Below are 57,671 nucleotides of genomic sequence, written 5' to 3'. Positions count from 1 at the left end.
TATTTGATTCACGATTAGCGCAGGCCGCTGTCTCAATTACTTGGGCGGTGAGTGGTGTGAGCTTGATGATCTTGGGTAATCGCCGCGCATCGCGTGTGGTATGGATCGCCGGTGCAGCTTTGTTAGCCATCGTGGTTGCCAAACTGTTCTTAATCGAACTGGCAGACCGTGGTGGCCTGTATCGCATTGTCTCGTTTATCGGTGTCGGCTTGGCCTTCTTAGTCGTCGGTTATTTCGCGCCAGTACCGGTCAAAAAGCCCGATACGGTGCAAGAAGGCGAACCGGCTGTTGATCCAAATTCGCGCGAGGAGGGGGTATGAGTCAACTTCGACGTAACATCAGCTTGGCACAGAAAGTGACGACAGCGGCTGCTATCAGTTGCGTATGTGCCGGCTATGCTTGGGCTGGCGTGCAACAAGCGACGATACAGCTGCCAAGTACAACGACTACGACCAATAGTTCGCCCTATCACAGCGTTGCTTTGCCCTTGGCAATCTATGCGAGTGCCAAGGACAGCCAGTTGAGTGATTTGCGCGTACGTAATGCTGCCGGTGAGTACCTCAGTTATGCCTGGCTCTCGTCTTCGACTGCAGGGAATCAACAATTGTCTTTGCAAAGTTTGTCGGTACCGATTTTCCCTTTGCAAGCGACGACCCAAGATCAAGGCTCAAATTCCTTGATCGAGATCGAGCAAAGTAGCGATGGTAGCGTGCGCTGGCGTTCGCAGATTAATGCTGTGACAAAGGCTAATGACACGTCGCTTGTCAGTGCTTGGCTGATCGATGCCAGTGCTTTGTATCGTCAAGCAAAGAACGAGCATACCCAGAGTTACTTGATACAAGCGCGAGTAACCGTGCCGGAATCTTTTCAAGGTGTGGCAGGCTTTAGTTTAGAAACCAGCGATGATTTATTGCATTGGCAAAGCGCATCCCAACATCAGCAAGTTTTGCAGTTGCGCCATCAAAATCAGAGTTTGGCGCAATTGGAGTTCAGCCTGCCAGCGCTGCAGGCGAAGTATTTGCGTTTGCGCTGGGACCAGGCCGCGACTGCACCGCGTATTTTAGGCGTGCAGTTAGATGCGCAACGACAAAATTGGACCTTGCCCAGTTTGTTATGGACATCGCCAATCAAAGCAAGCCAATGTGATGGTAAGACCTGCGAGTACTTGGTGCCACGTAATCTGCCAGTTGACAGTGTGCGCGTCAAATTAGCGCAACTAAACAGCGTTGAAAAACTAACGCTGAGCGGCGTATTGGAAACCGTGTCAATCGATCATCATCATTTAAGACATAGCCTCAATCCGCTCTACGTCTTACGCCATCAGAAAAACAATAGTAAGCAGAGTACGGAGGACGATCATTATCTGCGTCATTTTCAGGCGTATCGTCTGCAGTTAGACGGCAAAGAAGTCGTGAACGATGTAATCCCCGTCAATGGCTTAAGCTATTTAAAACTACGTTTGCGTAGTGAATCGAGTAATTTGGCTAATGCGGCACCTGAAATCGAAATTGCGAGCATGGCGCGCCATATCGTGCTTCTAGCGAGAGGCGCTGGGCCATATCGTCTCGAATGGGGTCAGGAAGCGCAGCAAGGTGCCGCCATTGACATGGCGATGCTGATGCCTAAGCAAGCCGATGCGATGGGCTTTAGTAGTGGTGCCACGGTGCAAGTTGCCCCCATTCCGGAAACCGCAGCGAGCGCTGCTTCTGCAATGCCTACCAAGCCGCAAGAGAATAAAGTGGGAGCCCAGGGCAAGTGGTGGCTGTGGCTTGCATTATTGTGTGCGGTAGCTTTGCTCGGATGGATGGTGTGGTCGTCGTTAGCGAAGATAGATCAAGAAAACAAGAACCAAAGCTAAATGACAAGCGCGGCTGTCATGCTGCTGTAAAAATAGTGGTCTATGCTAAAGGCGCTATGGAACAGACATCCGCAACCACTATTTTTCCTAATCGCGACAAGCTCATGATTTTTGATGCTGATGGCACCATCATTGATGCCTTCAGCGCCATTGAAGCGACCTTTGCTCTGCATGATATGGATATTGGTGAGCTAGAGGCCTTTCAGAAACGTCGTAAGTTGTTTAAGTATGTCGGCGGCCTGAAAGAATTCCCGGTCAATATCAAAAAGCAGCTAGGCAAAAAGAGTCGCCAAAAAATTATCACGACCTTGACTGAGGTCTACCGTGAAGAAGCTTGCTTGTATGAAGGCGTGGCGGATCTGATTAAACAGTTGATGGCCACGGAGGGCATTCGTCTTGGGCTGGTCACGCGTAACGTCAGCCATGAGCCAGAAATTACCATGGCGCGCCTATTCGCACGGTATGACATTGATCTTGCCCAATTCGATTACTTCGCCCATGTCCCGATGCGCGACACCAAAGCGCGATTTTTCCAAGAGGCGCGTAATCAATTCCATATTAACCCTGCGCGCGGCTTTGCCTGTGGCGACGAGCATAAGGACTATGCTTCCGCCTTAACTGCTGGCCTACACCCATTTGTGGTTTCATATGGTTTTGAAGACCACCAACGTTTAACTCAAAAATTTGAGATTCCAGAGGCGATCATCTCACGCACACCGCAGGAAATGTGTGCACGTGTTAGACACGCGCTCGACCTTGATTTGGCGTAAATCGAGTACACATGACAAATGTCATCTAAAAGTGGTGGCAATTTGCTCTAATTTTTCTGTTTGAAGTTCTCCATACTCTCTCCATCGCAGTTCCTTAGTTATTTAACGGATAGATGGAGACTCAAATGAAACTCACTCACTTAGTATTCGCATTAGCCAGTGCTGGCCTGATGATCAGTGCACAAGCTTCCACGCTGATTCAAAACGTACGCGTTTTTGATGGCGAAAAAAATCTCGGCGTACGCAATGTGTTGATCGATAACGGCAAGATCATCAACGCTGATTTCAAGGCAAAGATCAGTGCTGACATGAAATTAGTTGATGGTAGAGGCCGCACTTTGTTGCCAGGATTGATCGACTCTCATGTGCATGCCTATCAAGACCAAGATTTGCCATTGTTGTACGGTGTCACCACACAAATCGATATGTTCACCGCCGTTCCTTTGATGCAGGACATGAATCAACGTATGGCAGCCGGTAAAAACACGCGTAACGCAGATCTGATTTCCGCTGGCGTATTAGCGACTGCACCAGGCGGTCATGGTACGGAATACGGTATGCAGGTTGATACTTTGACCAAGCCAGAACAAGCGCAAGCATGGGTTGATCGACGTATCGCTGAAGGATCTCATTTCATTAAAATTGTGATGGAGCATGGCGGCGCTGGTTTCAAATTCAATTCGCTTGATGTCGAGACGGTGCAAGCCTTAATTAAAGCAAGTCATGCACGTAAAAAGTTAGCGGTCGTCCATATCGGTACCTTTGAAGATGCGAAAGCAGCCTTGGCTGCGGGCGCAGATGGTCTGGTCCATCTGTATATCGGTAGCAGCATTAGCGAGGCGCAAAGCAAAGAAATCATCGCTCTAGCGAAGAAGAACGGTAGTTTTGTCATTCCCACATTTAGTGTGTTGGAGAGCATGGCAGGGATGAAGTCCCAAGACCTGTTAAATGATACGAGCATGACGAATTTGCTCAGTAAAACACAGGTGATCCCCTTGAATTCCTCTTATGGCAAACAAGAAAATCAGCAATGGATGACGGCACCAAATACTCTGACAGCAGCCTTACATGCAGCGAAGATTCCGGTGCTAGCAGGTACAGATGCAGGCAATACGGGGACTCAATACGGAATAAGCTTGCACCATGAATTGGCCTCTTTGGTCAATGCTGGTTTGAGTCCAAGCGCCGCACTGCAAGCAGCAACATCAGCGCCAGCTAAGGCTTTCCGTTTGAAAGACCGTGGATACATTTTGAATGGCTACAAAGCGGATTTGATGTTAGTCGAGGGTGATCCGACGACCGATATCACGGCGACGCGTCGTATTGTCGAAGTATGGAAAGACGGTGAAATTATCTCTCCGCTGCGTGCAGAGAAACTAGCGCAAGTGGCTAAAGAGAAAGCCATCAAAACGACAGCGGTGCAGTTGCCAAGCGATGGTCGTATTAGCTTGTTCAGTAATGAAAAACTGGCTAGCCCTTTTGGCTTTGGTTGGGTGCCATCGAATGACGCACCGATGGGAGGTAAGTCGACTGCGCAATTGAAAGTGAATGTCGTTCCCGAATTGGCCCAGAATGCTTTGCATATCGACGCAACAGTCAACCCTGGGTTTGCATTTCCTTGGGCAGGCGTTGCTTTCTTCCCTTCCACACAACCGATGCAAGCTGTTGATTTGAGTGCAGCAAATACTTTGAAATTTAAAGTCAAAGGCGATGGTAAAAACTACACGGTCGGCTTTACAATGCAAGGCAGTTTCATTCCAGTCACGGTGGTTTTTATTGCACCAGCAGAATGGACAGAAGTGAGTTTGCCTTTTAGCCGCTTTAAGGGCATGGATGCGACGATCGTTACCATGCTAGCTTTTAATGCCGGGCCTGAAACAGGTAACTATGCTTTTGACATTGTCGATGTACGTTTGGTGAAAGAATAGTCTTTTTGTTGGCCGCCAAGATAGTACCAAGCGAATGCAAGCTTAAGCGAGATATGGATGACATCTCGCTTGAGCGTTTTAAGAATAAGGATGATCTGATGTCTGCGTTTAGCAAAATTCAAGCTCTATGGTCTGGCCCTTGGATTCCACCACAATACGGCAAGGCACCGTTTTTTTGGATGCTCTCCTTCGGCATTTTTGCATGGCCTTATTTTTATAAGCTACCAAGTGCGACCGAGCTATTGATGGTCGGGCTTAGTATCCTAGTATTTCTACCCTTGTATATTTATAGTTTTTGGGGCAAGGGCTGGCGGGTTGCGCTGTGTATCGCCGCCGTTGCCGGGCTCGGTATTGCCTGGGCTCCGTATAATTTCGGCGGCTCTAGTTTCGTGATTTTCGCAGCGACCATGTCTTCGCGCTTTGAAGAAAAGCGTCATGCGTATTTGAGCTTGTTTTGCGTATTGGCAGGCACTGCGATCATTAGTTACTTCCTCAAATTGCAAACCTATTTCTGGATCCCTGCCGTCATCTTTAGTATTCCGAGCGCTTTAGGCGCCATCATTGGAGAGCGTTTACAAAGGGCCAATAGCAAGCTGTTTCGCAAACAGGAAGAGATCGAACACCTCGCTTCCTTGGCCGAACGTGAACGTATTGCGCGCGACTTGCATGATTTGTTGGGCCATACTTTATCGGTAATTACCTTGAAGGCGGAGTTAGCCCGTAAATTGTATGATCGCGATGCCGAAGCATGTAAGAAAGAGATCGCTGATATTGAGCAGACTGCGAGACAAGCCTTGAGTGAAGTGCGCGAAGCGGTCTTGGGTTATCGCGATACAGGTTTAGCACATGAGCTACGTGGTGCGCAGAATGCGTTGGAATCCGCTGGCGTTCAGTTTGAAAGTGAAGTCGATGACACTGTTTTGCCAGCAGCCGTCGAGAATATTATAGCCTTAGCTTTGCGTGAAGCCGTGACCAACATCATTCGTCATTCCGACGCCAAGCATTGCCATTTTTCCGTCGTCGGAAAGGGCGCGTCGGTGCAAGTTAAGATCGCAGACGATGGCTCGATTGGTACAGAAAAGGGTGAAGAAATTAAGAAGGGTAATGGTTTGATCGGCATGAGCGAAAGGGTACGTGCTTTAGACGGCGATCTACAGGTTGAATGCAAAGACGGATTGACGATACGATTTAGCCTACCGCTGCATCTAGCGAGCGCAGCATAAGGATTAAGAATGATAAAAATTATTTTGGCAGAAGATCAGGTGATGGTTTCAGGTGCTCTCGTTGCTCTTTTGAAATTGGAAGGCGATATCGAAGTTTTAGGCCAAGCCAAGAACGGCAAAGAAGCACTAGAGCTCTGCAAGCAATTACAACCCGATGTGCTCGTCACGGATATTGAAATGCCGATAATGACGGGGCTGGAGCTCGCAGCGGAAATCGTCGAGCGGAAATTGCCCATCAAAGTGGTTGTTCTTACGACCTTCGCCCGTGCTGGATTTCTGAAACGAGCAATGGCAAGTGGCGTGCGTGGTTACATGTTGAAAGACGCCCCAGCAGAAGACTTGGCGAAAGCGATTCGTACAGTACATGGCGGTGGTAAAGCGATTGCACCAGAGTTAGCAATGGAGAGCTGGGGCGGACCACAAGATCCTTTGAGTGAACGTGAGCGTCAGGTATTGCGTTTGGCAGGAACCGGTTCGACAAGTAATGAAATCGCCAAGATCATGCATTTGTCGGAAGGGACGGTACGCAATTATTTGTCAGAAGCAATTAGCAAACTCAACGCGAAAAATCGTGTTGAAGCGTTCCGAATGGCTCGCGATGAAGGCTGGTTGTAGTTGATTTGATAGGAAAGGGTGTAGTAATGATTCGAGTTACAGGTTTTTATCGTTGGGCCGAAGGTGCCCATTTTGATCATGCTTACTTCAATTCCGAACATGGGCGAATAAGCAAAGAGGCACTGAGTAGCCTAGGTTTGTTGCGCCTAGAAAGCGATCAGTTTCTGTCACCGACAGCGCCTACTATTGGCGAAATCGTAGCGACGACTCATGCCTATTTCCCTGATCTACAAACGGCACAGACCGCTCTTGCGACTGCGGGTGGGGCACTGATGGCGGATGTTCCCAATTACACAAATCTTAAACCGGAAATTCGTTTAAGCAAGGTCAGTTCGCATGTCTGAATCCGCGACAAATTTCTTGCAGTTGTCGGTTGTTACTCCTGCCATGGCAGAGGAATTACTTGAATTTGAATTGCTCAATCGCGCATTCTTCGAAGAGCGCATTAATGCAAGACCGTCAGAGTTTTACTCACGTGCTGGTGTCGATAGTGCGATCCAAACAGCGATGCATCAAGCGAGGCAGGATCAGGCTTATCAATATTTGATTCGAGTTGAGGGCGAGCTCGTCGGGCGCGTGAATTTAAGCCAAGTGCGCCGTCAGCATTTTCATTCGGCGAGTTTGGGTTATCGCATAGGCGAGCGTTTCAATGGCAAAGGTTACGCTAAACAAGCGGTTAGTTTGGCGCTACAAAAAGCGTTTGAAACGCACGAGTTGCAACGAGTCGAGGCGTGCGCAAGGCCCGAGAATCAAGCCTCGGTTCATGTTTTGTTGGCCAATGGATTTGTGCAGTACGGATATTCAAAACGTAGCTTTGAATTGCATGGGCAGTGGTTTGATACAGTTCATTTCGAACGCCACAGCCATTGATTTCATAAGCACAAGGTAAAAAAAAGCGACTCTAAGAGTCGCTTTTTTATTTGTACCGAAAGATTCAGCTTATTTACCAGCTGCTTTTTCTGCCAGTGCTTTGCCCACATGTGAGTGTTTGCGGCTATACAGGAAGTAGATGGCCAAGCCCACGCTACCCCAGATTGGCAATACTAACTGGGCGATGGTTGGTAAGCTGAAGAACAAGAACAAAGTTCCTGCAGCAGCAACTGGTGCTACCACCCAAATCAATGGTGTTTTGAATGGACGATGACGATCTGGATCTGTCTTACGCAAGATCAATACAGCGATTGACACCATGAAGAATGCGAACAATGTACCGGAGTTAGAGATATCCGCCAACTGACCAACTGGGAAGAAGGCAGCTGCGATCGCAACGAAGATACCTGTCACGATAGTCATCAACCAAGGCGTTTTCCATTTCGGATGAATGTCAGCCAATTTTTCTGGCAAGAGACCGTCACGTGCCATCACGAAGAAGATACGTGTTTGACCGAAAATCATCATCAAAATAACGCTTGGCAACGCGATACTTGCTGCCAAACCGACCAATTTGGAAACTTGCTCGTAGTGTAATTTGCTCAAAACTTCAGCCAATGCTTCATGTGAACATACGATCGGTGAACTTCCTTCGGAAGCTAATTGTGCGCAACGTGCAACGAATTCCGCAGAGTCAGGAGACAATACTGCGCCTGTCAAGGAAGTGATTGGTTGTGCGCCAACTGAACCTACAACACCAGCAGCAACCAACATGTAGAACACGGTACAGATACCTAAGGAACCGATCAAACCAATTGGTACATTCCGTTGTGGATTTTTTGTTTCTTCTGCTGCTGTTGATACTGCATCGAAACCAACGTAGGCAAAGAAGATAGAAGCCGCGGCACCGACTACACCAACACCGCTACCTTGTGAACCAACCCAGCCATTTGGCAACATTGGTGCGAAGTTATCGCCGCTGATCAGTGGCAACGTGATGACGATAAATGCAGACAATGCAGTGACTTTAACCGCCACCAAAATCGCATTTACTTTTGCACTTTCGCTTGTGCCTTTTACCAGCAAAGTGGTGATGACCAAAGCCACAATGATAGCCGGTACGTTAACGATGCCGTGTGTGAAATCGATCACTGGCATGAAACCATTCATAGACCATGATGGGCCACGGCTGAGAAGCTCAGGTAAAGCGAAGCCGGTTGCTTTCTGAACCAAGCCCATGACATAGCCAGACCAGCCGACGCAGACCGCGGCGGCGGCAACTGCATATTCGAGCACTAGTGCCCAGCCCACGGTCCAAGCCATTAGCTCACCCATCACCGCATAGGTGTAGGTGTAAGCAGAACCGGAAACAGGTGCCATGGCAACCAGTTCAGAGTAGCAAAGTGCAGCAACTGCACAGACGAAGCCAGCGATAATAAATGAGTACATCATGCCAGGGCCGGCTTTTTGTGCCGCTGCCGCTGTCAAAACGAAAATACCTGTACCGATAATGGCACCAATACCCAACATGGTTAGTTGGAATGCACCTAAAGAGCGATGCAGAGACTTTTTCTCGGCTGTTGCCAAGATTTCGTCTAGTGATTTAATGCGATCAAAAAGCATAGTGTTTCCTTAAGGCAAATTCAAATTTTGGATTTCTTATTCCTTCGCGACAAAAGTCGTCTAGGATCTATTTTGACAAACAGCGTAACATACGCGATTTATAGCTAAACAGTAAAGAGGAAAACACGCTCAAAGCGCCTTTTATGAAAAAAATCCTGCACTGCATAGCAGCATCGTCACGGTTTGTTGTATTCCGCACTCAGCATCGCTTTCGCCGTTAATTGCGACCCTTAGTCCATCGATTTTGAAAATAGTTCATTCGATTTTCCATGTGGAAATAGCATATGAATTTTCTTAGTTAATTTGAGCAAATAATTTGCTATTGATTTTCCTGATAGGCGGTTGCCTGACCACTGGGCTTTTACTTTCTCTGGCGAGTAATTTTTGGTGTATATTGCCGCCAAACATGACTGGTCTATGGACTAGCAAATGATGAGACGATAATCTTCAAAAAGAGGTAAAGCTATGTTTTCACTCACGCCGCGTTTGGCCATGCTCACCGCAGTCTTCGCCTTCAGTTCATTGAATTTGGCACCCAGTGCTAACGCACAGACGGATGCCAAAATAAATAAGACTAAATCAGTAGCGCCCTCAAAAGTGAAAGGACTGCTGTATGAAATTGAGATCCCCGCTACCGCAGCGAAAGAAGGCGACAAGAAAAGAGCGTTGAAAGTTTACTTGTTTGGATCAATTCATGTCGCGCGGGCTGATTTTTATCCGATGTCACCTGCCGTCTTGAAGGCTTATAAACAAGCCGACACCGTGGTCGTTGAGGCAGACGTCTCTAACACTGAGACTAGCAGTGAAATCGTCGAGAAACTCAGTTACGCATCACCGGATAAGCTCGAAAAACACTTAAGCCCAGCAACATGGGAGTCATTGAAGTCGATGACGGGTCCGAATATTGAACAGTTTCAACGCTTCAAGCCGGTGATGGTTGCGATGGGTTTAACCATTAGTATTGGTCAGCAATTAGGTTTTGAACCGGCGCAGGGAATTGATTTGCATTTCATCTTACAGAGCCGCAAAGATAAAAAGCAATTAGTCGAACTTGAAGGCGTGAGCTTTCAAGGCAATGTACTGGGTGATTTAAGCGACGCCGAGGGGGATGCTCTGTTGGCTGCAGCTTTAGATTCGGTGCGTAAAGGCGAAGCGCCAAAAGAGCTCAATCGAATCGCTGAAACTTGGACGCAAGGTGACGCAGCAGCATTAGGCCAAATTCTGCGTGATGCTGGCAACCGTGATGCAGGGTCGCAAGCCTTGATGAAACGATTAATGGACGATCGAAATGCTCCGATGATTGAAAAAATCGCTAAGCTCGCCGCGGAAGGTAAGAAACTATTCGTGGTACTTGGTGCTGGACATCTAGCAGGCGACAATAGTATTCTGCATCTGATGCAAAAACAGGCCTGGCAAGTGAAGCAGATCCGCTAATGAATAGTTCTGAAGAGATCCAAGAGCCACGTGAATACCCGTGGCTCCCATTTGACAATATCACTGAACTTGAAGGCTGGATGGAGCTCAATAACCAAGAGCTACAAAAACAGCTTGGGAATAAACCGACCTCAGGACAGGGTATTTGTTTGCGCCTTTTGCACGGCGGCGAAATTTACTTTCATACAAATTCGGACGGTGATGTCTTGCTCGAAGTCACACCTGAGGCCGAATGGGTTCATCCAGTGATTACGGCTTGCACTCAAGTTCAGCCGCCCAAGGGACAAGTTTGGTTGCTCCCCCAATTTTCCTTGACCCCTTTGCTATTAGGCTTAAACACCTTGGTGGCGACATCGCGTTTGGTACTAAAACACAGCTATCGAGCACACCGCAACTACTAAAGGGTGTTTCAAAGTGTAAGCGCAAACTTCTTCCCAATTTTTCGTGCTAGCATGTACTTAGCACTAAAGTCCAATTGATGCGGAGGGAGTCCTGGTGATGAAAACTTTATTGAAATATGCCGCGATACTGTCGATCGCTGGTTTCACGCAGTTGGTAGCTGCACAAGAGCCCAAGCAACTTGGCTTTGAACTTCCCGGACAGAGCGGCAAAGTGAGTTTGCGTGAACATGCCGGTAAAGTTGTGTACGTTGATTTTTGGGCTTCATGGTGCGGGCCATGCAAGCAATCGTTTCCCTTCATGAACGATCTGCAGAAGAAATATGGTAGCGCCGGTTTGCGCATTATTGCCATTAATGTCGATAAATCAAACGAGGATGCTCAGAAATTTTTGAGTAAAAATCCTACGCAATTCACTTTGGCGTTTGATGCAGAAGGAAGCGTGCCTACCCAATACGAAGTCAAAGGTATGCCAAGCAGTTATTTGATCGGGCGTGATGGTAAATTGATCTATGTGCATAAAGGGTTTAAAGCACAGGACCAAGCAGAAATTGAAGCCAAAATTCGCTTGGCGCTAGGCCTGAAAGATTAGACTAAGTTCACCATAAAAAAAACGCCAGCCTTGTTTAAGTGCTGGCGTTTGTTTTGCTTGAACGACTGCTTATTGTTTGACCACACCGTTTTGGTCGATCGTTACCAAGCGAGATCCATTTTTGATTGAACTCTGTTCAGCTGCCGCCGCATTGGCTGCTTTGACATTGACGGTCGCTTCGCCTGGGCCATTGACTTTAACCGATGCCAATTCCAGCAGAAGGCTAGAAGCATGTAAGTCACCAGAGCCATTCAAGGTCGCGTTCAATTTTTTTGCACCGCCACGCAAAGTCACACTGCCTGGGCCGTCGGCATGTAAATCGACTTTGTCGGCATCGGCCAAATCTGCATCGAAGTCACCAGAGCCACTCAAATCGATGGTGATATTACCTTTCAATACTTTGAAGTTCAAATCACCTGGGCCTGAGTTGCGAATGTCTGCACTACCGACTTTGAGACGACTAGCATCAACGTTACCCGATCCACTGACTTTCAGTTTTAATTGTTTAGTTTCGCCGACTAGGTTGGCTTCGCCTGGGCCTGACATTGTGATATCGGTCGTGTCGGCTTGAATTTCGTCGATGGACAAATCACCAGAACCAGACATCTCTACTTCGAGGTTCTTGGTGACACCACGCAAATTAATGCTACCAGGACCATTAATACTTAATTGCGTTTGTTCACTACGTAATTTGGCAACATTCAAATCTCCGCTGCCACTCAAACGTGCAGACATTGTTTGCGCAACTTCGCCTAATTCGGTGTCACCAGGACCTGTCATTTCCAAAGTCATCTTCTTAACCACGAGTTGGCGCATATTGGTATCGCCGCTACCCGTCGCGCGGAAATTCAGTTCGTTCGCTGTACCACTTGCTTGCAGATCGCCCGGTCCTTCGCTCACAATTTCCAATTTATCGCTATGCAATTGGCGCAATTCGACATCGCCGCTACCTGAATTGGTAATTTTGCTGATGTTGGCTACGTGGACTGTAATCGTGGTTGGATTATGACCCCAAGAAAAGTGCACACTGCCACGACGCTTGTTGCGAATCACCAGTGTACCGTTCTCAACAGAGGTCTCTACTTCACGAACGAAATTGTCGTCACCTTCCACTTCAACAGTATTCTTACCCTCTTTTCCATCAGCGACTAACAGCACATTGAATGGCGAATTATTACTGATCGCTTCGAAGTTACTGGCATCGCGCTTTTCATTAACGATTTTACCGCTACCCTTAATGCCGTTGTCATTGATGCTGATTTCACAGCCGCTCACCGCTACACCTAGCGCTACCAATACTGCTGATGTGATTGCTAAACGTTTAAACATATCCGCCCCCTGATAAAAAATTGGAATCCCGTCGTGTTGGATTTCTTAAGTGTGAAGTCTACGGTAAGCCGTTGGCAATTGCAGTGCCTTAGCGACAGAATGCAAAAATCGCGGTGTCAAAGGTCGAAATCAGGGTGGCGAGGCTTTAAAATGCGGATGGATTGTATTTTTGCCTCTGTTTTTGGTTTAGCTGCACTTTATTCTGCTCGTTTCAAGCTCAAAGGATTCTCGTTTCATGGATAGAATTATCGTTAGTTCAGCGGACGGCGCTCGTGCCGAATTAGTTACCCACGGTGCACATATGTGCTCTTGGATTCCTGCAGGAGGGCCGGAGCAATTGTTCTTGAGCTCCAGTTCCGAGTTCACCGAGGGCGCGGCTATCCGTGGTGGTGTACCTATCGTTTTTCCTCAATTTTCCGGTATGGGTGTCTTGCCTAAACATGGTTTTGCGCGCAACGCACTATGGAAAATGCTGAGCGCTGGTCAAACTGAGCAGGGTGCAGGGCAAGTCGTGTTTGAGCTGCAAGAAAATATCGCACGTTTGATGTTGTGGCCGCATGTATTCCGCGCTGAATATACGGTGACACTTGCGGGCGACACGCTGCAATTAGATTTTAGTGTGACCAATACTGGCGATACGGTGTTCCAATTTACTACGGCTTTGCATACTTACTTCAAGATCGAAGATATTAAGGAAACACGGTTACATGGTTTAGGTGGATTGAGCTATCGAGATACCGTGACTGGCCAAAACGGCTGTCGTCAGGAAGAAGAAGTTCTACGTATTTCAGGCGAGGTCGACCGGATTTATGCCAATGTGGCTCAATCGGTAGTGATTGAACAAGCGCATCAAACGGTGGAGGTTTCGCAAGCTGGCTTTCAAGACGCCGTGGTGTGGAATCCTGGAGCAGAAAAGGGCGCCCAAATCGGTGATCTTGAAGTTGATGGTTTCCAACGCATGGTTTGCGTTGAAGCGGCAACGATCATGCGCCCCGTTGCTTTGGAACCTGGGCGTAGCTGGAGCGGCATGCAGAGAATCGTTTGGCGTGCAAAATAAAGTCTGAGTGGCGAGGCGCGCAGCAAGCTTGCTTGCCCTCGCTCGTTATATACGCTTATTTTTGATGAACGACAAAAACGATCGCTTGACCGTTTTTCGCCGCATTGGCGTAGAAGTTGAGAATTTGTTGGAAGTAATCTAAGAGTCTGGCACGACCAATGTCGCCTTCTTTGAGCCAATTTTCAGGGTAAATTTTACTGGCCTGCATTTGCTTGACGTCGTAACGACCCGTGAAGGTTTTGAGCGGGAACGCTTGTAGCGCATCAGAAATCGTTTTTACTTCTTCAGCAGAAAATAAATGAGCTGGGCCAAAACCGAGATCGTTACCGATTTCAGTACCACCGAAAATCACTTCACCCGCGCCAGGCACGGGGCTTGATGTCTTACCCGTAATCAAATAATGGATGGCATGCCACGAGGTGCCAATATTGAGCGTACTAGCGGCATTGCTTTTGAAGAGCACTTGCTCAAGGGCGCGTTGGCTTCGTTTGAGGTCAGGCACCTGCTTAGGGCTGACCGCAACCATACTCATACGCATTTCTGCCCATGCAGCGTTCATGCTTAGGATGCTCAAAAAAGCAGCAAGTAGTAGTCTCATCATTGTTTTCATAGTGAAATGATTCTACGCTTTTTTCGTCAACCGTGTTTTACGTGTGGCTAAATTGCTGCTTCTTTTGATAAAAGATAAATGTTGCCCTATTTGCACTGCTTAGATAATTGTGCCATCGCCATATTGGCTGACCGCGACATCAACTCGCTCAGGCGCGTGTAGTATGGTTGGGCCTCGTGAACAAGCTTGTCGGGTTAAATAGGCGCTTAAGCCTTCATTTTGTATCTGTTCAGGGATGTTTGCATTCAGCTCGTGCAGCAACTCGACAGTGGCTTTAACTATCCAATCGACCGAACGATATTGTGGCGAGACGATTTGAATATTTTGCGAGTCGGTTTGATCAAAGAATCCATGTTGTAGTTTATGGCGCACGTAGGACAGGGCGGTAATTCCAGGAATAGTGCGTTGTTCTAAATAAGCTTGCTGTCCACTTTCGTCGTAGCGGATGATGCTATCTGGAAATTCGTAGCCCTCATCTTCAAGTAAAGCTTCACAGATAATTTCAGGCAAAATCGGTCTAGCGTCTTCATGTACCACCTCGAACAGGATGATTTTCTTCAATTTCTTAATTTCCTTTTGTTCCTGCGTGTCGGACTTTTGAATGGCGATACGAGGTAGATACTTGTGAACAAACGTGTTTGCTTGTTGCAGAAATTGATCCAGACTTAGTTCTGGATGGCGCGCAAAATAGCGGTCATCCATGTCCATCATTTTCCATGAGTGATTGAGATCGTGGATCAGAAATTCGAGCGGTGATTGCCAAAACTCATCGACATAGACCGGTTCAGGCGATACGCCAATAAAATACAGAGGGATACCACGGATTTTCATCAGATCGGTCGCTGAGATATTGTCGAAGGTGGGAATGATGATCAGCTGCGGTATTCTTTGCATTAATTCTTCATAGCGATACCAGTACTTCTTTTGAAAATGTATGCTTAGTTTTTTTTCGATTCGACACGCAGTATCAAAAAAATTCAATGATTCAAAGATCACACGTAGCGTTGCCTCATAGGGACAAACAGTTCCGTTCTGAATGGTGACGTGATGAAGTTTGTGTTGGAGTTGTTCACGTGCGATCGCTAAGGCAGAGTGCCGCTCGCATTTCTCATTGATGGCTGGCATCGATAGTTGATGACGTACATAGTCGATCACGGGTAACAATTCGATGATAGAAGTATTGACTTGGAATTTGTTATCGTGAAAGCGCTGTTGTAGGGCTCGATAGTTTTCCAAGGGATGGTTGACGATTTCTCGGATCCACTCATGATGAGAAACCCCGCTTTGTTTGTTGAAGTTTTTCGCAATCAGTGCCGCGGCTATCTGTTTATGATGTCCAAACGCGAAGTTCGCTTCTTTAGCGTAAGGCGTGTTGATGACGCTGGCTGGCAACCAATGCCCGGCGATTTCTGTGCAGCATACGATCTCAACCAGAAAACCCAAGGTGTCAACTAAATGTCTTGGGTCGGACGGAATACTGATTTCTTTGAGATGATCGCGGTAGGTATGAGAAATCGTCCTATCCATGTAGATGCGAGCTTCTGCTTGTGCTTCGCTGCGCACGAAATAGTATTTTCTTTGCTCTTCTTCAGCAATGCCGAATTGCGCATGAGTTGCTCTAAAGATCTTGCTCGCAGTGACGCGGAGCGCTGCATAGATATTCGGTGGAATGCCAGCGTCATTATGTTCGTCTTCGTCGATCAAAAGACCGCCGGGTAATGCTAAACCAGTTGGAAAAAATTCCCTCTCTATGGTCAAAAATTCGCGACCGTGAGGAGTATCTCGCATGAGTAAAATATCGACTGTTTTTCGAACCACTAGGCCTTGTTCAACCCTGTCCTTAGCACCTACTTTGAGTGATTGATCTTGGAGCAAGGCCTTAACCACCGCTGCATTTGGTGCGACATTGAGATAGGCACTAATATTTTCGCTAGCGGTCGTTTTGCGTTGAGGGGCGCGTAAGCGATGAAACCAATACAGCATGTACAACAAAGATTCTAAATACAAACTGGCCGGAAAATTTTTAGTATCCAGTTCGACTGAGTTTTGATGCAGAATACGGGTGAGTGTCTCGCCGATAGGTGTTTTCTCAATGTGAGAGTCTACACTCGCGCTTGCATTTGTTATTGTCTGATTTAAGGAATTGAGTTGTGGGCGCATAGTTGCTTTCGTCGCAGATAGAAAGTGGCAGGCGTGTAGATATCTTGTTGACGCTAATGGAATCGCCCCAAATTTTACACGAGCCCTGAAGAGAAGAGTGCACATGGGCCTTGGACAGTCTTCTTGTGCACCTTGACCGAACGTTGAAAAATAGGATGAATTCGATATGAAGAAGCCCAGTCCCATTCTTGTTCTTTTATTGGTTTTCGCTATTGGTTTCGCGATTTATTTGAAGGTGAGTAATCCTCACAAAAAATATAGTCAACAGGCTTTTTGGGAGACAGCGACGCTTGCTGATGTGACGAGTATTCCAGAAGAAGCTCTTAAACCAGGCAATAAAAATGGTCCCGTTTTGATGTGGGCGGCTACGACAACCAAAGATCCTGCGATTATTTCTGCATTGGTTGCGCGTGGCGCTAGTGTCAATGAACGTGATGCGATTTTCTCTGGAACGCCCTTGAGCGCCGCTGCGGGATACAGCCAAACGCCAGCGGTGATTGATGAATTGGTGCGTCTCGGTGCAGAAATCGACTCTGTGGTCGGAACTCAAGACAAAACGCCATTGATTATCGCGGCCGAAATTAACCCTCACACGCCAATTCTCGACGCCTTGGTAAAAAATGGCGCGAGTACCACTTATCAAGACAAGACTGGCCGCAATGCGCATGCTGCGGCAATCAAGTTTGGTACACCTGAGGCGGTCGAAGCCTTGCGTCGCTTATCTAAATAATTGAACTAGGCGAAGATCGAGAATGCGTGATCCGCGAGTTGGACTAGATGTGTTCTGACATCTTCAGGCCAGTTCTCGATTTTGCTGAGCAAATTTGCGCGGTCACTGGCAAATAAGGCGCGAGATGCCTCTTCATAGTTGGGTTGATCTCCAGCGATTCCCGCCATAAAACGATAAGCACTTTCCATCGCTACTCGAGCTTCATGTTTAGCTTCGCTGCCGCGTGTCGCGTCTTCGACCAATTTGCGGAGCGCGACGGAAGCGCCACCTGGCTGTTGATTCAGCCAATCCCAGTGACGGGGAAGTAGGGTGATCTCTCTTGGCACAACGCCTAGTTTGGGCCTACCGCGGCTGCGCAACGTATTTCCCGTGTTGCTGGTTTCTGTGCTTGGTTCGGTCGAGTCGATCGTGGTTTCTCGTGGCAAGCGCGCTAGGATGTCGTCGTCTGTTCCGCGGAGATCGAGATCGATGACATGACTGCTGACGGCGTCAAATACCAAGATTTGTGCATCATGATCTTGTTCGTAGGCCCGTTTCACGCGTAACGCAACTTCACTGAGCGTAGCATTGGCAAGCAATTGGCTTGCATTTAAAAAGGCGATGGCTTTGGTGTGGTGATGGATGGTATTCATAAGATTTTTGTGATTGTGCGATTAACGTCATCGAATGCGTGTATTTTATACGGGTAAAAATAAAAGTCAATATTACCCGTATAAAAATAAATGTTTGTCCAACTTAGGCCCTTCTTTTCCCCTTACTTCTTGAGTGTGCGAAGGAAATGTGGGTCAAGTTCAGCCGAATGACGGGATCAAGACCAAGTCTCCATTAAAATCCATTTGCAAATGCGAATTATTCTCATTTATAATCTCATCTATGTTAGGCAGCCTTGTTCTGCCATCCAGAATTTGATTTGAATAAGTGAGAACATGATGAATAAGCCTCAAACCCTGGTATTACGAACTTTGCCTTTCTTGATCGCGATGAGCTTTCAAACGGTGCATGCGCAGTCTGCAGAAAAGCAAGACACTAAGCTGCCGGAAGTGCAGGTGACGAGTGATAAGGAACAGAAGTACCTTGTAAAGCAAACTAGTACCGCGACTAAGACCGACACTCTGTTGCGTGACACCCCACAAGCCATCACCGTGGTTTCACAAGAATTGATCCGTGATCAAGCGATGCAAAGTATGGCCGACGTGATTCGTTACGTACCTGGCGTGGTGACAGCACAAGGTGAAGGTAATCGTGACACCGCAGTCTTCCGCGGCAATAGCTCGACGGGTGACTTCTTTGTCGATGGTATTCGTGATGACGTGCAGTACTACCGAGACTTTTACAATATCGAAAGCGTAGAGGCCTTGAAGGGTTCCAACGCAATGATCTTTGGCCGAGGTGGATCAGGTGGCGTCATTAACCGCGTGACTAAGCAGGCGCAATGGACGCCAGTGACGGAGGCGTCTGTGAGCCTCGGTTCTTGGAACAACCGTCGCGCAACAGTTGATTTGGGTCGAGCTTTAGATCAAAACTTTGCTTTCCGTGTGACTGGTATGGCGGAGAACTCAGAAAGCTATCGTACTGGTTACACTTTAAATCGTTCAGGTGTTAATCCGACTTTGGCGATTCGTGCTGGCGAGAATACGAGTGTCGTCTTAGGTTATGAGCACTTCCGCGATGATCGTACGGCAGACCGTGGTGTGCCGTCTTATAAAGGTAAGCCTTTGGCGGTGGACGCATCGACCTTTTTTGGCAACGCAGAGATGAGCCCAACTTGGTCTACCGTCGACGCGTTAACAGCGTATATCGACCATGACCTTGGCAACGGCGTGAGCTTGCGCAATCGTACACGTTATGCAAATTACGATAAGTTTTATCAGAATATTTATCCGGGTGCGGTGACCAGCAATGGCCAATCTGTTGCCATTAGTGCGTATAACAATGCAACCCAACGAACCAACTTGTTCAACCAAACGGATCTGGTGTTTGATGTAACAACTGGCACCATTAAACACAAATTCTTAGCAGGCATCGAGCTCGGTCAACAAAAAACAGACAACGTTCGTAATACAGGTTACTTCCCAAGCGTGGGCATCAATGCAACCTCGATCACGGTACCGCTTTCTAATCCATATACCAATCAAGTTGTGTTCCGTCAAAGTGCAACCGATGCCAACAACTACGGCGAAGTGGAGACCAGTGGTATCTATGTACAAGATCAAATTGAATGGAATTCGCAATGGCAAACGATAGTCGGTCTACGTCGTGATCGCTTCGCCGTCGACTTTTTGAATCGTCGCACTAATGACAAGATCAATGTCACTGACACTCCTATATCACCACGTGTCGGTTTGGTGTTTAAACCGATCAACGATATCTCCATTTATGGAAGCTATAGCATCGCCTATGTGCCACGCGCAGGTGATCAATTATCGTCGTTGACGGCAACGAATAAATCCTTCGATCCAGAGAAGTTCAAAAATATCGAAATCGGCGCAAAATGGGATGCGATGAAAGACTTAAGCTTGAGCGCTGCGGTGTATCAACTTGATCGTAGCAATGTCGCGATCGCAGATCCTACGGATTCAACCAAAACTATTTTAGTCGATGGACAACGTGCTAAAGGTGTGGAGCTTTCTATCACCGGTAAGATTACATCAGCATGGAGCATCATGGGTGGCTACGCTTACCAAGACGCGAAGATTACTAAGACACAATCGGCAACCGTATTAGCAGGAGCGACTTTGGCACAGGTGCCGAAAAATAGTGCCTCGCTGTGGAATCGCTATGACTTGAATAACACTTGGGGCCTTGGTTTAGGTGTGGTGTATCGCGGTGAGATCTATCCTTCTACTGACAATACCGTTGTATTGCCTGCATTCACACGTGTAGACGCAGCGGCATTCTACAATCTCAACAGCCAAGTGCGTTTGCAGTTGAATGTTGAGAATCTGGCAGACAAGGCCTACTACGCTTCGGCCAATAGCAATAACAATATTACGCCAGGCTCACCACGCGCCGTTCGAGTGAGTGCGAACTTTAAGTTCTAATGACAGAAGGGGGACACAAATTTGTGTCCCCCTTCTTTTTTTGCTAGGTTTCTTCGTTGAGTCTATTGGCCTAGATGTTTAGCCAAGAAAGCCTCTAGACGCTCATAAAACTCTTTACGATTCTTCGTGTTGTAAAAGCCATGACCTTCATTGGGTACAGCCATCCATTCAGGTGGGCGACCAACCTTAATCAACGCAGCACGCATTGCTTCTGCATGATTGAACGTCGCACGAGTGTCATCCATCCCGTGTGCCAAGAATACAGGAACTTTAATTTTCTCTGCATGTTTCGCTGGTGAAAACGCATCAAGTTGCTCTTTGTCTGTGCCGAGATAGCGTGTCATGCTCGCTCTAAAACGCGAACTTTTCGCTTCGTCCGATGTAAACATCAAATTAAGGTCATACACACCTACATAGCCAACCGCACATTTGAACATATTCGGTTCACGTACGGTCAGCATCAAAGCGGAGTAACCACCGAAACTCGCGCCGAAAGTACACATGCGATCACCGTCGACGTTGGCTTCTCTGATCGCCCATTGCACGCCATCTAAAATATCGTTTTGAATATCCGAGCCCCATTTACGATAGCCTAAACGTTCGAAAGCTTGGCCTTTGCCTCCTGAGCCTCGGAAGTTGACCTGTAGAACGGCATAACCGCGGCTTGCCAAGAATTGTGCGTCAGTATCAAAGAACCAGTGATCGGATGGACCATGTGGGCCGCCATGCGGCAACACGATCAGTGGCATCTTCTTTGATGGGTTATGGTACCTAGGCACCGTCAAATAGCCGTGAATTGTGAGACCATCGCGGCTCGTATAAGTGATCGGGCGGCGTTCAGACATCTGATCGGGGTCAAGTGCCTCGCGGTTCGCAAAAAGCGGGTAGGCGCGACCACTGGTTTTGTCGAAGATGAAATAAGCACCAGGCTCACGGTCACTGTTGACGGAAAATAAGAGCTTATTGCCATCGTCCGTATAGTTAATAAAATCAACGAAATTTCCTGGAAATTTAGAACTCAGTAATTGATGCTGTTTTGCTTCAACGGAATTTGGATCAAGATAGTATGGCTTCGGGATTCCGACATTACTTGCCCATAAAAATGGAAGGTCTGACCTACGACTTTCCATAGAAATATCAAGCGATCCAGTTTTACTTTCAAAAAGTATTGTACGTGATCCGGTTTCCAAATTTTGGCGAATCACCTTCGCGGGCTCACCTCTGGTTCGATAAAAAGCGTAAAACTCTTTGTCGTCATCCGTAAAGCCGAATGGTGTTAAGAAACCGTCATTGTCTTCCCGTTCGACTTTGACCCAGTCATCTTTAGCGTCATCAAACTTGAATAGAGTTTGAAGATTGTCTTTATCAGAGCCATAAGCGAAACGTGCAATACCATTGTTCTGTAATACAAATGAGGCGTCGGGTAAATTGATTTTTGCGATCAACTTACGGTTACCGCTTTTCGCATCCATATCGTAGAAGACAGTACTCTCACCTTTCCAAGTGTGCGCTGTCACATAGATGTGGCCATTCTTCTTGCTAGGTGTTCCGGAAAGAAAACCGTACGAGCCCGTGTCGTCGTAACGGCTATGTCGATAGCTGGTCAAGATGTCGTAACCAAATAAATAGTCTTGATGCTCCCCGTTATAGTCCATTGCAAAAATCTCGCCTGTTGCATATGGTCTCTCAGCCGAGCCAACTTCTCTCGCTTTTGTGACAATCAAACGAGTATTTGATGCCCACATTAGTCTTCCAGGTACTTCAAATACCGGCATGCGGACAGCGCATTGTTCCTTCATCTCAGGTAATGAGTAAACAACAATAGTGGGTACAAATCGATCTTTGATCGGAATCCTGACAGTGAGGGCAAGATACTTACCATCAGGCGACAGTTTTGGTTGAGAATACTGATCTTCGAGAACGAAGTTTTCGACTGGAATTTTCTTGTCGTTCGCATAGCTGGTTTGGCTTACGCCGACCAACATGGCAACAGAGAGAAGGATTGAGCGAAGAATCATAAATAGTGTTAATCGTAAGTCATCAAAAAAATAGCATTATTCTCTGCTTCAAAATAGATGTCAAAAATTTATGTGAAAAGCCTGGTTGAGAGGCGGTTTCATGTCTGATACAAAAAAAATGTTCTTTGCTCGGGAACCAAGCACGCGAAATGATGATCAACACACCGTCGCCTTCAAAAGGGGCGAAGGATGAGCAAAGCAAAAAAGATAGTGTCTTTTTAGACGCTTCACTTTACAGACAAGGAAAATAAGAAATGCGCTTAATAAGTCTATTAGTCAGTTCACTGCTGGTTGCTTCTAGTGTGCCAGCACTTGCTGCTGACGAAAAAGTCGATCTGGCTTTAGTGAATAAAATTCGCGATGAGGGAACCAGCCGTTCCAAAGTAATGGAAACTCTGAGCGTGTTGACGGATGAAATCGGTCCTCGTTTGACGGGTTCGCCTGCCCTGAGAAAAGCGGGCGAGTGGACGCAGAAACAGTTGTCCGACTGGGGTTTGCAAAATGCCCAAGTAGAAAGTATCGCTCCGTTCGGTCGCAGCTGGACTTTAGAAAAAGCCAGTATGCGCATGGTGGCACCAGGTAATTTGGAACTTGTCGCGATTCCTAAATCTTGGACACCAGGTACTGATGGTGTGAAACGCGGTAAAGCCGTGTACGCCAAATTGGAAACGGAAGAAGATTTGGCGAAATGGAAGGGCAAATTGAACGGAGTGATTTTGTTCCGTGATACGCCAGTGGCAACCGCTTTGCATATGACGCCTGATGCGAAACGTTACACAGATCAAGATTTAAATGACATCGCCAACATGGAATTTGAATCCGGTCCTGCACGTGCACCATTTGATGCTGCAGCCTTTGCAAAGCGTCAGGCATTCGGCAAAAAGTTATTGCCTTTCTTGATCGAAGAAAAAGTAATCGCTACCGTGAATGCCTCACGTGGTGATGATGGTACGATTTTCGTCCAAGGCGGCGGTTCGTACAAGGCAGGTGAAGATACAGGCCCAGCGGCATTCGTGATGAGTGCAGAACACTACAACCGTATCTATCGTCTGTTAGAGAAGAAGAAAGATGTGACTTTGGAAGTCGAAAGCGTTGTGAACTTTGGTGACGAAGATCCCGCTAACTCAATCAACGTGTTTGCTGAGATTCCTGGCACAGATAAAAAAGATGAAGTGGTGATGCTCGGCGGCCATTTGGATTCATGGCATGCTGGCACAGGCGCTACCGATAACGCAGCTGGTGTTGCGGTAGCGATGGAAGCGGTGCGTATGTTGAAGGCGATTGGCTTCAAACCACGCCGTACGATTCGTATCGCTTTGTGGGGTGGTGAAGAGCAAGGCTTGTTAGGCTCACGTCATTTCATCAACAAATACGTCGCCTCGCGTGCGGAGTCAAATGATCCTGCAGATAAAGACGTTCCGTCCTTTATGCGTCGTAATACGAATCCTTTGGTCTATAAACCTTTGCACGGCAAGATTTCCGCTTACTTCAATCTCGACAATGGTGGCGGCAAGATTCGCGGTATCTACGCGGAGAACAATGCTGCAGCAAAAGCGATCTTCGATACATGGTTAGCACCATTCCATGATTTGGGTGCCAAGACTTCGACGATGAAGAAAACTGGTAGCACCGATCATGTGAGCTTCGATGCGGTTGGTGTGCCAGGCTTTCAATTTATCCAAGAGCCTATGGACTACTTCACACGTACTCATCATACGAATATTGACGTTTACGACAAAGTACAAAAAGGCGACATGATGCAAGCTTCTATGATTATGGCGAGCTTTATTGCGCATACGGCAAACCGTGATGAACTTATTCCACGTAAGCCTTTGCCTCCAGAGCCAGCGAAACGTTAATTTGAGCGTTTTGTAATGTAAAAAATGCGGTGAGAACGAGAGTTCCACCGCATTTTTTATGAGACTGAAGTCTTAATGAAATAGATACGAGGTCATGCTAATTGAACCCATCGCCAATTCATTGCAAAAGACTTCGGTTTGATCATCATCGCGTTTCGCACCGAGGATATACAGCAAGGGTAAAAAATGTTCGGTGGTGGGAATCGATAAGCGCGCGTCCGTACCCATTTGATCGAACTGCACAGCTTGCTCGAACTTGCCTGCGACGATGGCGTCGCGTATTAAGGTGTCGAAGCGTTCGGCCCAATCATAAGCACGTAAACTAGGGTTCAACTGGCGTAAATTGTGTACCACATTACCACTGGCCATGAGCATCACTCCTTCATCGCGTAAAACCGAGAGTTGACGTCCTAGCTCATAATGAAACGCAGGCTCTTCGTTCATATTCAAACTCAGTTGTACGACCGGAATGTGTGCCTGCGGATAAACCTTGGCTAGTACCGACCACGTGCCATGATCTAAACCCCAAGCTTGGTCTTGAACCACCCTCACTGGTGCTAATAGTTGGGTAATACGTTCAGCTAATTCGGGGCTGCCTGGTGCTGGATATTGCATCGCAAACAGTGCCGGCGGAAACCCACCGAAATCATGTATTGTTTTGGGTTGCTGCATGGCCGTGACCGCGACTTGATGGGTCATCCAATGTGCTGAGATCATCAGTATCGCTTTTGGCGTCGGAAAGCGTCGACCTATCTCGGCCCATGCTTGCGTGAAGGTGTTATCTTCGAGCGCATTCATTGGGCTACCATGGCCAAAAAAAATGGCAGGCATGCGTGAGGGAGACATTCTTAATTCCTTTCTTGAATACGATATAGTGATTCTCTCATAAACTGTGAAATGGCTCGCGCCGCGCTTTGCGGCTGGGTTTGCAAGAGCATATGGGCGGTGGGGAATGCCTGTATTCTGAAGTCTTGAAGGTGTTGCTGCAGCTCGCTACCGTACCGACGCGTGACCAAATAGTCATGTTCTCCCTGGAGATATAAGACCGGCGTCTCGATGGACTTAAGTTGGTCGATGTAGTTGAGCTTAAGCACTTCTTTGCAACGATGTTGAATTACCGCAGGGTTAACGCTGTATAAGCTGTCAAAGAAACTCTGCTTTTGTTGAGCGTTGCCGTGACTGCCAAACATTACGCGTTCCAATACGAATCGGGGAATAAGTCGTGGCGATATCCTATCAACGCAAGCATAGAAATGTTTGAGTAGTGGTTGAGGATTGCGACAAAAAGTCGCACACAAGATCAGCCCTGCAAGATGTGGGGGTTTCTGGCTGGCTAGGCTAATGGCAATGGGTCCCGAAAATGATTCACCTAAAAGTACGAAGCGTCGGTCTCGAGGTAGATGCCCACGAACCAAAGTTTCGAGCTGAAGGTAGCTCAGTTGCTGTTCGCGCGGATAAGCGACGATCATCGTTTCGATATCTTTATCGAAGAATTGCAGCAGCTCCTGAAATTGCTCGCCTGTGCCATCCATCCCTGGCAAGAGAACGAGTAGAGGTAAACATTCGGACATCTTTAAGCCGATAGCCCCAATGCAAACTCGGCTGCCTTTGCTGCGTGCAGTCCAGTCGTGTCAAATAGTGGCACGCTTGCGTCGTTAGCGCCGACAAGCAAAGAAATTTCGGTGCAACCAAGTATGATCGCTTGTGCGCCTTGTTCAACTAGGTTGGCCATAATACGTCTGTATTCATCGCGCGAAGTGTCTTCGATTTTGCCTAAGCACAACTCTTGATAGATGATGCGATGGATGATATCCATATCGTCGGATGTTGGTACTACTACTTCTAAGCCATGCTGTTGTTGTAGTCGTTGCCTGTAGAAATCTTGCTCCATGGTGAAGCGCGTACCCAATAGACCGATGCGCGTGAAGCCATGTTGTTTAATTTCTTCTGCAGTCGGATCAGCAATATGAAATAAGGGAATCTTAACGGCACTCTCGATCGCCCCAGCGACTTTGTGCATGGTGTTGGTACACAGCACAACGAAATCTGCACCGGCCAGTTCAAGGGAGTGTGCTGCTTGAGCCAAGATTCGGCCTGAGGTTTCCCAGTCACCTGCGCGTTGTAGTACTTCAATCTCATGAAAGTCCACACTGACAAGCACGATCTTGGCTGAATGTAAGCCACCGAGCTGTTGCTTAATCGTTTGATTGATGATTCGGTAATATGGAATGGTTGACTCCCAACTCATGCCGCCTATCATGCCTATGGTTTTCATATCGATTCCTCGTCAATCACTTTAAACGTAGACGTGTCTTTTTGATTTCTGGTGCGCTGTGACCATCAGCCCCTTTATTCTGTTGGATGTCGACGCTGACCTCGACTTTTCTATCGTCCTTCTTATCCCAAGTCACCTCGTGCAGTTTTCCCGCAGGTAGTTTGCTCAATACAGTGACGCTATTCTTGTTGGGATTAAAACTAGCAATGTTCAAGTTAGTCGCGTCTTGAAAGAGGGCGAATTTACCGTTGGGGGAAATACTAATATTCGAACATTGGCAGACATGTCGCTTGCCAAAGTACAAGAATTTGAAAGTTTTGTCGCTATGCCAGCGTCCTGCGACATTGATCTGTTTGGACTCTTGCAAATAGAAACCGTTGCCAAGGTCTTGTTTGGTTTGAGTAAGGACTTGTGCATGCGCACTGAAGCACAATAACAGAGCGACAATGCCGCTGATGAAAGTGCTGAGTGAGAGTCGAAGTGTCATGGGCAATCGATACAGTGAAAATGTCGGCATCTTCTCATACGCCGACCGAGGGTTCGTAATCGATTATCGCAGAAATTGGCTGCTTAGATCGCCATATCCCTTAACATTTTCGACGCGTCGCGATTCGCCACCAAAACCGTACCGTCTCGCATTTGCAGTTGCAATTGAGATTGCTCATCGGTCTTCATCGAATCGACAAAGTCGAGATTAACCAAGACCGAGCGATGAATGCGGATGAAGCGAGCAGGATCAAGTCGTTCTGCAAGCTCGGAGATACCAAGTCGCACCAAAAATGTCTTGCCATCGACATACAAGGCTGTGTATTTGGCATCGGATTTTAGGTAAGCAATCTGTTGGGTATTGACTGGGAAAATGTGTCCCCGATCTCTTACTAGAATGCGGTCTAAACGTGTTGGCAGTGCGGGGTTTACTTGCTCTAGCGCTTGGCTGTAATGTTCAACACGAGAATTCTGTACGGACTCTTTGTCGCTCTCTTCGAGTAAGCGGTCAATCGCAGCATCAAAGCGGTCGCGCGAAAAAGGTTTCAGGAGGTAATCTAAGGCATTCAATTCAAATGCAGTCACCGCATATTGATCGTAGGCTGTGGTAAAGATAATTTGAGGTTGATAATCGAGACGCTTGATGACTTCTAGCCCTGTCATTTCGGGCATCTGGATATCCATGAAGACGACGTCAGGTCGCAACTGATTAATTTGTTCTAACGCACTGCGCCCATTATCGGCCTCGCCAATGAGCTTGAGCTCGGAACGTATTTGTACCGAGTCGCGCAGCGCTTCTCTTGCGAGCGGCTCGTCTTCGGCAATAAAGGCTGTTTTACTGGTCATGGAATAAGAGAAATCTATTGATAGGGTATGCCAAGTGTGACTGCGAAACCAGTGCCCGGTGCAGTGGCGATAATAAATTTCGCGGCACTGCCATACTCTAATTGTAGACGACGCTCTATGGTGCGGACACCCATACCACTGGCGTCAGTGATTTTACTTAAATCGGCGCCAGGGCCATCATCGCTCACGACCACGCGCAAACTGTTTTCCGCATGCACCATCTCTGTCTTGATGCGTAAGATTCCAGGTTGGCTGCGGGGGTTGAATGAGTGTTTGATGCTGTTTTCGACCAAAGGCTGGATGCACAGAGCCGGTATACTCAACGCCGTGGTGAGCGGATCAATATCCCACTCGACTTGTAGTCGATTTCCTAAACGTAGTGATTCGAGGTTGAGATAGTCGCGCACGAAATCAAGTTCTTCGTCGACGGTGACACGATCATCGCCATTTTTCTCGCTCTTGAGAATGTAACGCAACATATCGGAGAAGCGAAACAAGGCGGCCTCCGCAGCGATCGCGTCTTTGCGCACCAAGGCGATGATAGAGTTTAGAGTATTGAATAAGAAGTGCGGATTAAGTTTATTGCGCAGAGCATTCAGTTCTGCGCTAACGAGTAATTTCTGTGCATGGCTGAACGCCAAATCTTGTGCTCGGCGCGCATCACTCGCTCGTATTCCGTGGAAGATAGAGGCAATCACACCGTACATCATCATGCTATACAGGAAGGGCCAGATATACCAAGAAATGCTACGTGACGGCGGATAACCGATAAATACTATATACATGGCAATACTAAAGAAATGCCAGAAAGTGGCGAATGCGAACGTACAACCGAAGTGGATAGAAACGAGACGCGTGGTGCTCACATGTGCCTTTACCAATGCCGCGCTTAATGGCCAAATGAGGGCGAGGATAAAGGTTTGCGGTAGGGTGGTGAGCACGGTTCGAAACGCTGCACCATATTTAAATGTGCCTTGATGCAATTCATCGAACTGCACGACGAAGGCAATCAAAATCGCATAGACGATCCAAGCTAGGCTGTAAATGCCCCACATCTTTTTGGTATTCATGATTTAACTCATCTGATTTTCGCTTGCTGGCATCATGCACTAAGTCGCTGCGTTTGCGCTAGGAGTTGGTATGAATCGCGAATTTGATAGCTCGAATTGAGGTTTTGGTGCGAGCTTCGGTAGCAAATTTGTATTTTTTATGTCTCGGTGAGCGTTATTTGCATCGGTATAAAGGCCAAGCCATGCATGACTTGTTTCTCTGCAGTCGGTTCAAAGCCGAAATGGCGGTACATCTTTTCGGCATAGGTCGAGGAATTCACCGTTAAGCGTGTTACTGACCCCAGTTGTTTCGCATGCTGACAAAGGTGTTGCCACAGCACACGTCCGTAGCCTTTACCATGAAATTCTGATGCGACAAAGAGGTGATAAATGTGGCTGGTGTCTCGCAGTGCAGCCACACCGACCAACCGAGCCTCATCGCTAGCGATGAAGTAGGCAAAGTTCGGTGAATGAATATAACCCTCAATCGCCTCGCTAGAAATTGATTCGAAAAAATGCTCAGCACCTTTACCATCGGGTTCTACCGTAAAGTAAGGAGATAGACTGCGTACCAAGGCGCTAATCGTATTCGCATCTTCTGGTGTAGCAAGTCGTATCTTGATCATAGCTAGGGCGACTGCGCTGAAAGCGCCTGCAAACAGGCGAGTGCTTGTTCCGCTTTGTCATATGGTACGAAAACATGATCATGATAGGCGGCAGCGATGACATTACAACTAATCCCCTGTGCACCTAAAGCGGATGAAAAGGCGGCCGTGAAGCCAACTGCCTCGAGATCGGAATGTACCGATAAGCTAATCCAAGCACAGCGAAATAAAACCTCGAAACCGTGGGCAACCGCGATCGCTTCCGGCAAGATCAAAGTGATGCCCTCATGCTCGCGGAATAAGCCGAGGTGGGGCAGACTTCGCGTGTCTACATTGTGTGGCACGCTGACATAGACATACACGCCATCTTCCAATACAGCCTGCATAGAGCGGAGTAGTTGGGATAGATTGGAGATCGCTTGGTTTTGCATGGTAAAAAAGCTTTCGTATTACTTCAACATACGCTTTGACCACATAAGAGTCGCCATTGTCAGAGTTAACGACTGAACGAGCCAATTTATTAATATGGTGGGCGACAGCCAACTACCGCCTAGAAGAACAAAGAATCCCCAATTGAAAATGGCAATATGTGCGAGAGTTGGAATAAATACCCAGCGACTACGACGAGCCAACAACACACCCATTAGCACCATCGAGATTGCGGCGAATAGCCATGGATACGGGCTATATCCCACTGAAATGATCGAACGATCAACCATCATTTCCCAATTTCTAGCCAAATTGAACATGTGGATGCTGCCATCGATGCAGCAATAGGCCGCGAGAATCCAGCGCAATACAAAGAGGAAAGGGAAACTTACTTTCTTTGTATTTGTTGCCACCGTTTTACTTGGCTTCAGCACGAATTCAGAGTCGGGGCTGCGGTAGGGGTTTTCTGTCATCTCAGTGTTTTTTGTGGGGCGTTCTAGATTAATCCGTTTCCAATTTCTGGAAAGGGAACATCTGCTGTTTCACGAAGCCGTCGGGCATGTAGTCGCCTTGCACGCCGTATTTTTCTGGAAAGCCATCTTGACCACGCACGGCTGTGCCAAACAGGTAATCGAGGAAAGCGAAGTGTGCCGCATAGTTCTTGTCGATTGCCGCGTCATCGGATGAATGGTGCCAATGATGGAAGTCGGGTGTGACGATCACATATTTCAATGGACCCCAATTTAGATGAACATTTGCATGGTTGAACACCGCTTGGAAGCCCACAACAATAATGTATACATCCATGACTTGCTTGCTAAAGCCCATCACGAATAAAGCGCCCAAGACCAAGACACGCGTTACCACTAATTCCAGCATATGCTGACGTGAGCCAGCGAGCCAATCCATGGTCTTGGTTGAATGATGTACCGCGTGGAAGCGCCATAAGAATGGAACTTCGTGGTAAGCGCGATGTGCCCAATACTGGGTCAAATCGGCGACTAAAATGCAGAGCAAGAGCTGTGGCAAGAACCAAATATTTTGTACAGCATTTTGCACGGTGTCACTTGCTAACCAACCAAACAAACGGTGAATCAAGAAGTTCACTGTCAACAAAATCAAGCCAACGATGAAGTGGTTCACAGCGAAGTGGATCAGATCGGTTTGCCATTCATGGCGAAACAACGTCTGGCCTTTGTAAAGTGGGAACAGTTTTTCGATCGCCACAAAGATTAAGGTGGAACCGAGTAAGTCCAGAATAAACCAGTCGAGACCGATGTAGGGTGTGTGATCAGGAAAATCGTTGACTGGCACATGTGAACCACCGCCAAGCCAGCACAACGCAATTAAGATGGCAGCGATGCTATGTACGCCACGATGGCGGCCGAGTATCAAGTTCACTAGGCTTAAGGTGCCGGAGATCACCATTGCCGTGAACAGAATGTGGCGTATGGTATCCACCGAATATACTTTGCGTAATTCAGGTGTGGTCAGATACTGCGGATAATGAAAGGCCAGCACGCCTAGTGCACATAGGATTGCGAGTGATAATGAAATCACCGCGCAAAGCATGTAAAACGAACTCAGAGAGCCACTTTGTTTTAACAAACTCGCGGTTTCGCTGACGGCATCTTTTGCTACAGTTGGTGCAATAGCGTTTGCTACACGCATCGATTTACGAAATTTTTTCTTACTTTGATCCATGCTTCCCTCCAAAAATCAGCGCATAGTATAGCTGGATTGTCATAAAAGCATGCCTGCTTTTTGCGCATCGCCCTTTTCAGCTCATCAATTGAAGGGAAAGGCACTACAGTCAAATCGCGGAAAATCGAGTAGCATGTCGGTTCTCGCGGAGTCGCTTCCGTGCTCGGCATTCATTTTGTATAGGACTGATTATGGTATTCATGGGACAAGAAAAAGAAACAAACAAAGAAGCAGCTAGCCCTTTCCTCGAAGAAAAAGCCTTCAAATCACGTACGGTGTTGGTGTTTGGTACGATCAATGACAAGTTGGCTGCCGATGTGAGCAAGCGATTGATCGCCTTGTCTGCTGAGTCTGCAGATCCAATTACCCTATTGGTGTCGTCACCAGGCGGACACGTCGAATCTGGCGACGTCATTCACGACATGATTCGTTTTATCAATGCGCCAGTGCGCGTAGTCGGTACCGGTTGGGTTGGCAGTGCTGCGGTCAATGTGTTCTTGTCAGTACCGAAAGAGCGCCGCGTATGTTTGCCAAACACACGCTTCTTGATTCATCAACCAAGCGGTGGCGCAGGTGGTCAAGCAACGGATATCGCGATTCAAGCACGTGAAATCGTTAAGATCCGCGAACGCATTGCTGCTTTGATCGCGAAGGAATCTGGTCAAACGTTGGAAAAAGTTACTGCAGACATCGAACGTGACTACTGGATGAGCGCGACAGAGGCTAAAGAATACGGTTTGGTATCCCGCATCATCGTGCAGCAAAGCGAGTTGGATGCTTAAGCATAGCTAGATGAGTCAGAAAAAGAAGAGCGGGGCATTGGCCCCGTTTTTTTCGTCCTGTGGTTTTGGAGTGATGTGCGAAATCGCTCAGGATTCGTGCTGTTGCGCACATGCAAGTTGATCAAAGTCGAGTAACTGTCACATGCAGATTGATGGTAAATCGATGTTTTAAAAGGATATTTTTTGAAGTAAATTTTCTGGCACGGGGTTTGCAATAGTGATGAGTAAGTCCAGCAGTAACTCAAAATAATGAAGTTTGAGTTCAGTCTGTGGACTTAATCCAAAAATTATTCAGGAGCTCAACATGTCACAAATCCGTACCTTCCTTACCGGCTGTACAACAATGGCTGCCGCTATTTTCGCGGTCGCAACTCTCACAGGTGCAAAGGACGGTCCAACGCATGCGCAGTTCGATGAGATTACGGTCGGACGTATCAATATCGTCGAACCGAATGGCACGAAACGCCTCATTATTTCGAATCGTGCCCAGTTTCCTGGTGCATTTGAGCAAGGTAAAGAAATTGAACGCCCAGATCGTCGTAGCTTTGCAGGCATGCTGTTTCTCGATGAAGAGGGCAATGAGAATGGTGGCTTTATTCAAAAAGGCAGTCGCGACGCCAATGGCAAAATCAATGCGGGGCTCTCGCTGACTTTCGATCGCTATCGTCAAGATCAAGCATTGCAGTTAAAACATACGAATAGTGAGAAGAGCAGCGCTGCTGGGGTATTCATTAATGACGTGCCTTTCCATGAAGATGCACCATTGGGCTCGTTCGACATCTATTGGAAAAAAGCAAACGCGATTGCAGATGAAAAAGAACGGGACGCCTATTGGAATAGTTTGATTGAACAAGGGAAGTTTTCGCAGAACCGTGTTTATTTGGGCACCAATGGTAAGCGCGATTCCTCCTTGCTTTTGAACGATGCCAAAGGCCGCCCACGTTTGCGTTTGGCAGTCAGCGCTGCAGGTCAACCTGTGATCGAAATGCTCGATGAGGCAGGTAAAGCGGTCAAAACCATTAGCTTAGATAAGTAAACGGCATCTATATGGCATCTATACGAAGGGGCAAATGCCTAATTTGCCCCTTTTTTTAGCCTGTATTCGCTTCTTCAATTCCTCTTGCAAGGCTTTATGCTGTAGCTCATTACTTGTGAGGAAACAGCATGTCGCTCAGTATAGCGCTACCCAGCGCTAATCAAGGCTTACAGGCCTACCAGCAAATTAAAACCCGTGGTGATCCGGCTAACCCCGCAGTAGAGGCACGAGCGTTGTTACGTGCTGAGCAAGAAGCTGCTGGAACGGTGACGACACAAGAGTTAGAAGTCCCGGAGACGGAGCAAACCATGACACGTCAAGAGCTCCTCGAGCTGCAAAGGAGTTGGGGTTTGAAAAGTGCATTTCTTGGCACTCAAGTCGATGTATTCGTTTAAACATTGTTGAGCGCAACGTCTTAGTTGCTTTGATTATCTCGCTCAATTTCATCTTGCAGCTGTTCTAGTTGATCCAGAATTCGAATGAACTTCTGCCCAAAATCGGTGACCTCGTACTCCACGCGAGGCGGTACTTCGGGATAAATGTTCTTCTGCAAAATTCCAAACTCGACGTTCTTACGCAGACATTCGTTCAGCACTTTGGTGCTAAGGCCTTCTACACTCTTTACCATTTCTCCCGGACGATGTTTGCCGTTTTGGAGCAATTGATACACAGTCAGAGACCATTTACAGCCGTAAATCGCTTCAACCATACGTGCACTGCGTTCAGGTGCTGATTTTCTGGAAAAAATTTTCTCGTTTGTATTCATAAAGATGTACCAAAAAGTACCTATCGCACCGAATTGTGCTTACTTTTCAAGAGGCTCTCCCCTCTCCATACTGCGCTTCCTGAAGTTTAACTCGTTTGGAGAAAAGGTATGAACAACATGATGCAAACATCAAAGCAAGAAACCGCAGTGATTATCGGTGGCTCGAGCGGAATGGGGCTAGCGACAGCAGAGCGTCTAGTGCAACGTAATATCAAAGTAATTTTGGTTGGCAAACAAGCGGACAAATTGAAACATGCGAAAGAAAGTCTGTTGCTGGCAAAGGCAGATGCTCTTGTCGATACGAAACAAGTCGATCTGTATTCTCAGACCGAAGTGGGTGCATTGATCGCACATCTCGATCACAGCGACACACCAATTCACTATTTATTGAACGCAGCGGGTACATTTAAGCCTTTGGCATTTTTGGAACACCAAACTAGCGATTACCAATCCTATATGGCCTTAAACCAAGCTAGCTTTTTTATCACACAAGCAGTTGTCAGAAATATGGTGAAACATGGCGGCGGTGCCATCGTGAATATTGGTTCGATGTGGGCCAAACAGGCGATCAGGGCGACACCTTCATCAGCTTACTCCATGGCTAAAGCAGGCTTACACGCTTTGACACAACATCTGGCCATGGAATTAGCCGAGCACAATATTCGCGTCAATGCGGTGTCTCCGGCAGTCGTCAAGACGCCTATCTATCAAGGTTTTATTCCGTTGGAACAAGTGGACAATGCGCTCGAAGGTTTTAATAGTTTTCATCCTATCGGGCGAGTGGGGCAAGCTGCGGACGTCGCAAACGCGATTGACTTTTTATTGAGTGAGAAAGCATCTTGGGTAACGGGTGCTGTGTGGGATGTTGATGGTGGCGTGATGGCGGGGCGCAATTAAGCGATCTTGCGCTCGAAAAGAGGCACGTCAATTGACACTGAAAGACCTAGACAGTGCCATTGAGCCTGTCTAGGCAGCTGACGACTTAAGCCTTCGCTTTCGATGCCTCTATTTTTTCCTGCAGCAGTGCTCGACGGCGGAGGCTCTCTTCAGGCCATACATTCCCTCTCTCGTAGTACTCAACGAATTGAGGCGTATCTGCATTCAGCTCTACCCATGGCTGTTTTGATGCGGTAAAGATATGCACATCAGGCGGGAAGAGATCGGGTTGATCGAGACTGCCAACCCGTATGAACTTGCAAAAGCGGCCAGCGCCAGCATAGTGGCTCCAGACGGCGATTTTGCAATGAGGGCAACGTGCGATTTGTTGACCTGCGCCACTGGCTGATGGCGTGGCTACCAATTCGGGCGCGATGCCCAACTCTTCGACGTATTCGGATTCGAGCATCGCATTTAAAGCGAAGGCCGCACCAGATTCACGTTGGCACCATCGGCAATGGCAGCAATGGACGACCATCGGCGATCTGAGTAAACGATAACGTACCGCTTTGCAATCGCAACCACCTTCGATCGGAGAAAATTGTTCAGTCATAGACTACCTAAAAATTGAGAATTAAATTTGGATAATACCGATTATGCTTGAAGGTCAAAACCTAGAGTAAGGCTGTCGCCAATAGCCACTGCACTCCAAAGTGAGCTCAGGCGTAGTAACTCACAACGTACCGACTCCACATCTTCAGGCTTGACTTGTAAAGCAGGACAATGGCGGGCATCGCAAGTGACCTGGTAAAGTTCAAGCATGTCTTCCGCAGGCGTTTGCCATCCAGACCATCCATCAGCTTGAAATACCTCGACTAGCCTTTCGACTCCGTCACTCTCCGCTTCTGCTTGCATCTGCAGTGTCGCTTTCTTGCCGGCGTGAATGCGGCTGATGAAACCACGCTTGCGTAAGGTATTCTCTACCCCATAGTGCACCATGTCGTGAGGAATGATGCCTTGTTTTGGGCAATCGATATTTCCCACTTCTTGACCGCCTTTGACGATCGATAGGTGATCGTATTTGCCATTTTTCTTTGTAAAAATTAATTGCATGATGGTCTCATTTTGACTTTTCGGATAAACACCTTCTGCCGTGATAATTTGAGCTATCAGTGTAAATGCAATTTCAGATTTTGCATTGATTTTGCGATCAATTGCGGGAAATGGGTATGGATTTGCGGCGGTGTTGCGCTGAGTTGAAGAATCTTGCTCTTGATGTTTAAAAAAATCAAAATGGATCGAGAGAGAAAGATCGCTTTTTTAGTGAATGCAGACTCTCTCGATATCGTTTTCGATACTTTCAAAATTGGCGCAACTTATTGCTCGACATAGGTACCTGCTTTTAGAGCAGGCCAGTTCTTGTCGGCATCATGTACATAGGTTGGAATATCTTCGCGCCAGCGTTTCAGAACACCCTTACTCAAGTTGAGATACAGCTTTCCATCTTGAACGTGGAAAGCATGTGGATCAATTTCTGGTGTGTATCCTTGAGAGACGCCATAGGCGCAGTAGCCACCATATTGAGGAGCATACTTCTCAGGTTCGGCTTTGAAAGCATCGAGGTTGGCTTGGCTACTAAAATGCCATGTCGCTCCTTGCCATTCAGTACTCAAATTTTTCTGTCCTTTGACCGCTTTATGGACCGTGAAGTAAGCAACCGGATCATAGCCGCGAATGGCACCGGCCTTAGTTGAAAAAATGGGATCAATGGCTAGGGCATGGCTGCTAAGAAGAATGAACGAAGTGAGTAAACTAGTTTTGAAAAAAGTAAAAATACGCATACGAAACTCCAAGTGAATGAAAGACTACAAGTAGTCGGTTTCATTGGGCGATGCTTACAAAATTTCTTCTAGTTTTCTTCTAATAATTGAATATCGTCGGCGAGCGAAATAGGGCGATAGCAAATAACTTCAATAGTTTGATCCGCAAAAACAGATCTCCGATCACGGCCTTTGCTTATTTTTACCATTGTTCTATCACGTTCCTCAATTAAATCGAGGATCGCCTGTCGATATAGTCGTACCAGCGAACTCAAAATAGTATTAACCTGTCGGTTCCCCTGTTTGCCCTTAATGGCGAAATGATCTAACGCAATTTCGCACTGCTGACTTGATAGCCATGGCCCCTTTGTTACCCAGCGGTTGACAACAAAAAAGCCGATTGGCATCCCAGTGGCATCCATCGACACCGCGATTAAATGGGCGGGTGCTTCACTGTAAAGCTCGCGCACAGGTCGAAGGCCTAGCTCTTGCGCGTGCACGAACAAATGGAAATGGCCGTGTTCAACGAACGGACGTTGTTGGCCAGGATGCGCATGATAGAAGTACTGAGAGTGATGTTGGTGGTCACGCACATCATCTTCGGGATAGTGATCCCATTCTACAAAGGCATGTTTTCCCAGCACTTGCTGAACTACTTGTGAACCTTTTTCCGACAGTTGATGCAGATGAGACACAAGCTCATTCGCCGCTTTCCACAAGCGCGCTTTTTCTGTTGGCGTGGTTGATTGCGTGACTAAAGATTGTGGTTTGACGAGGACAGGGAGGCGCATATTCGCTTGGCACTCAATAAGAAAGTACGATTACAACGGTAAGATTGCTTCCTCACACGAGGAAGCAATCGATTGAATCTACAAATTTATTTCTTCGCCGCGCAGCAGCCTTTCTTTGCAGCACAGCATCCTTTCTTAGCATGTGCTTTCTTCGCAGCACAGCAAGCTTTCTTAGCTGCGCAGCAGCCCTTCTTAGCAGCACAACAGCCTTTCTTCGCTGCGCAACACCCTTTTTTTGCGGCACAGGCTTTTGCTGCAGTAGCTGGCTTAGCAGCACACTGTGCAAGAGCAGGCATCGCCGCCATCGCACTTGCAGCCATCACAGACGCAGTCATTACGCTTTTCAAGGTTGTACTTAAAGATTTAGCTTTCATCGATTTCTCCAAAGAGGAAGTGAGCCTGTAGCGGGGCAGAGGGGGTTTGCCATCATCAAGATGACTGCCATTGAGACAGCTACATGGACTTAGTCGTTTGAGAACGCGATAACTTACAAAATTTTTTAAAACTTATTTTTCGATGAAATATTCCACTTACTTCAAAGGTGGTGGTCAGATCAGGTTTCGCTGACGGCGAATGATCCACTCAACGAAGATGAGATTGGGCACCCAACACAGCCAAGCAATGAGAGGGTAGGCGATGTCGAAGGCAATACCGCCCACCATACTCACAGGCAGGTAAATGCGCAAAGTAATGGCGGCGCATGTCAACGCGTAGTTGCGTTGCATCCATTGTTGATGTTCTTTCACATGACCACGACAGATCGCTAGATAAGCGCGCAGACCCGAAAACAGCCACAAAAGGGCGAGGCCACTAAATCCCAAACGAGAGACCATGCCTCCGTAAGCGGTTTGTGCCATGGCTCGACCTGCAAGGCCACCAGACAGAACTCCAACCATAAGATAGATTCTACCCAGCCATCGATGAACTTGGGGATGTAGCGTTCTCAGTTGAATTGAAAACTGTAAAGCACCACACAGTAAAGCGACACTGGAAGCAAATATATGCACATAGACGATACTCGAATGTGCTTGAAAATTCGCACGCATGTCAGGATGAACGACGCTACCGAGTGGCATGAAGCCATAGACAAATATTGAGTAGCCGGTGATTCCTAAAGCGAGAAAGCAGAGTACGTAATACGATAGGCCTTGCTTGTGCATACACTCTCCCTGGTCTCTCCAATTGGAAATGGGATACACCACTGCCGATATCTCTTGTGACATCGCAACCCTCTTAAACCCACTCTCGAACTTTTCACCAAGGGAATTTGAACTTTCCATTTTGAGGGGAATCTTTTCTCATATGTGAACTTTCGATGATCGTGAAAGCCAATTATAATTCTCGCGTGGCAAGTTTTGATCTGATCCTTAAGTCTCTCGCACCTTAAATTGATACTTTTGTCGTTGCTCGAAACTTAAAGCGTTTCTCTTCATGTCCAGATCGCATGCGCCAAATTCTTTAAAATTCTCTCTCGCTTCTCGCAAAGTCATATGATTTGGTCCCGAGTGGACATCGAGACTCGTCAAATCATTGCCGTCATCCTCCCAAAAACATATCTTGCAGATATCGATCTCTGCACGGCACTTTAGAGAAAAATAGTCGCAACATGGGCATTGAAATTGACTCATTTGTTTACAGCGCTAAAGTGACGATTGTTCCTAGAGCGCCATTAATTAGGTATAAAGCTAAAATTTTGGCGACTTTGCACAATCACAAATTCGGCGCCAACCACCGCTCAACATCTTCCTTCGCCACTCCACGCCGCAGCGCCATATCAGTAACCTGGTCATCACCAATCTTACCCACATTGAAGTACTTGGCTTCAGGATGCGCGAAGTAGAAGCCCGATACCGCAGCACCTGGAATCATCGCCCACGATTCTGTGATGAACATATCGATTTCTTCGCATTGCATCTGTTTGAACATTTCAGTTTTCACCGTATGTTCAGGGCATGCTGGGTAGCCTGGTGCAGGGCGAATGCCGGAATAGTTTTCTTTGATCAGGTCTTCATTACTCAAAGACTCATCAGCCGCATAACCCCACAAATCTTTACGTACCCGTTCATGCAGATATTCTGCAAACGCTTCTGCCAAACGATCTGCTAAAGACTTCAACATGATGCTGCTGTAATCGTCATGCGCGTCTTCGAAACGTTTTTCGTGCTTCTCTATCCCTAAGCCTGTTGTGACGGCGAACATGCCGATGTAATCGTTAATGCCGCTATCTTTAGGGGCGATGAAATCGCTTAAACATTGGTTCGGCTTTTGCACACCGTCGATGATCGGTTTTTCTGTTTGTTGGCGGGCACCGAAGTAAGTGATAGCAACTTTGCTGCGGCTATCATCGGTGTAGATTTCGATGTCATCGTCATTCACCGTATTCGCTGGCAATAAAGCGACGACGCCATTGGCAGTGAGCCAGCGGCCTTCGATGATCTTCTTCAGCATCGCTTGGCCTTCTGCATAGACTTTGCTTGCAGCTTCACCGACGACTTCATCTTTCAGAATAGCAGGGAAAGGGCCAGCGAGATCCCAAGTCTGGAAGAACGGACCCCAGTCGATATAGTTAGCGATATTAGCGAGGTCGACATTTTTGAAAACGCGACGGCCGATGAACTTGGGCTTCACTGGCGCATTGCTGCCAGTAAAACTGAGCTTCATTTTGTTTGCGCGCGCTTGTGCCAGCTTGAGCATAGGCGTCGCTTTTTTGTTCGCATGCAAGGTGCGAACGCGTTCGTAGTCGGTCGCGAGTTCGTTGATGTATTGCTCGCGTGTTTCTGGTGTCAACAAAGATTGGGCGACAGAAACCGAACGAGATGCATCAGGAACATACACCACAGGGCCTTCGTAATTTGGCGCAATCTTCACCGCGGTATGTGCGCGACTGGTAGTGGCTCCGCCGATCAATAGTGGAATCTTCATCATGCGGAAATGAGGGTCACGCTGCATTTCTTTAGCAACGTAAGCCATCTCTTCTAATGATGGTGTGATCAAACCGGAGAGACCGATAATGTCTGCATTTTCGGCTTTGGCTTTGGCCAAAATCTCAGAGCACGGCACCATCACCCCCATGTTCACGACTTCAAAGTTATTACATTGCAAAACCACAGTCACAATGTTTTTTCCAATGTCATGGACGTCGCCTTTCACCGTGGCGATCACGATTTTGCCTTTCGGTTTATTGTCACCACTACGTTTCTTTTCTTCTTCGATGAAGGGCACCAAGTGTGCCACCGCTTGTTTCATCACACGGGCGGATTTGACGACCTGCGGCAAGAACATTTTGCCTTGACCGAATAAATCACCGACGACATTCATGCCGTCCATCAAAGGACCTTCAATCACTTGAATTGGACGTTCAAATTGCAAGCGTGCTTCTTCGGTATCTTCAACAATCCAATTGGTAATACCGTGCACCAACGCATGCGCTAAACGTTTTTGCACGGGTTCGTTACGCCATTCGAGTGTCGCTTCTTCTTTCTTGCCGTCGGCTTTCAAGGTTGCTGCGAATTCAATCATGCGCTCTGTCGCATCATCACGGCGATTGAGCACAACGTCTTCCACACGTTCGCGCAATTCTTCTGGTAATTCGCTATACACACCTATCATGCCGGCGTTGACGATACCCATGGTCATACCCGCTTGAATCGCGTGGTAGAGGAAGACGGTGTGAATTGCTTCACGTGCCGGATCATTGCCCCGGAAGGAGAAGCTTACATTTGAAACACCACCGCTGATTTTTGCGCCCGGTAGGTTCTGGTGTATCCAACGTGTGGCTTCGATGAAGTCAACGGCATAGTTGTTGTGTTCTTCGATACCCGTCGCGATTGCGAAGATGTTGGGATCGAAAATAATGTCTTGTGGATCGAAGTTAACCTTGTCGACTAAGAGACGATACGCGCGTTCACAGATTTCGGTTTTGCGCGCAAAAGTATCCGCCTGACCTTTTTCATCAAAGGCCATGACAATCACCGCTGCGCCGTAACGACGGCAGAGGCGCGCTTGACGTAAGAATTCGTCTTCGCCTTCTTTCATCGAAATTGAATTGACGATGGCTTTACCTTGCACGCACTTCAAACCAGCTTCAATCACACTCCATTTTGAGGAGTCGATCATGATAGGCACGCGGGCAATATCGGGTTCAGAGGCGATCAAGTTCAAGAAGCGTGTCATCGCCGCTTGCGAATCGAGCATCGCTTCATCCATGTTGATGTCGATGATCTGCGCGCCGTTTTCGACTTGCTGACGTGCGACCGCTAAAGCTTCGTCGTATTGTTCATTCAAAATCAAACGGGCGAAGGCTTTCGAACCGGTGACGTTGGTGCGCTCACCGACGTTCACAAACAAAGACTGCGCATCAATCGTGAATGGCTCTAAGCCAGACAAGCGCATCGCTGGTTCTACCTTGGATACGCTGCGTGGTGTTTGTGTTTTGAGAATATCGGCAATCGCTTTGATGTGATCTGGCGTCGTACCGCAGCAACCGCCCGCGATATTGATAAAGCCTGCTTCGGCAAATTCTTTCAACAAAGCAGAAGTATCCGCTGGCAATTCATCAAAGCCAGTATCGCTCATGGGGTTAGGCAAACCTGCGTTTGGATAGATACAGACAAAGGTGTCGGCTATCTTCGATAATTCTTCAGCATAAGGGCGCATCAAAGCTGCACCGAGTGCGCAGTTCAAGCCGATGGTCAAAGGTTTGGCATGGCGTACCGAATTCCAAAATGCGGGTACCGTTTGACCCGACAAAATGCGTCCAGAAGCATCAGTCACTGTGCCGGAAATCATGATCGGTAAAGTGGTTCCGCTTTCTTCGAAGTATTGGTCAATCGCAAACAGTGCTGCTTTACAGTTAAGTGTGTCAAAAATGGTTTCGACTAACAGCACATCGGCGCCGCCTTCAACTAAGCCACGCACTTGTTCGTGGTAAGCCGCAACCAATTGATCAAACGTGACATTACGTGCTGCAGGGTCGTTCACATCCGGTGAGATCGACGCCGTTTTCGGAGTAGGTCCCAGTGCGCCGGCAACGAAGCGTGGTTTGTCGGCTGTTGAATATTTGTCGCAAGCAGCACGAGCGATCTTGGCAGAGGCCACGTTCATCTCATAGGCTAAATGTGCCATATGGTAGTCGTCTTGCGCGACCGTGGTAGCACCGAAAGTATTGGTCTCAATGAGGTCAGCACCGGCAGCTAAGTATTGCTCGTGAATTTCCGCAATCACATGAGGCTGGGTCAAAGACAGTAATTCATTATTGCCTTTAACGAAGAGTTCGCGCACGCCTTCAGGACCTGTGAAGTCTTTGAAACGCTCACCGCGGTAATCGGCCTCGGTCAGTTTATAGCGCTGGATCATCGTACCCATCGCACCATCAAGGATCAAGATGCGTTGCTTGAGCAATTCGCGCAGGCGAATTTCAGTGGAGGAGGGCGATAAGGTAGAAGACATAAGTAGCTCGCTAAAAACAAAAACCCGATCGAGCAGAGGCGCGGATCGGGTAATCAGTGTGCGATGGGTAAATGTTCACTACCTTTTAGCTGCACTTATTACGCGCCCGCAATCTGAGTCTCAAATCGGCGCAGGAAAAATAAGATTATACGTCAAAAAGTCCTCGTTTTTTGCTCTTGGCTGGGATTCCGTGTTGAGTGTGAGGGTGGAAAAGGCCACTTTTGCGTTGAGAAACCATTGTTTTATAGGTAATTTGTGAGCTGTCTCCTAGGTAAAAGACATGTTGAACGCAGCTTTGTTATGCGCAAGTCGTATTAGTAAATAGAAAAAAGATCTGCCGGCAACTGGTGAAGGCGAGATTTAGCCTAGGGAAAGAGGCAAAAAAATGGCGCCTTTGCCCGAGAGCATTGGCGCCAAAATATGGAGGGAACTCCATAAGGGAAAGCGTGCAGCTTAATTCGTTACGATGTCCTTACTTCTTTTCTGGTGTTTGATTGCGCGTTGCGATCAAGCTAGCCACGATAGAACCAGTCAAAATACCACCGATCACCATCAAAGAGACATTAGTGGGAACGTGCATCCATTTCACCACAAGCATTTTCATACCAACGAACATCAATACAAAAGCCAAGCCAAACTTCAATAAGTGGAAGCGGTTTGCCATATCAGCCAACAAGAAATACAAAGCACGTAAGCCCATAATTGCGAAAATATTCGAGGTGAACACAATGAATGGGTCTGTCGTCACTGCGAAAATCGCCGGAATTGAATCAACCGCGAACACTACGTCAGATATCTCAATCAAGATCAGCACCAATAACAAAGGGGTGAAGACGCGCTTACCGTTTTCAATGATGCTGAACTTTTCCTCGTGAAATTCCTTAGTAAAGGGCAAAATCTTCTTCGCAAATTTCAACACGGGGTTAGCTTCTAAATCTGGCTCTTTTTCGGCCGCAACCAACATGCGCAAGCCAGTAATAACCAAGAAGATACCGAATAAATAGAGGACCCACGAGAATTGCGAGACAACCCAACTACCAGCCAAAATCATGATCACGCGCATGATGATCGCGCCGAGTACACCGTACAACAAAACTTTACGTTGGTACTGCTCTGGTACCGCGAAGTGACCGAAAATCAGTAAGAACACAAAAACGTTATCAACAGAAAGTGATTTCTCAATCACGTAACCTGTCAGGAATTCCATCGACTTGGTCATCGCGATGGTTTCGCCCACCATGTCTTTCAAATAGAAATACATGCCGACGTTAAACAGCAGGGCCAATGACACCCAAACGATAGACCAAATAGCAGCTTCCTTCACACCAACTTTATGTGACTTGGAACCACCGAGTGCGAAGATGTCGAGCGCTAACATCGCTAAAACGAAAGCGATGAAGGCGCCCCACATCCAGGGTTGAGCAACAGATTCAAACATATAACTCCCTTAAAAGATTTACGTAAACCAGCCCCAGCGTTGTTACTTCGCCTTGCCTTGCTGCATTAGCGTACCCGCATATTGACTTTGTTGGAACAGGCTTGCGTAAATCTTTGAATTTTGTGAAAAATTTTTGTGAGTCATTAATAATCGACTTCGATTGGGGGTGCCGTCATTCCCGCGTAGGCGGGAATCTAGTGGCTTTCGACTTTGTGTCGAGCCATCGCCTTAGACTCAGGCCTTCGCAGGAATAACAAGCTTTACTGCCAATCGAGACAACCACTTACTTCTAGAATAAAAAAACGGTGGCAACCATGGTTGAGAGCCGTCAGCTGGCCACCACCGGTGAGCAAACTTACTCTTTGTCCGCGAAACCGAGCAAATGCAATAAGCTCGTGAACAAGTTAAAGATACTGATGTACAAACTAACCGTCGCCATGATGTAGTTGGTTTCGCCACCATGAATGATGTTGCTAGTTTCGAACAAGATCATGCCGGACATCAGCAAGACAAACGCAGCAGATACTGCCAAAGACAAAGCCGGGATCTCAAAGAAGATTGCACCTAAGCCAGCAGCGAATGCCACTAAAGCACCAATCGCCAAGAAGCCACCCATGAAACTAAAGTCACGTTTGCTAACCAATACATAAGCAGACAAGCCCATGAAAATGACGGCGGTCAAACCCATTGCATTCATGACGATGCCACTACCACCCGGCATGCCAAGGTAACGCGTGATGATAGGGCCTAGGGTTAAGCCCATGAAGCCAGTTAAGGCAAATACGGACAAAATACCCCATGCGCTATTGCGCAACTTAGTGGTCAAGAATAAGAGGCCAAAGTAACCAACTAGGGTGACGATAATCCCCATACTTGGCAATGAATAGGCGATGCTTAGTCCAGCAGTGATCGCTGAAAACAATAAAGTCATAGACAGCAACATATACGTGTTGCGTAGTACTTTATGCCCAGCGATGTTACGGCTATCCGAATAAGCTACGGTTTGCGCGTCGCGGTTAAGAGGGCGGTCTAAGAAACTCATGATGTTCTCCTGAAAACAAGCAAGAAAAAGCTTTTTTACATTCACTACTTGAATCCGAAGCTGAACGAAATTCAAATAGACTCTGTTTGAGTCTCGGCAGTATAGGTCGCCACGATAAACAATAAAAGTCGAATATAATTGTGATATACATCGATTTTTTCGATGTGTATGGCGATGTCTCCGCTTTAGCTAGGGGCATATGATTAGAGTCATGCCAACACAGCTAAGCATCTAGAGTCGTTTGATATTACTTATCGAGATTCACGCCTAAGCGGAAATGACATGCAATAGCTAACGACTTTCATTCACAAGGATTGCTATGGCCAACCTTAATTACAAACATTTGCATTACTTCTGGACGGTTGCCAAATGTGGAAGCATCGCGCGGGCGAGCGAACAGTTGCATGTAACCCCACAAACCATCAGCGGGCAATTGAGTCTGTTTGAAGACATCCAAGGCGAAGCTTTGTTCGAGAAGTCAGGACGGAACCTCGAACTGACCGAGGCGGGGCGCTTGGTCTTTGCCTATGCCGAAGAGATTTTCCTGCTAGGCCAAGAGCTTGAACAAGTACTACAGCACCATCCGACGGAACGTACCGTGCAATTGCGCGTCGGCGTTTCAGACGCCGTAGCGAAAGCGGTCGCCTACAAACTATTAGAGCCTGCTTTAAGCCTGCCGCAGACCTTACGCATCAACTGTCGCGAGGGAAAATTAGATGATTTATTGGGTGACTTAGCGCGCCACAAACTCGATATCGTAATCACCGATACGCCGCTACCTCCGTCGACCAAAGTTCGAGGATTTAGTCATCCACTCGGTGAATGCGGGTTGAGTTTCTTCGCGACGGCAGCGCTGCGAGAGGTTCATCCGCAGAATTTTCCTGCTTGCCTCAATGGCGCGCCCGTATTGCTACCTGGTGAAGACTCCGCTCTACGCTCTCGATTATTGCAATGGTTCGAACAAAAGGGGGTGCGCCCACGTATTGCCGGTGAATTCGATGACAGCGCTTTGATGAGCGCCTTCGGCCAAGCAGGTGTCGGCTTCCTCGCCAAACCCAGCGCCATTGCCGACATGATTACGCGTCAATACGATTTGCAATTAGTGGGTAGCACCGAAGAAATCAAAGAACATTTTTACGCGATTACTGTGCAACGCAAGATTACCCATCCGGCTGTGCTGGCGATTAGTCAGGCGGCGCCTCTAGCGATCATCAATGGGAAGTTACAGGCTAAGGCTAAGGCGCGCACATCTGCAAAAAATATAGGAGCACAGACGTAGCTCCGATTAGCGACAGCGCACTCGGAGTGGGTGGCAAAACTATGTTCGTTAACTGTGATGTACCAAGAATCGCGCCACGCTCTGCACATCTCAACATTATCATTTTGATCAATTGTCTCCGGTGGCGTTTGCGCTAGTCCGAGTTACGTACGCTTAAAGTGTGGGATTAAGATCAATAAGTCTATTCACAAGTTGATTGATTCTCATAATATTCTCTTCAGGGTAGTTTCTAAATTTGACATAACCACGATAGATATCGGCTGTTTCTTGAATTCTTGCCGGTTGTGCCAAGTATGCCAATGACATTGCCTGTACAAGGAAATTACTCAAATAGAATTTGCACTTTTCTGAATTATTGACAGAACTGTTCAAAGTGATCATAGATAATGTTGTTTCAAAAAAGGGGAGAATTTTTTCCTTTACTAGTACTTCGATTATTTCAGTTGTCTGAACCAAGTCCTCCAACCTAGACACTTTAGGAGGAGTATGTTGGCCAGTAAAAAATAAATAGTTACAGCCGATCCAACCTGTTTCCGAAGAATCACCAGTAATGAGTTTTGCCACTTCACACACTGATGGGATATCAAACCTAGCCGTAATATAGAGCACGAACATATCTCGTTTTTTTTCAACCCCAAGCCATACACATTGAGTTCCGTAATCAGCCGTTCTAATGGCCCATTTTTCTCTGTTTTTCCAAGTAAACCCAGCAGGCTCTAAAATTGGCATCAAACGCTCAACAATGAAATGCAACACACTTCTTTCTGTCAGTGGCTCTTCTTTGAGTACTGGTTTTTCATGTGAAACGATGAAGGATTGTGTCTCTGGTGTATTCGGAAAATAGACGGTATCTGATTGTGTCTCGATGACTTTTAAACCTAGATCACCAGCCAATTTTAAAACCGAGGCTAGTACTTGCTCTTCGTTTTGAACAATATCGAGAATAGCAATGCGCTGACCAAAATTGTTGATCAAAGGCGCGTCGCCCCACACACATTCGTCAGTCCCATCTTTGTAGGAAGACAAGCAGGGATATTGTGCAACCAGTTGTTGATAAAGCTGAGCGAACTTCGCGCTAGGCTCTCCATCGCTCGCATGAAATTCCTCGATTATTCTACTAACTAACTTTTGGCGTTGAGCGGCATCGCTAGGTAAAGCTATGTCAGTGACTTGGACGATAAAACTCATCAGCATTGCTCCAATAAAAGCTGTGTATGATTTAAGCAAACGGTCAGTACTATCGGATCTAAATATGATGCATGACGATTGATTGACTTTGCTTTGGGTCGAATCGACATATTGTAGTAGAAGGTAGTTGTAAGGTCACGAGCACAAAAACGGCGAGGTCACAGAACAGTGACTTCGCCGTTTTCCTTCGCATACTTCAGCGATTACTTCTTATTGCTTACACCTCTAGGGTACTTAATCGTCATCTCTTTCAAAATATTGTCAGCATGATCGACTTCCTTCATCACCCACAGCATGTAGCGAATATCCATGTGGATCGCACGGGTGATTTTCGGATCAAAGTACCAGTCTTTGGTGATGGATTCGTAGGTGGAATCGAAATTCAAACCGATCAATTCACCGCGCTTGTTCATCACTGCCGAACCAGAGTTACCACCTGTGGTGTCAGCGCTGGTTAAGAAGTCGACAGGTACTGTGCCGAGGATAGGATCTTTGAACACACCATAACGTTGTTCTCTAATCGCAGCTAACAAGTTAGATGGAGCGATGAAAGGATCTTTGCCTGTGTGTTTTTCAGCGATGCCTTCTACCGTCGTGAACGGGCCTTTAGTGACGCCATCGCGTGGTGAGTAGGAACCGACTGTGCCGTAAGTTACGCGTAGCGTGCTGTTGGCATCTGGATAGACTGGCTTGCCTTCGCTCTTCTTCCATGCAATCACGGCTTCCATGTATTGTGGAATGATGAAGTCGAGTTGGCCGTCTACTTCCTTACGACGGTTTTCTAAAGACATACCGATATCGTGTAACTTCAATGCCAATTGAATGAAGGCATCATCTGATTGTTGGAAAGCGGCGCGATCTTTTTCCATCCAGGCTAAACGTTTCGCCGTATCGGTCAACTGCGTTTTTTGGTACAAGTCTGCGGCTGCTTCAACGCTTGGTAAGAGCGCATCTAAGCCTTGCGGATGCTTAGCCATTTTGGCGTAACGCTGCAGTGCAGCTTGCAAGCGGGCTTGATCGACTTTGCTCACGAACGATTGCTCGAGACGGCTTAAACGGCCCTTGATGAAGGCTAAATCACGCTCTTGGTAGCCAGACTCACGTTGTGCATTGGGCTTCTCTTTCTCGATTGCCAGACGATACAAAGCACGAGCACTGTTGAAGAGATCGCTATTGGTGGCAACGCCGTAAGCTAACTCTTCTTGAGATAAAGCCATATCCTCTGCAATGATGGCGTCAAGCTTAGCGAGCAGGCCTTTCGCTTCCGCTGGAGTTTTGCTAGAACCGATCAACCAGTTGCGGAAGGCGGCATCTTGCCCATCTTTGATGGCAGCGATGTCTTTACGTGCAAAGCCGTCGATCAAGCCCTGCGTTTTCTTCAAGCGATTATTGATGCCTTTGACCACGCTGGCATATCGCACTTCATCATCAGCATTGCCCTTGGTGGCAGCTTCAATCGTGGCGATGTCGGCCAACATTTCTGCTGCACGTACAGGGTAATCGGTATCGCGAGCAAAGCGAATTTCAGAAGGTAATTTGTAGCGGCTAGTGCGGCCTGGGTAACCGGCTAACAAAATTGGATCACCATTCTTGATACCTTCCGCAGACACGACTAAGAAGTCCTTGGATTTGTAAGGAACGTTATCAGGGGATGGATCTGCTGGGCGGCCATCTTTACCGACGTAAGCACGTATGAAAGAGAAATCACCGGTGTGGCGCGGCCATTCGAAATTGTCGATGTCGCCACCGTAGTTACCGATCATATCGGGCGGTGCATAAACCAAGCGCACGTCGCGGATCATCATTTGGCGAATGCGGTAGTACTCCAAGCCGCGATGGAAGCTCGGTACAGAGCAGCGGTAAGCTTTATCTTGCTCGCAGTCTGCGATTAATTTTTTGATGCGACTTTGAATTTGTTCGCGACGTTCACGACCACTCAAGTTAGCGCCTAAGCCTTGAGTGATTTCCTTAGTGACGTTGTCGACTTTGTCGGTAATGTAGATGCGCGTACTCTCGCCAGCTGGCAACTCTTCAGCACGGGTCTTAGCCAAGAAGCCATCATTGATATAATTTTTCTTGGCGCTGGAATTGCGTTGAATCGCATCATAAGCGCAGTGATGGTTGGTCACGATCAAACCTTCGTTAGAAACGAAAGAGGCGGAACAACCACCAGTAGAAACAATCGCACTCATCGGGTGCTTTGATAAATCCGCCAGTTTTTCTGCTGGAATGCTGATGCCGATTTTCTTCAATTCGGCTTTCAGTTGCGGCAGTTGGTAGGGTTGCCATTGGCCTTCGTCTGCTTGCACCTGTGCGCTGATGGCGAGGAGGGCAGCGGGTAGAACTAGTCTTTTGAACAATTGAATCTCCTTGATAGCGGGTCTGCTGGAATATTGTTAATTTGCATTCAGAATTGCTAGGGTGCGAGTATAGCCTTGTTCGCCATCGAGGGCTAACGGCAAATGTTGAAAAAGAAGGTGGCCAGTAAGAGTGAAAGCCCGAGAGAAAAGTCTTGATTCCAATGTTGATTATGTCGGATTTTAGTCACTGTTTATTCATACAGCTCCGCGTAGAGCCTCTCCGCTACTAGCATTGCCTAGCCAACTCGAGCACATAGCAAATCTGCTTGTCGAGTTTGCTCTCAAGGGAAGAAGCAGTTGTGCTACATTTAATCTTGCCCAAGAAAAACTATGGTGGACCATGGTCTGATTTCATAGTTTGGCAGTTGTTCTTTACATAAAAATATAATGCTGCGTTTCCTTTATGCACACACTGTGGCTGGTACTTTTTTGCTAATGTTATTGGCATGCTTTCCTACGTCAGTGAGGGCAAGTGATGTGATGACAGTGATTCATCCAGCCGACGAGGAAAAGGGTGATCCACGTTTCAACGATGTCAAAGAAATTCTTCGGATGGCGCTAGAAAAGACCGTCGCTGAATTTGGTCCCTATGAACTTCGTGCTTCTGCTCTGCAAACCAACGGCTTGCGTTATCTTAGTAATCTGGCTCGCGAGAATGATCTGAATGTGGTTTGGAGCTCGACCACAGTTGAAAAGGAGCGCAACTATCTACCGATACGCATTCCTTTGCGCAAAGGAATTTTAGGCTATCGTATTTTGTTGGTTCATAAGGATAAGCAAGGGCTGTTGACGGGAGTGAAGTCGCTTGACGATCTAAAGAAGTTCAGCGTTGGTCAAGGAGTTGGCTGGGACGATGTGAAATTGTATGAAGCGAATGGAGTGAAGGTCATAGAAGCAAAATATAGTAATTTATTTCGCATGTTGAGTTACCAGCGCTTTGATTTTTTTCCTCGCGGCATTAACGAGATCTTCAACGAGTTTGAGAAAGAGTCTCCACATAATCCTGATTTAGTTGTCGATGATAGTTTGCTGCTCTATTACCCTTGGCCGTATTATTTCTTCGTTTCTAAAACCAATACCAAGTTACATAAGCGCCTTTCGCTAGGTCTGCAGAAGATGATCAAAGATGGTTCTTTCGATGCGATTTTCTGGAAATACAATGGCAAAGCGATTGAAGCTGCCAATTTTAAGAAGCGCCGTGTCATCCACATGACTAACCACTTGTTGCCAAAAGAGACGCCGCTCAACGATGCCTCCCTATGGTATCGGCCCAAGTTGAACTGAGACCCTATGCCATTGCCATCACATGAACTAAGGCTGTCGCGGTCCCTAATATCGGCGAGTCTCGTCTTATGCTTTAGTAATGCAGCGATCGCACAGTCGGATCAAACCGCAGGCAATGCATTCAACACTCAGTCTGAATCAAAGCCCGCTTCACCTGAAGCGTCGACCGTTGTGATTGAAGCGCAAAAAACTCGCTCTGTGTTGAACCTCTCGGGTCGAGCACTCCAAGAGCAACTTCCAGGTATGAATCCTTTAAAGGGATTACATCAATTAGCAGGGGTGACTTTTCAATCAGCCGACCCTTGGGGCAATAACGAGCAGAACTTTTCGCTTTTTGTACATGGTTTTAGTGCGCAGCAATTGGGTTACACCTTGGATGGTGTTCCTTTAGGAGACCAGCAATACGGTAATTACAATGGGCTCTCGCCGCAACGCGCTGTGATCAGTGAGAATGTCCGTAATGTGTTGTTGAGTTCTGGTGCTGGAGATTTGGCTACGGCATCGACGAGTAATCTAGGTGGCACTATCGAACATTATTCGAGTGACCCCATGGCCAAACAGAGTTGGACGTTTGCGCAAACGGTTGGCAGCTACGGGGCAAGCCGTAGTTATGTACGTTATGACAGTGGAGAGCTGGGCGTCGATGATCAATCTGCGGCGTCTTCTTCATTTTATTTATCGGCAGTGAGACAACGCGCACGTGCTTGGGATTTCAATGCGGTGCAAGGCGGCGAACAATTGAATGCGAAATGGGTCAAGTATTTCGCCAAGGCTAAGTTGACCGCTTATTACAATTTTTCTGACAAAGCCGAGCCGAATGAAGACAGCACGGTGCGCAGTGCTCGTGAAAGTTTTGTCCCCTACACACGTCCTATGACTTACCCTGATTTCGGATTGGCATTGAGATATGTGAATGCACAAGGTAGACCGCCAGTAGGCGATGGGAATAATTACAGAAACTATTTTGGGGTCGCTCAAAGGCGTGACCATCTTGCTTACCTCAAATTAGATCAAGAAATTGATCATGATACGAGCTGGAACAATCAGGTCTACGTGCACTTTGATCGCGGTTTAGGGGCGGTGGCCGGGCCTATCGGTGTGGCCGGTTTGCCGACCTTGTTTAAGGTTTATTTTCCGACACAGGACTTGAAGCAAAGTTTTGGTGGTTCTGGTTATGCTGTTCGCACGACGGAGTATCAAATTCAGCGTTCGGGACTGATCTCACAATGGCAGCAAAGAAGCGGCGAACATCAATGGCAACTCGGGTTCTGGACCGAACAGAATCGCTCTAGTGCTTATCGTCGTTGGTATGCACTTGATGTGAATCGGCCATTGAGCCCCTATGATGTGCCACGTGACCCTTTGATCACGCAATACGGAAGTGAAATTGATAATCAAGTCGTACAAATTTCAGTGCAAGATGAATGGCGCCCACACCCGTCTTTCGCTTTGCAGGCAGGCTTCAAATCGAGCTTGCAATTTGCGGGTGGTACTTTTCCTGTACAACCAAAATTGGGTGCTATTAGTGGTGGAAATGGCGGTGGTTCAGCGGCACTACCTGAGGGCAATATCATCACCAGAAAGTGGTTCTTGCCACAATTGGGCTTGCTGTGGCGTTTGTCGAGCGAGGATCAAGCCTACCTAAATCTCCAGAGAAATTTACGACAATTCGTCACCTATGGTGCGGTTGGTCCTTCGCCTTGGAGTCTGAGTAATCAAAGTGCCTTCGACTTATTTAAGCGCACCGCACAACCGGAAACGGCAGACACTGTTGAAAGCGGCATTCGCAGTCGTCGTCAATATGATTCACGGTCGACCTTCATTCCTGGCTTGAGCGCGATAGAGGCACAGGCCGCAGTGTATTTCGTCAATTTTCATGATCGCTTATTACAAATCAGTCCGACGCCGGTGATTTCGTCAATTGTGAATGGCAATCCGATCTTGGCGAATGTCGGTGCGGTCAACACGCGTGGTGCTGATGTCAGCGTTGGAATGCAGTTTGGATCACGTCTTTCCCTATCGAATGCGCTTTCCTATAATCGATCGACCTATCAAGACGATTACTTCAATGGCGCGAATCGTGTGGCAAGCTCAGGCAAACAAGTGCCGGGCAGCCCAACTTGGTCGAACAAAACTAATTTGAAGCTGCAATGGACAGATCTCGAATTGCTGTTAAGCTCGGACTACGTTGGTAAGCGCTATGCCACTTATACTAATGACCTCTACGTGCCTGCCTATCATTTATTTGGCATGGGACTTCGTTACCGTTTGCCTCTTCACGGAACTACCCAAGCTATTGATCTCCATTTTCATGTCAGTAATCTGAGCAACCGACAAGGGACGTCGACTATCGTGGTCGGCGCGGCCAGTGGCACTTACAATACCTTCCCAATTCCCCCTAGGCAGTTTTTCTTGGGCCTGAGTAGTCGTTTCTGAATCGCCGTTTCTGAAGTTTGTGTGGTCGTAGTGTAAATAAATTTGAGTATTTGAACTTCGCAAGCAGGTTTTTTGAATCCATTTGGCTTTGTTTTCCGTATATTTAATCGAAGTGGATAGTATTTGGAAATATGCCAAAAAAGTTCAGGCAAGATGTTGAATTCGTCCTGATCTTTTAACGTAGTCGCGTGGCATGAATCGAAATTTGTCCCAAGTAAAAACAAAGTTTGTTCACTTCAGCTTGTTAAGATAGTGAGCTTAGTGACCGAGCATGCAAATGCTCGCAAAAAGCACAGCCAGAGAAAATGAAAAGGAGCTCTTTTGGAAACCACCAGCAGAATTGATAATGGACAGCTACATATATGGCTTAATGGTGTTGCCGCTAAAGATGCAGCCGCTTTTAAGGCGCTGTACCAAGCGTCTTCTCCTAAGCTGTTTGGCTTTGCTTTACGCATCTTGAATAAGCGAGAGCTGGCTGAGGAAATACTGCAAGAAAGTTTCGTCAATATTTGGAATAATGCCGCGAGCTATCAAAGTAGCTTAGCCGCACCGATGACTTGGATGATGACGATAGTCCGTAATCGTGCCGTCGATTTACTGCGTAAATTGGACCATGATGTGGAAATCGACGCCGATGAGTTTGATCCACAAATCGTATTAGCGATGGAGAGTGGCGACTTAAGTCCCTTGCAGCAAATGGAGCTCAGTCAAGATGCTGTCGCGTTGGCAGCATGTATGTCGCGCTTAGAAGCCATGCAGAGACAAGCGATGGCGCTGGCTTTTTATCATGATCTATCGCATAGCGAAGTAGCAGCACATATGACGATGCCGGTCGGCACAGTGAAAACATGGATACGCCGTGGACTTGATAAATTACGTAATTGCTTGGTGAAGGTGCCCGCACTATGAAAATCTCTGCACATCCTCAACTCCTACAAAAATTGGCGGCTGAATACGTGTTAGGTACTTTGCGTGGTGGCGCACGTCGCCGCTTTGATGCGCTATTGCAGCAAGATCCTAAGGTCTTGCAAGCAGTCCGAGAATGGCAAGCGCACTTGTTACCGATGGCGGAATTCGCCTCTTCGCAACCAGTGTCTGCCGAAGTATGGTTGGCAGTAGAGCGTCGATTAGGTCTACTTAAGAAGAATGATCGTTGGGAATATTGGCGTCAGTTGCGTCAGGACTTGAGTTTCTGGCGTGGCCTTGGGCTGGTTTCGACCACGGCTGCTTTAGTCTTAGTCTCCGTGCTATTGAGTCAACGTGCTGAATTGAGCTTGCCGACTGGCCCAACTTATGTGGCAACACTTGCAGATGAAAAAGCGCAAACACAAGTGTTGATCTCGGGTAATCGTGCTAAAGGTAAGATGACTGTGCGTATGGTGCAGGCCCAAGCGATCGCTGCGAATCAAAGTTTGGAATTGTGGTCGATTGCCAAAGACGGCAAGATTCGCTCGCTCGGTTTGATCGCCGCCAATGGCGAGGTCGAGTTGGCCTTGCCAGATTTCTTGGTGCCTGAGGCGACTAATATCTTGGCAATTTCTTTGGAACCGAAAGGTGGTTCAGGTAACCCTGAAAAACCAAGCGGCCCTATCTTGTTCAAAGGTGTTTGGCTACAGGTGTGATTTTCTTGGTGTGTTTCTTTTTGACTAGGCAAGTTCGTGACGGCGAACTTGTTTTTTGTTTCACTCCCTTAGTTGATAGCCGTCGATAGCACGCCATGTTGGTAGTCGTTTCTCTGCATGGTCGTGCGACCTTGGGACTGAGTCTTCTCCGAATTTTGTTAGTCTTCGCTTGTGTAATTGCTATCTCTTCTCAGTTCTTGAAAAATAAATCGCTTCTTTTTTCATTTGTTTGAATCCGATTTGCTGTGTTCTACGTAAAAGTCTTTGAGGGCTTCAAAAGCCATCTTTTTTTGTTGCGGCGATGTTTCATTAAGTGGCCGTGATCAGCCAGAAAACCGATTTAGGAGAATACGAATGAAGTTGACACAAATTTCACGCTGCATAGGCTTGGCCTTGGTCGGCGCTACGCTAACGGTGGCTTTGCCAGCCTTCGCCCAAGATAGTTTAAAACCGGACATGGGTAAGCTGTTGGCGACAGGTGGTGTTAGTCAGTTGGAAGGCGCAGGTGGCGGCGGTTTGACGCCGTGGGCTTTGATTACTGGTTACGGTACACGTGATAGCTATGGCGCCAACGCCCACTACACACAGGTCAAGACACAAGACTATCAATTGAAAACTTATGGTGCGGCGGTCGGAATCGCCGACACCGTGGAGTTTTCCATCGCCAAACAAGAATTCACCGGCAGTTTGGCTCCTTTGAATTTACTCAATCTGCAGCAAGACATTTTCGGCGTAAAAGTACGCGTTGCAGGTGAAGCGGTCTACGATCAAACCGGGTGGATGCCACAAGTCGCAGTCGGGGCCATGTATAAGCGCGATAGTCGCATTGGTGGTTTAGGTGCACTCGGGGTGACCAATGTTAAGCAATTAGGCGCTAAAGATGATCAAGGTACGGATTACTATGCTTCGGCAACCAAGATTTATTTGGCGCAGAGTTTATTGGTCAATGGCACAGTGCGTTTGACCAAGGCAAACCAAATGGGCTTGTTGGGCTTTGGTGGCGATCAAAAAGACAAATATCAAGCGCAGCTCGAAGGATCGATTGCCTACTTGCTTAACCGCCAGTGGGTGGTTGGTGCTGAATATCGTATGAAGCCACGTAATCTTGGTGTCGACAAAGAAAAAGATTACTACGATGCTTTCGTCGCTTACTTCCCAACTAAGAATGTTTCTATCACCGCTGCCTATGCAACGCTTGGTGATATCACGATCTTTAATCCGAAAAATCAGCGTGGTTGGTACTTGTCTTTACAGACTGGCTTCTAAGCCTCTTTAGTACCCCATTTTTGATCCCTTAAAAAATTTGTTGTAGAAAGAAATTACTATGAAACTCCTGAAAAAGAATTTATCAGCCCTTAGCTTCATGCTCATCTGTGGCGCCATGTCATGCACCAGCAGCGCCTTTGCTGCCGACACGAAAGATGCCTTGTTTGTAGAACTCGGTGGTAAAGCCGGTTTGACTAAGATCGTTGACGACTTCATGCCTTTGGTGATGGCAGACACCCGTATCAATCGTTTCTTTGAAAAGACGGATCAAGTCAAATTGAAGGCGATGTTGGTCGATCAATTTTGCGAACTCGCTGGCGGACCTTGCAAATACAATGGTCGCGATATGTACGAAGCGCATGACGGCATGGGCGTACGTAATGCCCATTTCAATGCCTTAGCTGAAGACTTGCAATTGGCGATGGAAAAAAATAATGTACCAAGTTCGGTCGCGAATCAATTGGTCGCTAAATTAGCGCCTATGCAAAGACCAATTACCAGTCATTGAACGTTGGTTTTTGGGTTTGGTGAAGGCTAGAGAACGAGTGTTTCGCTGCAAAAAAAGGCTCGCCATGATTCGACGAGCCTTTTTTCTTGTAGCTGACCCGTCCTGAAATAGATTGACAGTTTTCTTTGTGATCGAAAGGAACGTCAATGAAATCAACAGAGCGTAGGAGTCAAAGAGATTACACCTTAGCCTTTAAATTGTCGGTTGTTAGTCAGGTGGA

Annotated in this window: 55 protein-coding genes (1 of these 55 running past the window's edge); 27 read left to right on the top strand and 28 right to left on the bottom strand. The window is 47.3% G+C overall.

Annotation, left to right across the window (positions count from 1 at the left end):
• The 8 genes from H8K36_RS16035 to H8K36_RS16000 form a co-directional block, all read left to right on the top strand.
• Positions 1-320: the final stretch of a DUF2339 domain-containing protein gene (locus H8K36_RS16035; protein ID WP_186917524.1), read on the top strand. The gene continues 3,598 nt to the left of window position 1, outside the view; only the last 320 of its 3,918 coding nucleotides appear in the window; its start codon lies beyond the left edge, outside the window; the stop codon is at positions 318-320.
• On the top strand, positions 317-1,858 hold the full coding sequence (locus tag H8K36_RS16030) for a DUF3999 family protein (protein WP_186917523.1): 1,542 nt from the start codon (positions 317-319) through the stop codon (positions 1,856-1,858). The genes H8K36_RS16035 and H8K36_RS16030 overlap by 4 nt, the downstream gene beginning before the upstream one ends.
• Before the next feature lie 56 nt (positions 1,859-1,914).
• Positions 1,915-2,628: an HAD family hydrolase gene (locus H8K36_RS16025; RefSeq protein ID WP_186917522.1), complete on the top strand. Its 714-nt coding sequence runs from the start codon at positions 1,915-1,917 to the stop codon at positions 2,626-2,628.
• Positions 2,629-2,753: 125 nt separating this feature from the next.
• Entirely contained in the window at positions 2,754-4,556 is a 1,803-nt protein-coding gene (locus H8K36_RS16020) for a CIA30 family protein (RefSeq protein ID WP_186917521.1), read from the top strand.
• 53 nt (positions 4,557-4,609) lie between these two features.
• Positions 4,610-5,779 (top strand): sensor histidine kinase, encoded by a 1,170-nt coding sequence (locus H8K36_RS16015; RefSeq protein ID WP_186917520.1) that lies wholly within the window; start codon positions 4,610-4,612, stop codon positions 5,777-5,779.
• 9 nt (positions 5,780-5,788) lie between these two features.
• Positions 5,789-6,394 carry a response regulator transcription factor gene (locus H8K36_RS16010; protein WP_186917519.1) on the top strand — a complete coding sequence of 202 codons (606 nt, stop codon included), beginning with the start codon at positions 5,789-5,791 and terminating at the stop codon, positions 6,392-6,394.
• A 26-nt stretch (positions 6,395-6,420) separates the two neighbouring features.
• Positions 6,421-6,738, top strand: a complete 318-nt coding sequence (locus H8K36_RS16005; protein WP_186917518.1) for an EthD family reductase — start codon at positions 6,421-6,423, stop codon at positions 6,736-6,738.
• Positions 6,731-7,264, top strand: a complete 534-nt coding sequence (locus tag H8K36_RS16000) for a GNAT family N-acetyltransferase (RefSeq protein ID WP_222611248.1) — start codon at positions 6,731-6,733, stop codon at positions 7,262-7,264. The genes H8K36_RS16005 and H8K36_RS16000 overlap by 8 nt, the downstream gene beginning before the upstream one ends.
• Positions 7,265-7,333: 69 nt before the next feature.
• On the opposite strand, the gene H8K36_RS15995 is transcribed toward H8K36_RS16000, so the two are convergent.
• Positions 7,334-8,887 carry an amino acid permease gene (locus H8K36_RS15995; RefSeq protein WP_186917517.1) on the bottom strand — a complete coding sequence of 518 codons (1,554 nt, stop codon included), beginning with the start codon at positions 8,885-8,887 and terminating at the stop codon, positions 7,334-7,336.
• 465 nt (positions 8,888-9,352) lie between these two features.
• Between H8K36_RS15995 and H8K36_RS15990 the strand changes: the two genes are divergently transcribed.
• The 3 genes from H8K36_RS15990 (at position 9,353) to H8K36_RS15980 (ending at position 11,311) form a co-directional block, all read left to right on the top strand.
• Positions 9,353-10,321: a TraB/GumN family protein gene (locus tag H8K36_RS15990; RefSeq protein WP_186917516.1), complete on the top strand. Its 969-nt coding sequence runs from the start codon at positions 9,353-9,355 to the stop codon at positions 10,319-10,321.
• Complete coding sequence (locus H8K36_RS15985) at positions 10,321-10,722, top strand: hypothetical protein (RefSeq protein WP_186917515.1); 402 nt, start codon at positions 10,321-10,323, stop codon at positions 10,720-10,722. The genes H8K36_RS15990 and H8K36_RS15985 overlap by 1 nt, the downstream gene beginning before the upstream one ends.
• Positions 10,723-10,819: 97 nt before the next feature.
• A complete protein-coding gene (locus tag H8K36_RS15980) occupies positions 10,820-11,311 on the top strand; it encodes a TlpA family protein disulfide reductase (protein WP_186917514.1) in 492 nt (163 codons plus the stop codon).
• Positions 11,312-11,380: 69 nt separating this feature from the next.
• Here the strand turns inward: H8K36_RS15980 and H8K36_RS15975 are convergent, their stop codons facing one another.
• The gene (locus tag H8K36_RS15975) at positions 11,381-12,640 is read right to left on the bottom strand and encodes a GIN domain-containing protein (RefSeq protein ID WP_186917513.1); all 1,260 of its coding nucleotides are present in this window, start codon (positions 12,638-12,640) and stop codon (positions 11,381-11,383) included.
• A gap of 235 nt (positions 12,641-12,875) precedes the next feature.
• On the opposite strand from H8K36_RS15975, the gene H8K36_RS15970 reads away from it, so the two are divergent.
• Positions 12,876-13,697 (top strand): D-hexose-6-phosphate mutarotase, encoded by an 822-nt coding sequence (locus H8K36_RS15970; RefSeq protein ID WP_186917512.1) that lies wholly within the window; start codon positions 12,876-12,878, stop codon positions 13,695-13,697.
• Positions 13,698-13,752: 55 nt separating this feature from the next.
• On the opposite strand, the gene H8K36_RS15965 is transcribed toward H8K36_RS15970, so the two are convergent.
• Both H8K36_RS15965 and H8K36_RS15960 read right to left on the bottom strand, forming a co-directional pair.
• Positions 13,753-14,298: a YfbM family protein gene (locus H8K36_RS15965; protein WP_186920456.1), complete on the bottom strand. Its 546-nt coding sequence runs from the start codon at positions 14,296-14,298 to the stop codon at positions 13,753-13,755.
• Positions 14,299-14,406: 108 nt separating this feature from the next.
• The gene (locus tag H8K36_RS15960) at positions 14,407-16,467 is read right to left on the bottom strand and encodes a hypothetical protein (protein ID WP_186917510.1); all 2,061 of its coding nucleotides are present in this window, start codon (positions 16,465-16,467) and stop codon (positions 14,407-14,409) included.
• A gap of 166 nt (positions 16,468-16,633) precedes the next feature.
• On the opposite strand from H8K36_RS15960, the gene H8K36_RS15955 reads away from it, so the two are divergent.
• Positions 16,634-17,197 carry an ankyrin repeat domain-containing protein gene (locus tag H8K36_RS15955; protein ID WP_186917509.1) on the top strand — a complete coding sequence of 188 codons (564 nt, stop codon included), beginning with the start codon at positions 16,634-16,636 and terminating at the stop codon, positions 17,195-17,197.
• A 5-nt stretch (positions 17,198-17,202) separates the two neighbouring features.
• Here the strand turns inward: H8K36_RS15955 and H8K36_RS15950 are convergent, their stop codons facing one another.
• Entirely contained in the window at positions 17,203-17,829 is a 627-nt protein-coding gene (locus H8K36_RS15950; protein WP_186917508.1) for a DUF2239 family protein, read from the bottom strand.
• Positions 17,830-18,123: 294 nt separating this feature from the next.
• On the opposite strand from H8K36_RS15950, the gene H8K36_RS15945 reads away from it, so the two are divergent.
• A complete protein-coding gene (locus H8K36_RS15945; protein WP_186917507.1) occupies positions 18,124-20,238 on the top strand; it encodes a TonB-dependent receptor in 2,115 nt (704 codons plus the stop codon).
• A gap of 62 nt (positions 20,239-20,300) precedes the next feature.
• On the opposite strand, the gene H8K36_RS15940 is transcribed toward H8K36_RS15945, so the two are convergent.
• Entirely contained in the window at positions 20,301-22,256 is a 1,956-nt protein-coding gene (locus H8K36_RS15940; protein ID WP_186917506.1) for an alpha/beta hydrolase family protein, read from the bottom strand.
• A gap of 254 nt (positions 22,257-22,510) precedes the next feature.
• Between H8K36_RS15940 and H8K36_RS15935 the strand changes: the two genes are divergently transcribed.
• Positions 22,511-24,115 carry a M20/M25/M40 family metallo-hydrolase gene (locus tag H8K36_RS15935; protein ID WP_186917505.1) on the top strand — a complete coding sequence of 535 codons (1,605 nt, stop codon included), beginning with the start codon at positions 22,511-22,513 and terminating at the stop codon, positions 24,113-24,115.
• 72 nt (positions 24,116-24,187) lie between these two features.
• Here H8K36_RS15935 and ygiD read toward each other — a convergent pair whose 3' ends face one another.
• The 10 genes from ygiD to H8K36_RS15885 form a co-directional block, all read right to left on the bottom strand.
• Positions 24,188-24,961 (bottom strand): 4,5-DOPA-extradiol-dioxygenase, encoded by a 774-nt coding sequence (gene ygiD / locus H8K36_RS15930; protein WP_186917504.1) that lies wholly within the window; start codon positions 24,959-24,961, stop codon positions 24,188-24,190.
• Positions 24,962-24,963: 2 nt separating this feature from the next.
• Positions 24,964-25,686: an alpha/beta fold hydrolase gene (locus H8K36_RS15925; protein ID WP_186917503.1), complete on the bottom strand. Its 723-nt coding sequence runs from the start codon at positions 25,684-25,686 to the stop codon at positions 24,964-24,966.
• A gap of 2 nt (positions 25,687-25,688) precedes the next feature.
• Entirely contained in the window at positions 25,689-26,390 is a 702-nt protein-coding gene (locus H8K36_RS15920; protein WP_186917502.1) for an aspartate/glutamate racemase family protein, read from the bottom strand.
• 16 nt (positions 26,391-26,406) lie between these two features.
• Positions 26,407-26,877, bottom strand: a complete 471-nt coding sequence (locus H8K36_RS15915) for a hypothetical protein (RefSeq protein ID WP_186917501.1) — start codon at positions 26,875-26,877, stop codon at positions 26,407-26,409.
• Positions 26,878-26,960: 83 nt separating this feature from the next.
• Entirely contained in the window at positions 26,961-27,722 is a 762-nt protein-coding gene (locus tag H8K36_RS15910) for a LytR/AlgR family response regulator transcription factor (protein WP_186917500.1), read from the bottom strand.
• A 14-nt stretch (positions 27,723-27,736) separates the two neighbouring features.
• Entirely contained in the window at positions 27,737-28,792 is a 1,056-nt protein-coding gene (locus H8K36_RS15905; RefSeq protein WP_230404714.1) for a sensor histidine kinase, read from the bottom strand.
• A 137-nt stretch (positions 28,793-28,929) separates the two neighbouring features.
• A complete protein-coding gene (locus tag H8K36_RS15900; RefSeq protein WP_186917499.1) occupies positions 28,930-29,397 on the bottom strand; it encodes a GNAT family N-acetyltransferase in 468 nt (155 codons plus the stop codon).
• Between the two features lie 2 nt (positions 29,398-29,399).
• Complete coding sequence (locus H8K36_RS15895) at positions 29,400-29,807, bottom strand: ACT domain-containing protein (protein ID WP_186917498.1); 408 nt, start codon at positions 29,805-29,807, stop codon at positions 29,400-29,402.
• An 18-nt stretch (positions 29,808-29,825) separates the two neighbouring features.
• Positions 29,826-30,278, bottom strand: a complete 453-nt coding sequence (locus tag H8K36_RS15890) for a hypothetical protein (protein ID WP_186917497.1) — start codon at positions 30,276-30,278, stop codon at positions 29,826-29,828.
• A 28-nt stretch (positions 30,279-30,306) separates the two neighbouring features.
• Positions 30,307-31,377 (bottom strand): sterol desaturase family protein, encoded by a 1,071-nt coding sequence (locus H8K36_RS15885; protein ID WP_230404725.1) that lies wholly within the window; start codon positions 31,375-31,377, stop codon positions 30,307-30,309.
• 332 nt (positions 31,378-31,709) lie between these two features.
• On the opposite strand from H8K36_RS15885, the gene H8K36_RS15880 reads away from it, so the two are divergent.
• The 3 genes from H8K36_RS15880 (at position 31,710) to H8K36_RS15870 (ending at position 33,722) form a co-directional block, all read left to right on the top strand.
• Positions 31,710-32,291, top strand: a complete 582-nt coding sequence (locus tag H8K36_RS15880; RefSeq protein WP_186917495.1) for an ATP-dependent Clp protease proteolytic subunit — start codon at positions 31,710-31,712, stop codon at positions 32,289-32,291.
• Positions 32,292-32,595: 304 nt separating this feature from the next.
• A complete protein-coding gene (locus H8K36_RS15875; protein WP_186917494.1) occupies positions 32,596-33,327 on the top strand; it encodes a hypothetical protein in 732 nt (243 codons plus the stop codon).
• Positions 33,328-33,455: 128 nt separating this feature from the next.
• The gene (locus H8K36_RS15870) at positions 33,456-33,722 is read left to right on the top strand and encodes a hypothetical protein (RefSeq protein WP_186917493.1); all 267 of its coding nucleotides are present in this window, start codon (positions 33,456-33,458) and stop codon (positions 33,720-33,722) included.
• Positions 33,723-33,742: 20 nt separating this feature from the next.
• Here the strand turns inward: H8K36_RS15870 and H8K36_RS15865 are convergent, their stop codons facing one another.
• The gene (locus H8K36_RS15865; RefSeq protein WP_186917492.1) at positions 33,743-34,093 is read right to left on the bottom strand and encodes a winged helix-turn-helix transcriptional regulator; all 351 of its coding nucleotides are present in this window, start codon (positions 34,091-34,093) and stop codon (positions 33,743-33,745) included.
• Positions 34,094-34,210: 117 nt separating this feature from the next.
• On the opposite strand from H8K36_RS15865, the gene H8K36_RS15860 reads away from it, so the two are divergent.
• Positions 34,211-34,990, top strand: coding sequence for an SDR family NAD(P)-dependent oxidoreductase (locus tag H8K36_RS15860; protein WP_230404723.1), 780 nt, complete (start codon positions 34,211-34,213; stop codon positions 34,988-34,990).
• Between the two features lie 85 nt (positions 34,991-35,075).
• Here H8K36_RS15860 and H8K36_RS15855 read toward each other — a convergent pair whose 3' ends face one another.
• From H8K36_RS15855 to H8K36_RS15840, 4 genes are all read right to left on the bottom strand, one after another.
• Positions 35,076-35,582, bottom strand: coding sequence for a GFA family protein (locus H8K36_RS15855; RefSeq protein WP_186917491.1), 507 nt, complete (start codon positions 35,580-35,582; stop codon positions 35,076-35,078).
• 41 nt (positions 35,583-35,623) lie between these two features.
• A complete protein-coding gene (locus tag H8K36_RS15850) occupies positions 35,624-36,082 on the bottom strand; it encodes a hypothetical protein (protein ID WP_186917490.1) in 459 nt (152 codons plus the stop codon).
• A gap of 263 nt (positions 36,083-36,345) precedes the next feature.
• A complete protein-coding gene (locus H8K36_RS15845; protein ID WP_186917489.1) occupies positions 36,346-36,810 on the bottom strand; it encodes a YHS domain-containing (seleno)protein in 465 nt (154 codons plus the stop codon).
• Between the two features lie 68 nt (positions 36,811-36,878).
• Positions 36,879-37,580: a DUF6969 family protein gene (locus H8K36_RS15840; protein WP_186917488.1), complete on the bottom strand. Its 702-nt coding sequence runs from the start codon at positions 37,578-37,580 to the stop codon at positions 36,879-36,881.
• Between the two features lie 72 nt (positions 37,581-37,652).
• Here H8K36_RS15840 and H8K36_RS15835 point away from each other — a divergent pair, with 72 nt between their 5' ends.
• Positions 37,653-37,985: a hypothetical protein gene (locus H8K36_RS15835; RefSeq protein WP_186917487.1), complete on the top strand. Its 333-nt coding sequence runs from the start codon at positions 37,653-37,655 to the stop codon at positions 37,983-37,985.
• A 143-nt stretch (positions 37,986-38,128) separates the two neighbouring features.
• On the opposite strand, the gene H8K36_RS15830 is transcribed toward H8K36_RS15835, so the two are convergent.
• The 5 genes from H8K36_RS15830 to H8K36_RS15810 all read right to left on the bottom strand — a co-directional run bounded on the left by H8K36_RS15830 (position 38,129) and on the right by H8K36_RS15810 (position 45,508).
• Positions 38,129-38,740 carry a DUF2306 domain-containing protein gene (locus H8K36_RS15830; RefSeq protein ID WP_186917486.1) on the bottom strand — a complete coding sequence of 204 codons (612 nt, stop codon included), beginning with the start codon at positions 38,738-38,740 and terminating at the stop codon, positions 38,129-38,131.
• Positions 38,741-38,947: 207 nt separating this feature from the next.
• A complete protein-coding gene (locus H8K36_RS15825) occupies positions 38,948-39,208 on the bottom strand; it encodes a CPCC family cysteine-rich protein (RefSeq protein WP_186917485.1) in 261 nt (86 codons plus the stop codon).
• An 82-nt stretch (positions 39,209-39,290) separates the two neighbouring features.
• Positions 39,291-43,028, bottom strand: a complete 3,738-nt coding sequence (gene metH / locus H8K36_RS15820) for a methionine synthase (RefSeq protein ID WP_186917484.1) — start codon at positions 43,026-43,028, stop codon at positions 39,291-39,293.
• A gap of 472 nt (positions 43,029-43,500) precedes the next feature.
• Positions 43,501-44,466, bottom strand: coding sequence for a TerC family protein (locus tag H8K36_RS15815; RefSeq protein WP_230404713.1), 966 nt, complete (start codon positions 44,464-44,466; stop codon positions 43,501-43,503).
• A gap of 355 nt (positions 44,467-44,821) precedes the next feature.
• Positions 44,822-45,508 carry a Bax inhibitor-1/YccA family protein gene (locus H8K36_RS15810; protein WP_186917483.1) on the bottom strand — a complete coding sequence of 229 codons (687 nt, stop codon included), beginning with the start codon at positions 45,506-45,508 and terminating at the stop codon, positions 44,822-44,824.
• Positions 45,509-45,827: 319 nt separating this feature from the next.
• On the opposite strand from H8K36_RS15810, the gene nhaR reads away from it, so the two are divergent.
• On the top strand, positions 45,828-46,787 hold the full coding sequence (gene nhaR, locus H8K36_RS15805) for a transcriptional activator NhaR (protein WP_186917482.1): 960 nt from the start codon (positions 45,828-45,830) through the stop codon (positions 46,785-46,787).
• 153 nt (positions 46,788-46,940) lie between these two features.
• Here nhaR and H8K36_RS15800 read toward each other — a convergent pair whose 3' ends face one another.
• Together H8K36_RS15800 and H8K36_RS15795 are read right to left on the bottom strand one after the other, a co-directional pair.
• Entirely contained in the window at positions 46,941-47,975 is a 1,035-nt protein-coding gene (locus H8K36_RS15800; protein WP_186917481.1) for a hypothetical protein, read from the bottom strand.
• A gap of 203 nt (positions 47,976-48,178) precedes the next feature.
• Positions 48,179-50,335: a S46 family peptidase gene (locus H8K36_RS15795; RefSeq protein WP_186917480.1), complete on the bottom strand. Its 2,157-nt coding sequence runs from the start codon at positions 50,333-50,335 to the stop codon at positions 48,179-48,181.
• A gap of 480 nt (positions 50,336-50,815) precedes the next feature.
• Between H8K36_RS15795 and H8K36_RS15790 the strand changes: the two genes are divergently transcribed.
• The 6 genes from H8K36_RS15790 to H8K36_RS15765 all read left to right on the top strand — a co-directional run bounded on the left by H8K36_RS15790 (position 50,816) and on the right by H8K36_RS15765 (position 57,451).
• Positions 50,816-51,619, top strand: a complete 804-nt coding sequence (locus H8K36_RS15790) for a substrate-binding periplasmic protein (RefSeq protein ID WP_230404711.1) — start codon at positions 50,816-50,818, stop codon at positions 51,617-51,619.
• A gap of 6 nt (positions 51,620-51,625) precedes the next feature.
• A complete protein-coding gene (locus H8K36_RS15785) occupies positions 51,626-54,055 on the top strand; it encodes a TonB-dependent receptor (protein ID WP_186917479.1) in 2,430 nt (809 codons plus the stop codon).
• Between the two features lie 321 nt (positions 54,056-54,376).
• Entirely contained in the window at positions 54,377-54,964 is a 588-nt protein-coding gene (locus tag H8K36_RS15780) for an RNA polymerase sigma factor (protein ID WP_186917478.1), read from the top strand.
• Positions 54,961-55,677: an anti-sigma factor gene (locus tag H8K36_RS15775; RefSeq protein ID WP_186917477.1), complete on the top strand. Its 717-nt coding sequence runs from the start codon at positions 54,961-54,963 to the stop codon at positions 55,675-55,677. The genes H8K36_RS15780 and H8K36_RS15775 overlap by 4 nt, the downstream gene beginning before the upstream one ends.
• Positions 55,678-56,031: 354 nt before the next feature.
• Entirely contained in the window at positions 56,032-56,943 is a 912-nt protein-coding gene (locus H8K36_RS15770; protein WP_186917476.1) for a DUF3034 family protein, read from the top strand.
• 58 nt (positions 56,944-57,001) lie between these two features.
• Complete coding sequence (locus H8K36_RS15765; RefSeq protein ID WP_186917475.1) at positions 57,002-57,451, top strand: group I truncated hemoglobin; 450 nt, start codon at positions 57,002-57,004, stop codon at positions 57,449-57,451.
• Positions 57,452-57,671: the final 220 nt, after the last annotated feature.

Origin of the sequence: Affinundibacterium nitidum, from assembly GCF_014284155.1 — a bacterium.
GTDB lineage: Bacteria > Pseudomonadota > Gammaproteobacteria > Burkholderiales > Burkholderiaceae_D > Undibacterium > Undibacterium nitidum.
This window is presented reverse-complemented; position numbering and strand designations above follow the sequence as displayed.

Coding starts and splice junctions, on each gene's coding strand:
- H8K36_RS16030 (WP_186917523.1), top strand. CDS start 317: ATGAGTCAACTTCGACGTAACATCAGCTTGGCACAGAAAGTGACGACA.
- H8K36_RS16025 (WP_186917522.1), top strand. CDS start 1,915: ATGGAACAGACATCCGCAACCACTATTTTTCCTAATCGCGACAAGCTC.
- H8K36_RS16020 (WP_186917521.1), top strand. CDS start 2,754: ATGAAACTCACTCACTTAGTATTCGCATTAGCCAGTGCTGGCCTGATG.
- H8K36_RS16015 (WP_186917520.1), top strand. CDS start 4,610: ATGGATGACATCTCGCTTGAGCGTTTTAAGAATAAGGATGATCTGATG.
- H8K36_RS16010 (WP_186917519.1), top strand. CDS start 5,789: ATGATAAAAATTATTTTGGCAGAAGATCAGGTGATGGTTTCAGGTGCT.
- H8K36_RS16005 (WP_186917518.1), top strand. CDS start 6,421: ATGATTCGAGTTACAGGTTTTTATCGTTGGGCCGAAGGTGCCCATTTT.
- H8K36_RS16000 (WP_222611248.1), top strand. CDS start 6,731: ATGTCTGAATCCGCGACAAATTTCTTGCAGTTGTCGGTTGTTACTCCT.
- H8K36_RS15995 (WP_186917517.1), bottom strand. CDS start 8,887: ATGCTTTTTGATCGCATTAAATCACTAGACGAAATCTTGGCAACAGCC.
- H8K36_RS15990 (WP_186917516.1), top strand. CDS start 9,353: ATGTTTTCACTCACGCCGCGTTTGGCCATGCTCACCGCAGTCTTCGCC.
- H8K36_RS15985 (WP_186917515.1), top strand. CDS start 10,321: ATGAATAGTTCTGAAGAGATCCAAGAGCCACGTGAATACCCGTGGCTC.
- H8K36_RS15980 (WP_186917514.1), top strand. CDS start 10,820: ATGAAAACTTTATTGAAATATGCCGCGATACTGTCGATCGCTGGTTTC.
- H8K36_RS15975 (WP_186917513.1), bottom strand. CDS start 12,640: ATGTTTAAACGTTTAGCAATCACATCAGCAGTATTGGTAGCGCTAGGT.
- H8K36_RS15970 (WP_186917512.1), top strand. CDS start 12,876: ATGGATAGAATTATCGTTAGTTCAGCGGACGGCGCTCGTGCCGAATTA.
- H8K36_RS15965 (WP_186920456.1), bottom strand. CDS start 14,298: ATGATGAGACTACTACTTGCTGCTTTTTTGAGCATCCTAAGCATGAAC.
- H8K36_RS15960 (WP_186917510.1), bottom strand. CDS start 16,467: ATGCGCCCACAACTCAATTCCTTAAATCAGACAATAACAAATGCAAGC.
- H8K36_RS15955 (WP_186917509.1), top strand. CDS start 16,634: ATGAAGAAGCCCAGTCCCATTCTTGTTCTTTTATTGGTTTTCGCTATT.
- H8K36_RS15950 (WP_186917508.1), bottom strand. CDS start 17,829: ATGAATACCATCCATCACCACACCAAAGCCATCGCCTTTTTAAATGCA.
- H8K36_RS15945 (WP_186917507.1), top strand. CDS start 18,124: ATGATGAATAAGCCTCAAACCCTGGTATTACGAACTTTGCCTTTCTTG.
- H8K36_RS15940 (WP_186917506.1), bottom strand. CDS start 22,256: ATGATTCTTCGCTCAATCCTTCTCTCTGTTGCCATGTTGGTCGGCGTA.
- H8K36_RS15935 (WP_186917505.1), top strand. CDS start 22,511: ATGCGCTTAATAAGTCTATTAGTCAGTTCACTGCTGGTTGCTTCTAGT.
- ygiD (WP_186917504.1), bottom strand. CDS start 24,961: ATGTCTCCCTCACGCATGCCTGCCATTTTTTTTGGCCATGGTAGCCCA.
- H8K36_RS15925 (WP_186917503.1), bottom strand. CDS start 25,686: ATGTCCGAATGTTTACCTCTACTCGTTCTCTTGCCAGGGATGGATGGC.
- H8K36_RS15920 (WP_186917502.1), bottom strand. CDS start 26,390: ATGAAAACCATAGGCATGATAGGCGGCATGAGTTGGGAGTCAACCATT.
- H8K36_RS15915 (WP_186917501.1), bottom strand. CDS start 26,877: ATGACACTTCGACTCTCACTCAGCACTTTCATCAGCGGCATTGTCGCT.
- H8K36_RS15910 (WP_186917500.1), bottom strand. CDS start 27,722: ATGACCAGTAAAACAGCCTTTATTGCCGAAGACGAGCCGCTCGCAAGA.
- H8K36_RS15905 (WP_230404714.1), bottom strand. CDS start 28,792: ATGAATACCAAAAAGATGTGGGGCATTTACAGCCTAGCTTGGATCGTC.
- H8K36_RS15900 (WP_186917499.1), bottom strand. CDS start 29,397: ATGATCAAGATACGACTTGCTACACCAGAAGATGCGAATACGATTAGC.
- H8K36_RS15895 (WP_186917498.1), bottom strand. CDS start 29,807: ATGCAAAACCAAGCGATCTCCAATCTATCCCAACTACTCCGCTCTATG.
- H8K36_RS15890 (WP_186917497.1), bottom strand. CDS start 30,278: ATGACAGAAAACCCCTACCGCAGCCCCGACTCTGAATTCGTGCTGAAG.
- H8K36_RS15885 (WP_230404725.1), bottom strand. CDS start 31,377: ATGCTTTGCGCGGTGATTTCATTATCACTCGCAATCCTATGTGCACTA.
- H8K36_RS15880 (WP_186917495.1), top strand. CDS start 31,710: ATGGGACAAGAAAAAGAAACAAACAAAGAAGCAGCTAGCCCTTTCCTC.
- H8K36_RS15875 (WP_186917494.1), top strand. CDS start 32,596: ATGTCACAAATCCGTACCTTCCTTACCGGCTGTACAACAATGGCTGCC.
- H8K36_RS15870 (WP_186917493.1), top strand. CDS start 33,456: ATGTCGCTCAGTATAGCGCTACCCAGCGCTAATCAAGGCTTACAGGCC.
- H8K36_RS15865 (WP_186917492.1), bottom strand. CDS start 34,093: ATGAATACAAACGAGAAAATTTTTTCCAGAAAATCAGCACCTGAACGC.
- H8K36_RS15860 (WP_230404723.1), top strand. CDS start 34,211: ATGATGCAAACATCAAAGCAAGAAACCGCAGTGATTATCGGTGGCTCG.
- H8K36_RS15855 (WP_186917491.1), bottom strand. CDS start 35,582: ATGACTGAACAATTTTCTCCGATCGAAGGTGGTTGCGATTGCAAAGCG.
- H8K36_RS15850 (WP_186917490.1), bottom strand. CDS start 36,082: ATGCAATTAATTTTTACAAAGAAAAATGGCAAATACGATCACCTATCG.
- H8K36_RS15845 (WP_186917489.1), bottom strand. CDS start 36,810: ATGCGTATTTTTACTTTTTTCAAAACTAGTTTACTCACTTCGTTCATT.
- H8K36_RS15840 (WP_186917488.1), bottom strand. CDS start 37,580: ATGCGCCTCCCTGTCCTCGTCAAACCACAATCTTTAGTCACGCAATCA.
- H8K36_RS15830 (WP_186917486.1), bottom strand. CDS start 38,740: ATGCACAAGCAAGGCCTATCGTATTACGTACTCTGCTTTCTCGCTTTA.
- H8K36_RS15825 (WP_186917485.1), bottom strand. CDS start 39,208: ATGAGTCAATTTCAATGCCCATGTTGCGACTATTTTTCTCTAAAGTGC.
- metH (WP_186917484.1), bottom strand. CDS start 43,028: ATGTCTTCTACCTTATCGCCCTCCTCCACTGAAATTCGCCTGCGCGAA.
- H8K36_RS15815 (WP_230404713.1), bottom strand. CDS start 44,466: ATGTTTGAATCTGTTGCTCAACCCTGGATGTGGGGCGCCTTCATCGCT.
- H8K36_RS15810 (WP_186917483.1), bottom strand. CDS start 45,508: ATGAGTTTCTTAGACCGCCCTCTTAACCGCGACGCGCAAACCGTAGCT.
- nhaR (WP_186917482.1), top strand. CDS start 45,828: ATGGCCAACCTTAATTACAAACATTTGCATTACTTCTGGACGGTTGCC.
- H8K36_RS15800 (WP_186917481.1), bottom strand. CDS start 47,975: ATGAGTTTTATCGTCCAAGTCACTGACATAGCTTTACCTAGCGATGCC.
- H8K36_RS15790 (WP_230404711.1), top strand. CDS start 50,816: ATGACAGTGATTCATCCAGCCGACGAGGAAAAGGGTGATCCACGTTTC.
- H8K36_RS15785 (WP_186917479.1), top strand. CDS start 51,626: ATGCCATTGCCATCACATGAACTAAGGCTGTCGCGGTCCCTAATATCG.
- H8K36_RS15775 (WP_186917477.1), top strand. CDS start 54,961: ATGAAAATCTCTGCACATCCTCAACTCCTACAAAAATTGGCGGCTGAA.
- H8K36_RS15770 (WP_186917476.1), top strand. CDS start 56,032: ATGAAGTTGACACAAATTTCACGCTGCATAGGCTTGGCCTTGGTCGGC.
- H8K36_RS15765 (WP_186917475.1), top strand. CDS start 57,002: ATGAAACTCCTGAAAAAGAATTTATCAGCCCTTAGCTTCATGCTCATC.